Raw genomic sequence first — 56,710 nt, 5'->3', positions numbered from 1 at the left:
TGAGGGCAATACCGCGCGGCGAGAGCCGGGCGACATGCAAGGTGCTTCCGTCGGCGCGGTGGCCGCGCAGCCATTGCGCCCAGCCCCACAGGGCGACAAAAGCGAAGAAGATCTGGAGCGAGGCGTCGCCGTAGATGCGCGCCTTGGCGAACACTGCCACATAGAGCAGCGAACTGATGATGGCCAGCGGCCATCCCCAGTGAATCTCGCGCATGTTGCAGCCGACCATGGCGAGAGCCAGCACGGCCGCGACGAATTCGAGCCAGCTGACAGGAGAGCCCCACAGCAGGAAAGCGGGGGCCGAGAGAAGCTCGGTCATCGGCAGCGGACGCGGTGGTGAAGGAGGGTCAGTGCGCGATCTGTACGAACACTTCGTTCGGCTTCACCATGCCGAGTTCCGCCCGCGCGCGCTCCTCGACCATCTCGAGGCCGTCCTTGAGGTCGTTGACCTCGGAGGTCAGGCGCTCGTTGGTCAGCGTGGCCTTGGCGTTGGCTTCCTTCTGGTCGGCCAGCTTGGTGCGCAGTTGGGCCACGTCGCGCACGCTGCCACGCCCGTTCCACAGCTGCCATTGCAGGATGGCCAGCAGGAGCAGCAGGACGATGGGGGGACCGAGGCGGGCGCGCATGCCGAGCGTGTCGCGGAGGAGTTACTTCAGGTTGTAGAACGCGCCACGGCCCGGGTAGCTGGCGATGTCGCCGAGGTCTTCCTCGATGCGCAGCAGCTGGTTGTACTTGGCGATGCGGTCCGAACGCGACAGCGAGCCGGTCTTGATCTGGCCGGCGTTGGTGCCCACGGCGATGTCGGCGATGGTGCTGTCCTCGGTTTCGCCCGAGCGGTGCGAAATGACGGCGGTGTAGCCCGCGCGCTTGGCCATCTCGATGGCGGCGAAGGTCTCGGTCAGCGTACCGATCTGGTTGATCTTGATCAGGATCGAGTTGGCAATGCCCTTGTCGATGCCCTCTTGCAGGATCCGGGTGTTGGTGACGAACAGGTCGTCGCCCACCAGCTGCACGCGCTTGCCCAGGCGTTCGGTCAGGTGCTTCCAGCCGTCCCAGTCGCCTTCGTGCATGCCGTCTTCGATGCTGATGATCGGGTACTTGTCGACCCAGGTCGCGAGCATGTCGGTCCAGCTCTCGGCCGTGAGCGAGAGGTTCTCGCCCGACAGCACGTACTTGCCGTCCTTGTAGAACTCGCTGGCCGCGCAGTCGAGGCCCAGCGCGATCTGTTCGCCTGCCGTGTAGCCGGCCTTGTCGATGGCTTCGAGGATCAGCTGGATGGCCGCTTCGTGGCTCTCGACGCTGGGGGCAAAGCCGCCTTCGTCGCCCACTGCCGTGCTGATGCCGCGGTCGCCCAGGATCTTCTTCAGGGCATGGAACACTTCGGCGCCGTAGCGCACGGCCTCGCGGAAGCTCTTGGCACCCACGGGGATGATCATGAACTCCTGCAGGTCCAGGCTGTTGTTGGCGTGCGCGCCGCCGTTGATGACGTTCATCATCGGCACCGGCAGCTGCATGCCGCCCATACCGCCGAAGTAGCGGTACAGCGGCAGTCCCGACTCCTCGGCTGCGGCGCGGGCCACGGCCATCGACACGGCGAGGGTGGCGTTGGCGCCCAGGCGGGCCTTGTTGTCGGTGCCGTCGAGGTCGATCATCGTGCGATCGAGGAAGGCTTGTTCGCTGGCGTCGAGGCCGAGCACGGCTTCGGAGATCTCGGTGTTGATGTTCTCCACGGCCTTGAGCACGCCCTTGCCGAGGTAGCGGCTCTTGTCGCCGTCGCGCAGCTCGATGGCCTCGCGCGAACCGGTCGATGCGCCCGAGGGCACGGCAGCGCGGCCCATGGTGCCCGATTCGAGCAGCACGTCGCACTCGACGGTGGGGTTGCCTCGGCTGTCGAGAATTTCGCGGCCGACGATGTCAACGATTGCACTCATCTTTTGTCTTTCTCTCTGGGTCTCTTTGGGGAGTTCGCTTGCAAAAAAACGGGATCAAAGGCCTTCGACCGCGATCATGTTCATGATCGCGGCACCGGCACGTGCTTCGCGTGCCTTGAGGTATTCGGGCGAGCCGTAGAAAGCCTTGGCCTTGTCGAAGCTGGGGAACTTGAGGATCACCACGCGCGTGGGCTGCCATTCGCCCTCGAGCGGCTGCACCTGGCCGCCGCGCACGCACACCTCGGCACCGTGCGCCTGCATCGCGACGCTGGACCACTTCTTGTATTCCTCGTACTGCGTCGGGTTGGTCACCTCGACGTGGGCGATGACGTAGCCACTGCTCATTCAAATACCTCCGTGCTTCGCACTGCGGTGCGAGCTTGCTTGGGGCGGCCCGGCGCGGCGCTCATGCAACGGCCTTCAACGTCTTGTTGGTGCTGCCCGCGCCCTTTTCCTTGTGGTCGAGCGCTGCCTTGATGAAGGCGTTGAACAGCGGGTGACCGCCCCAGGGGGTCGACTTGAACTCGGGGTGGAACTGCACGCCCATGAACCACGGATGCACGTCCTGCGGCAGCTCGACGATTTCGGTCAGGTGCTCGCGCTGCGTGAGCGCGGAAATCACGAGGCCGGCGTTGCGCAGCTCGTCGAGGAAGTTGACGTTGGCTTCGTAGCGGTGGCGATGGCGCTCGGTGACCACGTCGCCGTAGATGCTGTGGGCCAGCGTGCCGGGCGTGACGTCGGAGCTTTGCGCGCCCAGGCGCATCGTGCCGCCGAGGTCGGACTTCTCGTCGCGCGTCTTCACGGTGCCGTCGCGGTCCTTCCACTCGGTGATCAGCGCGATCACGGGGGTGGGCGTCTCGGGGTCGAACTCGGTGCTGTTGGCGTTCTTGAGGCCTGCCACGTGGCGGGCGTACTCGATGGTGGCGACCTGCATGCCCAGGCAAATGCCGAGGTAGGGAACCTTGCCTTCGCGGGCGAAGCGGGCGGCTGAGATCTTTCCTTCGACGCCGCGCTGGCCGAAGCCGCCGGGCACGAGGATGGCGTCGTACTTGGCCAGGCGCGACACGTCCTGCGCCGAGATGGTCTCGGAGTCGATGTAGTCGATCTTCACGCGGGCATGGTTCTTCATGCCGGCGTGGCGCAGCGCTTCGTTCAGCGACTTGTAGCTGTCCGACAGGTCGACGTACTTGCCGACCATGGCGATCGACACTTCCTTTTGCGGATGCTCGACCTCGTACACCAGTTCGTCCCAGCGCTGCAGCTTGGCGGGCGGCGTATTGATGCGCAGCTTGTCGCAGATCAGGCCGTCCAGGCCTTGTTCGTGCAGCATGCGGGGCACCTTGTAGATGGTGTCCACGTCCCACATGGAGATGACGCCCCATTCGGGCACGTTCGAGAACAGCGAGATCTTGGCGCGCTCGTCGTCGGGGATCGGGCGGTCGGCGCGGCACAGCAGCACGTCGGCCTGGATGCCGATGGCGCGCAGTTCCTTGGCGGTGTGCTGGGTCGGCTTGGTCTTGAGCTCGCCGGCGGCGGCGATCCAGGGCACGTAGCTCAGGTGCACGAAGGCAGAGTTGTTCGGGCCGTTGCGCAGGCTCATCTGGCGCACCGCTTCGAGGAAGGGCAGGGATTCGATGTCGCCGACCGTGCCGCCGATCTCGACGATGGCCACGTCGACCTCGTGCGAGGTGCCGATGCCGGCGCCGCGCTTGATGTATTCCTGGATCTCGTTGGTGATGTGCGGGATCACCTGCACCGTCTTGCCGAGGTAGTCGCCGCGGCGCTCTTTCTCGAGCACGGTCTTGTAGATCTGGCCGGTCGTGAAGTTGTTGGCCTTGCGCATCCGCGTGTTGATGAAGCGCTCGTAGTGGCCGAGGTCGAGGTCGGTCTCGGCGCCGTCATCGGTAACGAACACTTCCCCATGCTGGAACGGCGACATCGTGCCGGGGTCGACATTGATGTACGGATCGAGCTTGATGAGGGTGACTTGGAGGCCGCGCGATTCGAGGATCGCGGCGAGCGAGGCGGAGGCGATTCCCTTGCCAAGGGAAGATACGACACCACCGGTGACGAAGACAAATTTGGTCATGCCAGTTCCGGACACGTGAATCCGGGCAGTGGGAAATTGCGATTGTATATGGCTCCCCCCCAGGCTCCGCGCACTGCGTGTCGCTTCTCCTTCCCCCTACCGGGGGCGGGCCGGCCGCTTCGGGCGGCCGTGCGCGGCGGCCCCTGTGTGCTGGCTGGGTCATTACACTTCGGCGATATGCAAGATCTCGCCGGCAAGCACATCGTTCTCGGTCTCACAGGCGGCATCGCCTGCTACAAGTCGGCCGAGTTGTGCCGGCTGTTCGTCAAGGCGGGCGCGACCGTCCAGGTCGTGATGACCGAGGCGGCCGAGCAGTTCATCACCCCGGTGACCATGCAGGCGCTTTCGGGCCGCACCGTCTACACCTCGCAGTGGGACACCCGCGAGCCGAACAACATGCCGCACATCAACCTGAGCCGCGAGGCCGATGCGATCGTGCTGGCGCCGTGCAGCGCGGACTTCATCGCGCGGCTGGTGCAGGGCCGCGCGGACGACCTGCTGAGCCTGATGTGCCTGGCCCGACCGATGAATCGCATCCCGCTCCTGATCGCGCCGGCCATGAACCGCGAGATGTGGGTGCACCCCGCCACCCAGCGCAACCTGATGCAGGTGTCGGCCGATGGGGCGACCGTGCTGGGCGTGGGCAGCGGCTGGCAGGCCTGCGGCGAGACCGGCGACGGGCGCATGCTCGAACCGGCGCAGTTGCTCGAAGACGTCACGGCCTTCTTCCAGCCCAAGCTGCTCGCGGGGCAGAAGATGCTGGTCACAGCCGGCCCGACCTTCGAGCCGCTCGACCCGATCCGCGGCATCACCAACCACTCGTCCGGCAAGATGGGCTTTGCCATCGCCCGCGCGGCCCGCGAGGCGGGCGCCGAGGTCACGCTGGTGGCCGGCCCGGTGCACCTGCCGACCCCGCGCGGCGTGACACGCGTCGACGTGCTGTCGGCTCAAGAGATGCTCGAAGCGACCACCCGTGCCGCGCAGTCTGCTAGCATTTTTGTAGCGACTGCCGCCGTGGCCGACTGGCGCCCGGCGACGCAGAGCGAGCAGAAGATCAAGAAGGACGGCAGCGGCAAGACACCGGTGCTCGAGTTCGTCGAGAACGCCGACATCCTCCTTGCCGTTGCCAAGAGCGAGCGGGCTCAGGCCCGAAAGCTCTTCTGCGTGGGCTTCGCGGCGGAGAGCGAGAACCTCGCCGAACACGCCAAGGCCAAGCGCGAACGCAAGGGCATTCCGCTGCTGGTCGGCAACATCGGCCCGCTGACCTTCGGGCAGGACGACAACGCGCTGCTGCTGGTGGACGCCAAGGGCGTGCGCGAGCTCCCGCGAGCGCCCAAGCTCACGCTGGCGCGCGAACTCATGGCCGAGATTGCCGCCCGACTTCCCGACTGGAGGGCCTGATGAATCCCCATCCCCAATGGAACACGCCGCCGAACGGCGACTTCGCCCGCTATGTCGAGCGGCTGTCGGCGCAGGCCGCGTTGCCGAAGCGGCCTTCGAAAGAGGGCGAACCCGGACTGGACGTCGGCATGGGCCCGTCACCCGGCCAGCAGGGCCCGGTGAGCGCGGCCATGCAGCGCAGCGCAGAACTGCCGAACGGCCAAGTGCCGAAGAAGGAGCTTGGCTCCTTCGACCCCCTGACCTTCAAGGTGCTGGGCGTCGTCGGCGCGCTGGTGTTCCTCGTGCTGTGGGCGTCCGGCGTGCCTTTCGGCGTGCTGCTCCTGCTGGCAGGCGTGGCCATCTGGTTCGGCAAGAAATTGAAAGGCGTGAAGCTCACCCCCGGCGTCGCCAAATGGCAGCAGGTGCTGGAAGAAGCCGCACGCAAGCAAAGAGAACAGCAACAGAAGCAAGGCAGCAAGCAAAAGTGAAAGTCGACGTCCGCATCCTCGATCCGCGCATGGTGGATCAATTGCCCGCATATGCCACCCCCGGAAGCGCCGGCCTCGACCTGCGGGCCTGCCTCGATGCCCCGATCACGCTGGAGCCCAACGGCTGGCAGCTGGTGGGCACGGGCATCGCGATCCACCTGGCCGACCCGGCCTATGCGGCGATGATCCTTCCGCGCTCGGGGCTGGGCCACAAGCACGGCATCGTGCTCGGCAACCTCGTCGGCCTGATCGACAGCGACTACCAGGGCGAACTGAAGATCAGCGCCTGGAACCGCAGCGACACGCCCTTCGTGCTGCAGCCGATGGAGCGGCTCGCGCAACTGGTGATCGTGCCGGTGGTGCAGGCGCAGTTTCGCGTGGTCACAGACTTTGCACCTTCGCAACGCGGCGAGGGCGGCTACGGCTCCACGGGCAAACATTGAGCAAATGCTGAAGGGAAGCTGAGTTTCGGGGCGGTAAAGACCGGAACCGCGAAGGCACGGCGGCCTCGAAGGTTTCAGTGTGTGTTCTGGCGTCATCGCGGCGGACGCTGCGGCGTTAGTCAGGCACACGCAGGGTGCATGCATTCATCATTCGTGCACTGTTCTATCCGAGGAGCCTCCAACATGAAGATCTCAATGCGCTTTGTTTCCGTCACCGCTTCCGTGCTGGCCGTGGCCACGCTCACGGCGTGCGTGGCACCGGCGCCGGTCTACCAGACCTCGCGCTATCCGTACCAGGCGCCCCCGCAGGCCATCCAGTACCGCGAAGCTTCCTACGTCGAATACGGCCACGTGGCCAACATCGAGGTGCTGCGCAGCGAAACAGGCGGCACCGGCACCACCGGCGGCGGCGCTGTCGCCGGCGGCGTCATCGGTGGTGTGGTGGGCAACCAGTTCGGTCGCGGCAATGGCCGTGCAGCGGCCACCGCGCTGGGCATCGTGGGCGGCGCCCTGCTGGGCAACACCATCGAGGCCCAGCAGAACGGGCCCCGTGCCTATGAAACCTACCGCGTGTCGGTGCAGACCGATCGTGGCGGCTATCGCTCCTTCGATGTGCAAAGCCCGGGCGACCTGCGCATCGGCGATCGCGTGCGCATCGACAACGGCCAGATCTCGCGCATGTAGCCGCCGGCGGTCCTCCATACGCAAAAAAGCCGAGCATGCTCGGCTTTTCTTTGGCTGGCGCGTTGCCTCTCAATCAATGCAGCGTCTGGTTGCCCGGTGCCATCGGCGCGACCTTGAAGAAGCCCGTGCCCGCCGAGCCGCGGCCGACTTCTTCTTCGGTGGCCTCGCGCACCGAGCGCACCGTGATGTCGAGCCGGATCGCGATGCCTGCCAGCGGATGGTTGCCGTCCAGCACAAGGTGTTCCGGATAGATCTCGGCCACAGTGTAGATCGCGTCTTTCGGAATGTCGCTGTTCACGCCCTTGGGGAGGGCGGAGCCGTCGAAGGTCATGCCTTCTTCCGTGCCTTCGGGGAAGAGCGAGCGCGGCTCCAGAAAGAGCAACTGGTCGTTGAAGTCGCCGAAGCCCTGCTCGGGTTCGATCTGCAGTTGCACCCGGGCGCCGGGCTCATGGCCTTGCAGGGCCGCTTCGATCACGTCGAAGAGGTCGTCGCCGCCGACCATGAATTCAACAGGCTCGTCGAGCACGTCCAGCACGTCGCCGAGCGTGTCTTTCATGGTCCAGGTCAGGCCGACCACGCATTGTTCAGAGATTTCCATTGCAGAATTCTCCCATGGAGATCAATCAACCCCTGCCGTTGCTCGGCGGCCTGAGTGCCGCGCAGTTCATGCGGCGGCACTGGCAGAAAAAACCCTTGCTCGTCCGACAGGCGATACCCGCGATGGTGCCACCGATCGAACGCGCTGCGTTGTTCGCGCTGGCCGAACGCGAGGAGGTCGAATCGCGCCTGATCCGGCATGGCAAGGCCGGCTGGTCGCTCAAGCATGGGCCGCTGGCCCGGCGTGCCTTGCCGCCGCTGGAGCAACCGGCCTGGACGCTGCTGGTGCAGGGCGTCGACCTGCATCACGAAGGCGTACACGAACTGTTGCAGCAGTTTCGCTTCCTGCCCGACGCCCGCCTCGACGACCTGATGATCAGCTACGCCAGCGACACCGGCGGCGTGGGCGCGCATTTCGACAGCTACGACGTGTTCCTGCTGCAGGCCCAGGGGCGTCGCCGCTGGTCCATCGGCAAGCAAAGCGACCTGCGCCTGCAGCCGGGCGTGCCGCTCAAGATCCTCGAGAACTTCGAGCCCGAGCAGACCTTCGTGCTCGAGCCCGGCGACATGTTGTACCTGCCGCCGCGCTACGCCCACGACGGCGTGGCCGTGGGCGACGACTGCATGACCTGCTCCATCGGCCTGCGTTCGTCCGCATTGGGCGAACTCGGCGCCGACCTGCTGGCGCGCATGGCGCAGGCGTACGCCGAAGACCTGGAAGATGCGGGGCCTGCCGAACTGGCGCGCTACCGCGACCCGATGCAGCCGGCCGTCGATGCACCCGCGCAGATGCCCGCCGCATTGCAGGGCTTCGCGCGCAAGGCCGTGGAGGCCGCACTGCGCGATGCCGACGCCATCGACCGCGCACTCGGCGAATCGCTCACCGAACCCAAGGCCAACGTCTGGTTCGGCGAAGGTGGCGAGACACCCCATGCGATGCATCAGGTGGCACTCGACCGCCGCACGCGCATGCTCTACGACACGCGGCACATCTACATCAACGGCGAGAGCTTTCGCGCCGGCGGAGCCGATGCCACGCTGATGCGCCGCCTTGCCGACCAGCGCGCGCTGGGCCCCCGCGAACTGGCCCGTGCCAGCGAAGGCGCGCTGGCGTTGCTCGGCGAATGGTGCGAGGCAGGCTGGCTTCATGCCGAATGACGACCCCGTACCGTCGCTGACCGAAGGGCGCTTCGATGGCCGCGAAGCCTTCGATGCGATCCTGCGTGCGGCACTGTCGGCCGCCGCGCGGGAGGGCTGGAAAGAAATCGTTTTCAGCGACCCCGACTTTGCCGATTGGCCGCTGGGCGAGCGCGCCAGCATCGACGCGCTGCAGGCCTGGTCGGCAAGCGGCCGCCGTTTCGTGCTGCTCGCGCAGCGCTTCGACGTTCTCGAACGTGGCCACGCGCGCTTCGTGCCGTGGCGCCGCATATGGGACCACATCGTCGAATGCCGCGCGACCGGCAAGGCCGCGGGCTCCGAAGTGCCCAGCGCCATCTGGACGCCCACCTGGTTCGTGCATCGCATCGACCCCGAGCGCAGCCGCGGCGTGAGCGGCACCGATGCGCCCGCCCGCCGCGCCTTGCGCGAGTCGATCGACGAATGCTGGCGCATCGCGCGGCCGGCGTTTCCGGCATCGACATTGGGCTTGTAAGCCAATGCCGCGAATGCGGCCGCGAGACATATTCGGACAGGGAGGCGGGTCTAGAATTTTTTAGTTCCAGCCTTCATTGCCAAAGGAGTTTCCATGAAGAAGTCATCGTCCGTCCTGGTTGCCTCGCTGATTGCCGCTGCCGCGCTCGTCGCCTGCGGAAAGAAGGAGGATGCTGCGCCGGCTGTCGTGACGCCGCCTCCTGCGCCCGTGACCGAACCTGCGCCCGCTCCGGTTCCTCCGCCTGCCACCGATCCGGCCGCATCGGGCGCGGCAATGCCGGCACCCGGCGCATCGTCCGCGCTCGATGCCGCGAACGCAGCCACGGAGGCAGCGAAGAAGAATGAAGCGCCGAAGCAATAGGCAAGGCCTCGGTTCCCGCCATGATGAAAGCCGCCATGAGGCGGCTTTTTTTCTTAGGAGGGCGTGAGGACGGCGCGGCTCACACGTCGAGCCAAGGCGAGCCCTCCGATGCCGTGGCGGTGAGCATCTCGGCCTCGTCGCCGCCGAGGGCCTCGGCCATCAGGCGGCGCACGATTCCGGGACGGTTGTTCTGCTCGCTCAGGTGCGCCGCGACCACATGGCGCAGGCCGTCGTGCAGCACCGCGCGCGCAATCTCTGCGGCGGCCGTGTTCGACAGGTGGCCGTAGTTGCCACCGACACGGTGCTTGAGAAAGGGCGGATAGGCCGAATTCGCCAGCAGCTCGCTGTCGTGGTTGAACTCCAGCAGCAGCGCATGCACGCCGCTCAGGCGGGCCAGCACGTGGGCCGTGGCGTGGCCCAGATCGGTCAGCACGCCCAGCGTTCGGTTGCCGTCGGTGCAGCGCAGCTGCAGCGGTTCGCGCGCATCGTGGGGCACGGTGAAGGGCTGCACGCTGATGTCGCCGACCGCGAACTCCGCGTCGTCGCGCGCCAGGTTCAGCAGCCCCCCGAAATCGCGCCCACCGGTGGCGAGCCACGTGCCTTCGCTCATCCAGACGGGAATGCGGTTGCGCCGCGACAGCGAATGGGCGCAGCCGATGTGGTCGCCGTGCTCGTGCGTAACGAAGACCGCATCGATGTCGCTCGCGGCGAGGCCCGCCTGGGCCAGCCGCAGATCGAGCTGCTTGAGGCCGAAGCCGCAGTCGATCAGGAGGCGGGAGGTGCGGCCGGCGCTGGTCGCTTCGACCAGCGCGGCGTTGCCCGTGCTGCCGCTGCCGAGGCTTCGGAAGCGGAGCATGCGGGTTACTTCAGGTCGTCTGCAATGACCTTGACAATGCGCTCGGCATTGGCCGAGGTTTCGGGCGCACCGGCTGCGTTGAGCACCGACACCGTGGTGGCTTCGCCCTGGCCCTTGACCGAGATGCGGAACTTGATCGGCGCATCGTCCTTGGTCGAGCTGCTGAACAGCTTGCCGAAGAAGCCGGGCTCCTTCTTGTCGGGGTTCGGGGTCACGTAGCGCACGTAATACAGGCCGGCGCTGCGGTCGCGGTCTTCCACGGTGAAGCCGGTGCGGTCGAGCGCGAGGCCGACGCGGCGCCATGCGCGCTCGAAGCCTTCGCTGATCTGCACGACCGGCTGGTTGCCGACCTTGGCGACGGTGGCGGTCTTGGTCGGCGCGGTGGTGGCGGCCAGGATCTTCGACTGCTCCTGCGAGACGCCGAGCTTGACCATCAGGCGGCGCAGGAATTCGGTCTCGAGTTCAGGATCGCTGGGGCGGGGCTGCCACACGGTCTGGTCCTGGCGCGAGTTGTTGTAGACCTCCTGCATGCCGCGGTGGCTCACGAAGATCTCGGTGCCGGTGGGCGTGCGTTCCAGGCGGGTGCGGAAGCGGTCGAGTTCGCCGGTCGAGTAGACCGAGTCGACCAGCTTGCCCAGCGTGCCGCGAATGATGTCCTGCGGCAGCTTGGCGCGATTCTCGGCCCAGTCGGTTTCCATGATGCCCAGGTTGCGCTGGTCGGTGGTCAGCAGGAAGCCGCTTTCCTGCCAGAAGTCCTTCACCGGGTCCCAGAGCTGGTCGGGCGTGCGGTTGACGACGATCCAGCGCTGCGTGCCCGAGCGCTCCATGCGCACGTCGCCGAGGTTGCTCACGGCGGTGGGCACGCCCGGGGCGTTGGCGATGCCGGCCTGGTAGGCATTGGCGGTCACGGCGCCGCCGGGGATGGCGTAGCGGTTGTCGCGCGAGAGTTGGGAGAGATCGGGTGGGACTTCGAGCGTCGGGGCCTTGCCTGCACTCTTGTAGTCGATCTTGTCGCTCTCGAGGACGGAGCAGGCGGCGAGGCTGGCAACGAGGGCCAGCAGTGCAAGTCGCGAAAGGTTCTTCAACGTCGTCTTCCTTGTTGGAATGGTTCGGTCAATCTAGGGGCCGCAGTGCCCGCCATCTCAGAGCACGATTCGGGCAAAAGGTTGCTTAACCTTGCTGCGGCCAGGGGAAAGAGTGCTCAGCCCTTCAGCAGGCCAGTGGCGCGCAGGGCGCCTTCGACTGCGGGGCGGCTCGCTTCGCCGAGTTCGGTGAGCGGCAGGCGCAGCGTGCCGCCGCACAGGCCGAGCCGGGCCATGGCCCACTTCAGCGGAATCGGGTTGGGCTCGACGAACAGGTTGCGGTGCAGCGGCATCAGCTCGAACTGGATCTGCATGGCGCGCTTGACGTCGCCCGCCAGTGCAGCCACGCACAGTTCGTGCATCTTGCGCGGGGCGACGTTGGCCGTGACGCTGATGTTGCCCTGGCCGCCGCAGAGCATGAGCGCGACCGCGGTCGGGTCGTCGCCGGAATAGACGGCAAAGCTCTTCGGCAGGTCGCGAATGAGCCACTGGGCGCGCTCGATGTTGCCGGTGGCTTCCTTGATGCCGATGATGCCGGGCACCTGCGCCAGTCGCAGCACGGTGTCGTGCGCCATATCGGCAACGGTGCGGCCGGGCACGTTGTAGAGCACGACGGGCAGGTCGCCCACGGCTTCGGCGATGGCCTTGAAATGCTGGTATTGGCCCTCTTGCGTGGGCTTGTTGTAGTACGGCACGACCTGGAGCTGCGAATCGGCGCCCACGCCCTTGGCGAACCTGGCGAGCTCGATGGCTTCCTTGGTCGAGTTCGCGCCGCAGCCGGCCATCACGGGCACGCGGCCCCGGGCCTGCTCGACCGAAACACGGATGATTTCGCAGTGCTCTTCGACATCGACCGTCGGCGATTCGCCGGTGGTGCCGACCACGCCGAGGCAGTCGGTGCCTTCTTCGATGTGCCAGTCGATGAGCCGCCGCAGGGCGGGGTAGTCGACACTGCCGTCGTCGTGCATCGGCGTGACGAGCGCGACGATGCTGCCTGTCAGTTGCTCCAAGGGGAATCTCTTTGTCGGTGGACGAAAGCGCCGATTCTACTTACTCCGGCGTGCCGCAAGACAGCCGCCCCGGCCCCCTCACTTTCCCGGAAGGAGGTGCCGGGGCGGCTGGCCGGCGTCGGTGCCAGCGGGGCGGATGGCGGCAATGCGCTGCACGAAGCGCGCCGGTTCGGGAATGAAGCCGTCCTCGTAGGCCACCACGCGCAGGCCGGCGCAGGCCGCCAGCAGTTCGCCGGGCTGCAGCAGGAAGTCGGGGCGCGAGGGCTTGCCGACGGTTTCGTTGCCCGCCGCGAAGGTTTCGTAGAGCAGCACGCCGCCCGGCGCCACCGCGGCCACGATGTCGGTCATGCGTGGGCGCCAGAGGTAGTTGGTGACGATCACGGCGCCAAAGGCCTGGCCGGTGAAGGGCCAGGGGCCCGACTCGATGTCCGCCGCGACGGTGCGGCCGAAGGCGCCGGCTGCCGCGATGGCCTCAGGCGAGCGGTCGACACCGGTGGCCGGATGCCCGCGGCCCGCGAACCACTGCATGTGCCGTCCGGTGCCGCAGGCCACGTCGAGCACCGCGGCGCCGGGCGCAAGCAGATGCGTCCAGCGAACGATCCATTCGGAAGGTGCGGACAGGCCGTGCATCGGTGCGGCATCTTTCATGGCGGGGCGGGCTTCAGAAACAGGACCAGATCTGGTCGACCAGCGTCACGAGGAAGTCCGGGTGCACGTAGAGCGCGAACACGCCGCCCAGCACTGCCAGCGCGGCGGCCAGCCAGCCCGCGTGGACGATGTGGTGGCGCATTTGCGAAGTCATGGCCGTGTTTATACGCAATCAGCCCACGGCCCCCAGCGGCTGTGGCGACGAGCGCGAGATGGCGCTTTCCTTCACCGGCAGGTTGATCAGCGCCGCGAACACGCCCAGCGCGACCGCGATGTACCAGACGATGTCGTAGCTGCCCGTGGTGTCGTACAGGTAGCCGCCGAGCCACACGCCCAGGAACGAGCCGACCTGGTGGCTCAGGAACACGAAGCCGCTGAGCATCGAGAGATGCGCCACGCCGAAGATACCCGCCACGATCGCGTTGGTGGCCGGCACGGTCGACAGCCACAGGAAGCCCATCGCCGCCGAGAACACATACACGCTGAGCGGCGAGATCGGCACCAGCAGGAACAGCGCGATCGACACGGCCCGCGCGAAATAGATCGCCGCCAGGATCTTGCGCTTGGCCAGCTTCTGCCCCAGCAGCCCCACCGTGTAGGTGCCGAACACGTTGAACAGCCCGATCAGCGCCAGCGCATAGCCCGCCACCTCGGCCGGCAGGCTCCGGTCGCGCAGGTAGGTCGGCATGTGGATGCCGATGAACGCAAGCTGGAAGCCGCAGACGAAGTACCCCGCCATCAGCAGCCCGAAGCTCGGATAGCGGAAAGCCTCGCCCACCGCCTGCAGCACCGATTGTTCGCGGTGCCCGGCCAGCGCAGACGTCTTCGGTTCGCGCAGGCCGAAGGCCATCGGGATGATCACCAGCACCAGCACCGCCACCACGGCAAGCGCCGTCTGCCAGCCCAGGTGGCCAATCAGCCGCCCCTCGATGGGTGCCATCAGGAACTGCCCGAAGGAGCCGGCCGCCGCCGCCACGCCCATGGCCCACGAGCGCCGTTCGGCCGGAATCTGCCGACCGATCACGCCGTAGATCACCGCATAGGTCGAGCCCGCCTGCGCCGCGCCGATCAGCACGCCCGCGCTCAGTGTGAAGAGCAGCGGCGTCGGCGAATGCGCCATGCCGAGCAGCCCCAGCGCATAGAACACCGAGCCGCCGATCAGCACCCGGAACGCGCCGAAGCGGTCGGCCAGCATGCCGGCGAACACCCCGAAGATGCCCCATGAAAGATTTTGGACCGCCAGCGCGAACGAGAAGGTCTGCCGGCTCCAGTCCTGCGCCTGCGTGATCGGCTGCAGCCAGAGCCCGAAGCCGTGGCGGATGCCCATCGACAGCGTGACGATCATGGCCCCGCAGAACAGGACTTGCTTGATAGAGAGGGTGGGGACTGGGGCTTGCATCGCGTCGAATGTAGCGACTTGCGGGCTTCGGCAGGCGGCAGGGCGGCCGACGGCATTGATGATTTATCGAGGTGGCTTTGATGCGATCGGCGCATCAACGCCTTGCGGGCGGGTTCCCTCCGGCGGATGGCTCCTGTATGGGTATCCAGTCATTTGGCGGCGACTGACTACAATCCGCCCCCATGGCGACTCCCCTCAAGACTCCCCCCGGTTCACCGTCCGCATCGTCCGGCTACTCGGAAGGCTCCATCCGCGTGCTCAAGGGCCTCGAGCCCGTGAAGCAGCGCCCGGGCATGTACACCCGGACCGACAACCCGCTGCACATCATCCAGGAAGTGCTGGACAACGCGGCCGACGAGGCGCTGGCGGGCTACGGCAAGAAGATCAAGGTCACGCTCCACGTCGACGGCTCGGTCAGCGTCGAGGACGACGGCCGGGGCATTCCCTTCGGCCTGCACCCCGAGGAAAAGGCCCCGGTCGTCGAACTCGTGTTCACCCGGCTGCACGCGGGCGGCAAGTTCGACAAGGGCTCGGGCGGCGCCTACAGCTTCTCGGGCGGTCTGCATGGCGTGGGCGTGTCGGTGACCAATGCGCTGTCGAAGCGGCTCGAAGTCACCTCGCACCGCGAAGGCTCCGTCGCCAAGCTGGCCTTCAGCGCCGGCGACGTGATCGAGGCGCTCGAAATCCGCAAGCTCGAAGCCGGCGAGCGCAAGCAGGGCACCACCGTGCGCGCCTGGCCCGACGCCAAGTACTTCGAGACCGCCGTGCTGCCCATGGGCGAACTCACGCACCTGCTGCGCAGCAAGGCCGTGCTGATGCCTGGCGTGAGCGTTACGCTCGTGAACGAGAAGACCAAGGAAAGCCAGCAGTGGCTCTACAAGGGCGGCCTGAGCGACTACCTCATGCAGACGCTCAATGGAGACCCCGTCATTCCGCTGTTCGAAGGCAGCGGCCATGCCGACAAGAACGCCGACAACTTCGCCGAAGGCGAGGGCGCTGACTGGTGCGTGGCCTTCACCGAAGACGGCCAGCCGGTGCGCGAGAGCTACGTCAACCTGATTCCCACCAGCGCCGGCGGCACGCACGAAAGCGGCCTGCGCGACGGCCTGTTCACCGCAGTGAAGGGCTTCATCGAACTGCACTCGCTGCTGCCCAAGGGCGTGAAGCTGCTGCCTGAAGACGTGTTCGCGCGGGCCTCATACGTGCTCAGCGCCAAGGTGCTCGATCCGCAGTTCCAGGGCCAGATCAAGGAGCGCCTGAACTCGCGCGACGCGGTGCGGCTGGTGTCGAGCTTCGTGCGCCCCGCGCTCGAACTGTGGCTCAACCAGCACGTCGACTATGGCCGCAAGCTCGCCGAACTGGCCATCAAGGCCGCGCAGACCCGCCAGCGCGCCGGCCAGAAGGTCGAGAAGCGCAAGGGTTCCGGCGTGGCCGTGCTGCCGGGCAAGCTGACCGACTGCGAGAGCAAGGACATCAGCCACAACGAAGTCTTCCTGGTCGAGGGCGACTCCGCCGGCGGCAGCGCCAAGATGGGCCGCGACAAGGAAAGCCAGGCCATCCTTCCGCTGCGCGGCAAGGTGCTGAACACCTGGGAAGTCGAGCGCGACCGGCTCTTCGCCAATACCGAAATCCACGACATCTCGGTTGCCGTGGGCGTCGATCCGCACGGCCCGAACGACACGCCCGACATGAGCGGCCTGCGCTACGGAAAAATCTGCATCCTGAGCGATGCCGACGTGGACGGCTCCCACATCCAGGTGCTGCTGTTGACGCTGTTCTTCCGGCACTTTCCGAAGCTCATCGAAACCGGCCACGTGTATGTCGCCAAACCGCCATTGTTCCGGGTCGATGCGCCCGCGCGCGGCAAGAAGCCGGCCTCCAAGGTCTACGCGCTCGACGAGGGCGAACTGACCGCCACGCTCGACAAATTGCGTAAAGATGGCGTGCGCGAAGGCGCCTGGAGCATCAGCCGCTTCAAGGGCCTGGGCGAAATGAGCGCGGAACAATTGTGGGAAACCACGCTCAATCCAGACACCCGGCGCCTGATGCAGGTCCAATTGGGCCGGTTCGACTTCACGTCCACCCAGGGCGAGATCACCAAGCTCATGGGCAAGGGCGAAGCGGCAGCGCGGCGCGAGCTCATGGAGTTGCGCGCCGACGATGTCGATATCGACGTCTGATCCCTCCATCACGCATGCCAGCTTTCAAGCGTTCGTTGTTGCTTTCGGCCTTCCTGCTGTGCACGCAGCAGGGGCTGGCGCACGCCGCTGACATCTACGGCTACGTCGACAGCAATGGCGTCGCGCATTTCGCTGCCGAGAAGGTCGACGAGCGCTACCAGGTCTTTTTCCGTGGCGGCCAGAGCTTCGACACGGCGCAGGGCCTTTCTCCGCTGGGCCGCGGCGCCCGCAGGCTCGACGGCAAGGTGCCGGCCGCGTCGCAATCGCTGCTGGCCATGTTCGAGGCCTCGCCCGGCTACAAGACCGCCAAGTCCGCACTGCGCGACGCATCGAACAAGCACGACATCGACTACGAACTGCTCCAGGCGCTGGTCGCGACCGAGTCGGGTTTCGATGCGCAGGCCGTCTCGCCCAAGGGCGCCATGGGTCTCATGCAGCTGATGCCCGCGACGGCGCAGCGCTATGGCGTGGCTGCCGACAAGCGCGCGACCATCGAGAAGAAGCTGTTCGATCCGCGCATCAACATCGCGGCCGGCTCGCGCTACCTGCGTGACCTGATCGCGATGTTCCCGGGCCAGATCGAGCTTGCGCTGGCCGCCTACAACGCCGGCGAAGGCGCGGTGCAGCGCGCGGGCAACAAGATCCCGAACTACAAGGAAACGCAGAACTACGTGCAGACCGTGCTGCAGCTGTATGCGTACCTGAAGCCTTCGGCCGTGACGGTGGGCGGCAACCTTCGAGGCGGCAGCGGCAGTGGCAAGACGCCGGGGCGCATCCGCATGGAAATGGCGGTGCCCAAGGGCGGCGCGATCGGCCGCGGCAACATGCCCTCCGAATCGCCGCGCAGCGCGCCGACGATGCCCGAACTGCCCGACGTGCCGACCGGCGCGGCCGAGCCGGGCGCCACGACCGCGCCGCCGCCCCCGCTGTCCTGACTTCCGGGGACTGCCAAGTACCGTCGAAGCTCCGTCCTCGCGACCACAAACTGTTTTTCTTTCCCTCTCATTCATGGACGACTCCCAACCTCCGCTCGATCTCCAGGGTCCCACCGACGGCGACACGACCCTGACCCTCGCCGACTACGCCCAGACCGCCTACCTCGAATACGCGCTCAGCGTGGTCAAGGGCCGCGCGCTGCCCGATGTGTCCGACGGGCAGAAGCCGGTGCAGCGGCGCATCCTGTATTCGATGTCGCGCATGGGCCTGGGCTTCGGCGGCACCAACGGCACCGTGGGTGCCAAGCCCGTGAAGAGTGCGCGCGTGGTCGGCGACGTGCTTGGCCGCTTCCATCCGCACAGCGACCAGGCCGCGTACGACGCGCTGGTGCGCATGGCGCAAGATTTTTCGCAGCGCTATCCGCTGGTCGATGGCCAGGGCAACTTCGGCAGCCGCGACGGCGACGGCGCCGCGGCCATGCGCTACACCGAAGCGCGCCTGGCGCGCATCACCAGCCTGCTGCTCGACGAGATCGATGAAGGCACGGTCGACTTCATTCCCAACTACGACGGCAGCACCGAAGAGCCGCGCCTGCTGCCCGCGCGGCTGCCGTTCACGCTGCTCAATGGCGCCAGCGGCATCGCGGTCGGCCTGGCCACCGAGATCCCTAGCCACAACCTGCGCGAGATCGCCGACGCCTGCGTGGCGCTGATCAAGTCGAACGGGAAGCTCAGCGAAGAAGAACTCTTTGCCATCGTGCCCGGCCCCGACTACCCGGGCGGCGCGCAGATCATCAGCAGCGCGAGCGACATCGCCGATGCCTACCGCACCGGCCGCGGCTCGCTCAAGGTGCGCGCGCGCTGGAAGATCGAAGACCTCGCGCGCGGCCAGTGGCAGCTCGTGGTCAACGAACTGCCGCCGGGCGTGAGCACGCAGAAGGTGCTCGAAGAGATCGAGGAAATCACCAACCCGAAGGTCAAGACCGGCAAGAAGGCGCTGAGCGCCGACCAGACGCAGCTGAAGGCCGCGATGCTGTCGGTGCTCGACGTGGTGCGCGACGAGTCCAGCAAGGACGCGGCCGTGCGCCTCGTGTTCGAGCCCAAGACCTCGCGCATCAGCCAGGACGAGTTCATCACCACGCTGCTCGCGCAGACCTCGCTCGAGACCTCGTCGCCGATCAACCTCACGATGGTCGGCATCGACGGCAAGCCCACGCAGAAGTCGCTGCGCCAGATGCTCAACGAGTGGATCGCGTTCCGCGAGGTCACCGTCGAAAAGCGCTCGCGCCACCGGCTCAACAAGGTGCTGGAGCGCATCCACATCCTCGAAGGCCGGCAGCTGGTGCTGCTGAACATCGACGAGGTGATTGCGATCATCCGCGCGGCGGAAGATCCGAAGGCGGCGCTCATTGCGCGTTTCAACCTCAGCGAACGGCAGGCCGAGGACATCCTTGAAATCCGCCTGCGCCAACTTGCGCGGCTCGAAGCCATCAAGATCGAGCAGGAGCTCTCGGGCCTGCGCGACGAGCAGAAGAGGCTCGAAGACATTCTCGGCAGCCCGACCGCATTGCGCCGCCTGCTCGTGAAGGAAATAGAGGCCGACGCCAAGACCTTCGAGGACGCGCGCCGCACGCTCATCCAGGCCGAGAAGCGCGCCGTGGCCGAAGTGAAGGTGGTCGACGAGCCCGTGACCGTGATCGTCTCGCAGAAGGGCTGGGTCCGCGCGCAGAAGGGCTGGGCGAGCGAGAAGGCTGCCGGCAACGGAGAGAAGGGCGCAGCGCCCGAATACAGCTTCAAGTCCGGCGACGCGCTCTACGGTGCCTTCGAATGCCGCAGCGTCGACACGCTGCTGGTCTTCGGCAGTGCCAAGGACAAGAGCGTGCGCGTCTACACCGTGCCCGTGGCCTCGCTGCCTGGCGCGCGCGGCGACGGCCAGCCCGTCACCACGCTCATCGAGCTCGATGCCGGCACGCACGTCACGCATTTCTTCGCCGGCCCGGTGGGCGCCAGCGTGCTGCTGGCCAACACCGGCGGCTACGGCTTCATCGCCACGGTCGAGAACATGATGTCGCGCCAGCGCGGCGGCAAGGCCTTCATCGACGTGGGCGAGGGCGAGCAGCTGTGCCGTCCGTCGCTGGTGGGCGGCGCGAGCGGCGCCGAGCCGATGCCTGCCGCCACGCACGTGGCCTGCGCCTCGACCGGCGGTCGCATCCTGACCTTCGACATCTCCGAGCTCAAGAGCCTGCCGAAGGGCGGTCGCGGCCTCACGCTGATCGACCTCGAGGCCAAGGACACCCTGGCCGGCGCCGCGGCCTACACGCGCAGCGTGAAGATCGAGGGCATCGGCCGCGGCGGCAAGGAGCGCGATGAAACGCTGGAAATCCGCACGCTCAACAACGCCCGCGGCAGCCGTGCACGCAAGGGCAAGGCGGCCGACCTCGGCTTCAAGCCGTCGAGCATCGTGCGGGTGCAGTGATGGGCGGCATCGACATCAGCGTCATCGGCATCTTCATTGCCGTGGTTACGGGCCTCGGCAGCTACGTGCTGGGCCGCCGCATGCGCGAGAAGCGGGCGGCAAAGAAGCGCGAGAAGGACCGCATCGCTTCGCAGGCGAACGAGACGCGGCAGGTGCGGCGGGCGCGCGAGCGCCGCGAAAGCGGCAAGTAGCCCGCGGCTAGCGCAGGCCCTGCCACCAGCGCGCATTGGTCCGTGCCTGTCCCACCGTCACCACCTCCCCGATCACCGGCGTCGCCAGCTCGATCTTCTTTGCCTCCGCCAGGTCCGCGATGCGGTCCAGCGGGTCATGCCAAGTGTGGAAGGAAAGGTCGAAGGTGCTGTTGTGCACCGAGAAGAACACCTTGCCGCGCAGGTCCTCGAAGGCCTGCACGCTTTGCTCGGGCGTCATGTGCACGGCGGGCCACATGCTGTCGTAGGCGCCGTTTTCCATCAGCGCGATGTCGAAGCCGCCGAAGCGTTCGCCGATCTGCTTGAAGCCGGGGAAGTAGCCCGAGTCCCCGCTGTAGAACAGGCGCTGGTCGCCACTCTGCACCACCCATGAGGCCCATAGCGTGCGGTCGCGGTCGCCCAGCGTGCGGCCCGAGAAATGCTGCGCAGGCGTTGCGGTGAGCTTCACGCCGTCGTGTTCGCCGGTTTGCCACCAGTCGAGCTCGCTCACGCGCTCGGCTGGCACGCCCATCACCACGAGCCGCGCGCGGACGCCGAGCGGCACGAAGTAGTGCTGCACGCTCTTCGAGAGGTATTCGATGGTCGCCACGTCGAGGTGGTCGTAGTGGTCGTGCGAAAGGATCACACCCTCTATCGGCGGCAGCTGTTCGAGCGCGATCGGCGGCTGGTGAAAGCGCTTCGGCCCGGCCCACTGCACCGGCGATGCACGGTCGCTGAACACCGGGTCGATCAGCCAGTACTTGCCGCGCAGCTTCAGCAGATGCGACGAGTGGCCGAGGCGCACCACGTGGTTGGCCTTGGTGTCGAGCGCATCGAGCGCGCTGCGGTCCAGCGCCTGCACGGGGATCGCATCGATCGGCACGGTGTCGACCTTGCTGCCCACGATGAAGCGCGACCAGATGCGCCATGCGCTGGCCTGGGCCGGCAGGTCGGGGTTGGCCATGTTGTGGAAGCCGCCGTCGCGGAATTGCGGCGAGTTGTCGTAGCGCGTTTCGCCACTGCCGGCGGCGCCGCATCCCGCCACGAACGCGCAGCCTGCGGCCGCCAATGCGGTGCCGCGGCGCAGCAGCTGAGGCAGGTAGGAGCCCTGCGAGCTTGAATCGTCAGCCATGGGAGTGCCTTCTGGATTGTGTTTGTCGGATGGCGCGAGACTAGCGACGATGCGCGTTTCAATGGTTTCAGCCGTAGAAACATTTGGGGAACGGGGGTAATTGACGCTCTTGTTCGGGGTGCGTGCACAGGCCACCGGGTACTCCCCTCCGCGAATGTCCCCCGCTTCGCTCCTCCTTTATTTCGCTGCGGGGAGTACCCGGTGTCCTGTGCACAGGGCACGCTGCTGGTGTACCGCTGATCAACGACTGCTCTGAAAACGCTCACGCCGATGGGGTGCCTTGCGCAGCGAAATAAAGGAGGAGCGAAGCGGGGGACATTCGCGGAGCAAGGCACCCCGTCGGCGTGAGCGCGCCCCGAAACAACGAACAGTCCTATGCCATGCGCGATATGGCGCCCCCCATCGCCCCTCGGCAAACTGAAAGTCTTCATCGACCCAAGGAACGAGTGGCAGACCCATGAGCAGCAATCGCTATCCCATCATCTACGTGCGCGGCTACGCCATGACAGAGGCGGAGCGCGACGACACCGCCGCCGATCCGTTCTGCGGTTTCAACATCGGCTCTACCGTGTATCGCGCCACCGTCAAGAAGGAAGCACCGGCGCAGAAGTTCGTCTTCGAGTCGCCCATGGTGCGGCTGCTGGCCGACTTCCAGTACCAGAGCGTCTACCAGAACGGCCTGGACATCCTCGACCCCGACTGGAAGCCCTCGCCCGACGAGAGCGGCAAGGACGTCGACGGCATTCCGTCGGCCTCGGTCATCATCTACCGCTACTACGACTCGGGCTCCGAACTGCTCGGCGACGGCCGGGCCAGGAACATCAAGGTGTACGCGCAAGGCCTGAGCCAGTTGATCCTGCGAGTGCGCGACCTCGTGGCGCTGCGCGAAGGGCCCGGCTCCTCGCCTGCTGATTTCCGCTGCTACCTCGTCGCGCACTCGATGGGCGGGCTGGTGGTGCGCGCCTTCCTGCAGAACCCCGAGCTCGGCGACGCGGCCGCGCGCGCGTGCGTCGACAAGGTGTTCACCTATGCCACGCCGCACAACGGCATCGACATGGGCGGCATCAACGTGCCGGCCTGGCTCACCGCGAACGAGATGAACACCTTCAACCGCGAGAAGATGTCGGAGTTCCTGGCCACGCCGCCGGTCGATGGCCGCATGGACTGGTTGCCGGCCGCGGCCTTTCCGGCCGAGCGCTTCTTCTGCATGGTCGGCACCAACCGCGGCGACTACGAAAGCGCCAAGGGCCTGTCGCGCATGTTCGCGGGCCACGGCAGCGACGGGCTGGTGCGCATCGAGAACGCCTCGCTCTGGTCCTCCGATGCGGCGGGCAAGACGCAGCCGGTGGCCACCGCCTACACCTACCGCTCGCACTCGGGCTTTTTCGGCATCGTCAATTCCGAAGAGGCCTACCAGAACCTCGTGCGCTTCCTGTTCGGCGACGTGCGGGTCGACCTCTGGTTCGACGTCGAGGGCGTCACGTTGCCGCCCGACCTGCCCAAGGGCGCCGACGTCGATGCGCTCTACCAAGTCGAGCTGCTCGCCGCACCGCGCGGCAAGCGCTGGTACCTGAGCCGGCGCGTGGCCGAGGAAGACTCACCCGCCTGCCGCACGCACAAGGAACTGACCGACCCGGCCAAGGCGGATCGCCGGTCGATCTACCTTTCCACCGTGTTCCTCGCCAACAGGGCTCGCGTGAAGCAGGACCGCCCGACGCTGGCCTATGCCATGACGCTGGGCGTGCGCGTGCCCGACTACCAGGTCAACAACAAGTTCTGGCTCGACGGCCACTACGAAGGCAGCTCGCTGTTCCGCGACACGCTGGTCATCGAGATCGCGCCGCCTGCGGCCGGCGATCCGGCGCAGAACTGGAACGTCAAGTACGGCTGGCAGACCGACACGGCAGGGCAGGCCTCGCTGCCGATGAGCCCGAAGCAGCTGGCCGGCGGCAAGCTGCAGTTCATGGTGCCGCTGTCGAGCCTTGGCGCCGCACCGGCGGCGCCCGGCATCAGCGGGAAAGTACGGCTCGAAGTGAGTGCCTGGGACTGAGGGGAGCGGCTACGATGGACGCATGAACACTGCCGTCCTCGTCATCGACGTCCAACGTGGCCTTTGCGACGAACCGCCGCGCCCCCATGAGGCCGAGGAGGTGATGCAGCGCATCAACGCGCTCACCGAACGCGCCCGCGCGGCCGGCGTGCCCGTGGCCTTCATCCAGCACGAGAACGCCATCGACCTGGAGTTCGACTCCGAGCGCTGGCAACTCGCCGGCGCGCTGAACACCGATTCGCGCGACGCCCGAATCCGCAAGACCACGCCCGACTCCTTCCTGCGCACGCCGCTCGAAGCCTGGCTGTCGGAGCATGGCGTCGAGCGCGTGGTGGTCTGCGGCTATTCGTCGGAGTTCTGCGTCGACACCACCGTGCGCCGTGCCGCCGCACTGGGCTACCACGTGGTGCTCGCGGCCGATGCCCACACTTCGCACGACAAGCCGCACGCCACGGGCGCGCAGATTCGCGCGCACCACAACGCCACGCTGTCGGACATCACGAGCTTCGGGGTGCCGATCGGCGCGGTGGACAGCGCCGACATCGCGTTCTGATCAGTCGGCGCCGGGCCGCCACACCCGCGCCAGCGCGGCCATCTTCCCCTTGAAGCCAAGCCTGTCGTTCGACAGCGCGTCGATGAAGTCCGACAGCCGCTGCGATTTCACCATCGTGTAGATCGTGAGCCAGGTCGTCGCGACGAACACCACGCCGAACCACAGCGCCTTGCGCCACAGCGGCGCGTCGGCCTCGGCCAGCAGGTTCATGCCGAGGAAGCCGGTGGTGATGGTGCCGATCAGGCCGAACAGCGTGACCACCGTGAGGCGCACCACGGTGCTGGCTTGCCGGCGCAGGCTGTCGGCGTCGAGATATGTGTTCATGTCGGCGATGCGCGCCTTGACCTCGTCGTAGAGCGGGTCGAGCCCGAGGTGCGTGGCGCACATGTGCGACAGCGCGCGCACCTGCGCCTGTTCCGAGATCTCGTGGAACCAGTAGCGGTGCGTGAAGCGCAGGAAGCGCTCGAAGCTCGCGCGGATCGCGCGCTTGAACTGCTTCACGCTCGGCGTGCTGCGGATGTCGAGCCGCTTGAGCGCCTCCACCAGCTGGTCGGAGAACATCAGCAGCGAGGCCTTCTGGAAATGCGCGATGAGGAACAGCAGGAAGTGCTGGTGCCTGAACTGCGCGAGCACGCCGCGGTCGCGACAGCAGAAGAACTCGGAGTGCGCATCGCCCACCACGATGAGGGCGTGGCCGTTGCACAGGTAGCGCGTGTTGGGTGCTGCGCCGGCGTTGACCCAGAAGCGGTCGTAGCAGTACTTGTGCTCGAAGTCGGCGAGGTGGTGGTCGGCGTAGGGCAGGTGCGCGTCGGTGGTGCCCGCGCCGGTAACGAGGGCGAGCCGCACGAAGTCGTCGCGCGTGAGGCGGCGCGGATCGTCCATCGACAGGTAGGCCATGACGGGCATGCGGTAGTACTCGATCTGCCGGTAGCGCAGCACGCCGGGGTCTTCCGAATGATCGCTCACCAGCGGCTGCATCAGGTAGGCCCAGTGCGCGGCGATGCGCGGCGCGCGGTGCTGCGCCACGTGCGAGAGAAAGCTCTCGCGCTGCTGCGCATCGGAGCTCGCGAGCACGCGGCCGTCGGCACCCAGCCATTCGACGCTCGCCATGCAATGCAACGCCGAACCATCGGGTTCCCAGCCGGAGGGGTAGGCACGGCCGAAGCGGTAGAGGATCTCCTGGGCCTGCGCGAGGCTCAGGTGGTCGGCCCCGACCTCGAGGTTCACCATGACCACGTCGATGTCGAAGAAGAAGTAGAGGTCGCAATGCACCACGTCGAGCGTGACGGGCGCGTCGCCCGCGCGGGCCACCATGCGCACCGACGCGATGTCGTGGCGGCGGAAGATGCGCATCGGCGAATCGCCGTCGTTGCCGGAGGCCGGGCCGTCGCCGCTGCCGTTCCGCGAGCGGCCCTCGCCGTAGAGAAAGCGCTGCACGTACGGCAGGAAACTCACGAACTCGTTGTAGTGCCGCTCGTGGAAGCGGCTGCTGTCGCCGGTGTATTCGTCGACTTCTTCGCGCCATGGCGAGGCATCGCCCATCTCGCGCAGCACCTGCCATGGGCCGTGCTGCGAGGGCTTGGCGTCGGGTGCAGGCACCAGCCGCAAGGGCCAGAGCAGGGCCTGGCGGAAATGCTGCACGACGGGAGCGCCGGGAGCGGGCGAACTCGCCTCGGTGGACAGGGTGGCCGCGGGTGGGTTCAGCATCGCTCAGTGTAGGCAGAAGGCGAGACAAAACGGCCACCTAGGGGAATCCCTAGGCAATCGTGAAACCGGTTTCAGATAAGCTGCAAGCATTGCTTTCGAGGCATGCACGCGCCACGCGCGCACCTTCCGGGTTCGCCCTTCATGAACTACCAGTTTCAATTCGACGCCGTCTTCGCCGCCTGGCCGTTGCTGCTCAAGGGCACGTGGATCACGGTCCAGCTTTCGCTCGTAGCCACGGTGCTCGGCCTCGTGGTCGCCATCTTCTGCGCCTGGGGCAAGACCTCGGGGCCGGGCTGGCTGCGCTTCATCGTCAATGCCTACATCGAGGTGATCCGCAACACGCCGTTCCTCGTGCAGCTGTTCTTTTTCTTCTTCGCGCTGCCGGCCATCGGGCTGCGCTGGTCGCCGCAGACGGCCGCGCTGGTGGCGATGGTGGTAAACCTCGGCGCCTATGCGACCGAGATCATCCGCGCGGGCATCGAGTCGATTCCCAAGGGGCAGATCGAGGCGGGCAGGGCGCTCAACCTCAAGCCCTGGGAAATCTTCCGCTTCGTCATCATCAAGCCCGCGCTGAAGGCCATCTACCCGGCGCTCACGAGCCAGTTCATCCTGCTGATGCTGAGCTCGGCCGTGGTGTCGGTCATCTCGGCCGACGACCTGACTTCGGTGGCCGCCAACCTGCAGTCGCAGACCTTCCGCAGCTTCGAGATCTACATCGTCGTGGCTGCGATCTACCTCGCGCTGGCGCTGGCCTTCTCGGCGATGTTCAAGCTGATCTACAGGCGAACGCTCAACTACCCGGACCGCCGGTAGGAAACGACGGACGGAGACAACACCATGCGCACCTTCGGCTTCCCCGAATTCCTTTTCATCCTCGAAGCGGCCAAGTGGACGCTTGCGCTGTCGGCCATCGCCTTCGTGGGCGGCGCGATCCTGGGGCTCATCGTCGCGTTGATGCGCACGTCGCAGTCGACGTGGGCGCGCGGCGTATCGACCACTTTCATCCAGATCTTCCAGGGCACGCCGCTGCTGCTGCAGCTGTTCCTGGTGTTCTTCGGCGCGCCGGTGCTGGGGCTGGACATCAATCCGTGGGTGGCTGCCGGTGTCGCGCTCATCCTGAACAGCGCCGCTTTCCTCGGCGAGATCTGGCGCGGCTGCATCGAAGCCATTCCGCGCGGCCAGTGGGAAGCCGCCGAGGCGCTGAGCCTCAAGTACAGCGCACGCATGCGCGACGTGGTGCTGCCGCAGGCGCTGAAGATTGCACTGGCGCCCACGGTGGGCTACGTGGTGCAGATCATCAAGGGGACGTCGCTCGCGGCCATCATCGGTTTTGTCGAAGTCACGCGCGCCGGGCAGATCGTCAACAACGCCACCTTCCAGCCGCTCATCGTGTTCTCGGTGGTGGCGGCCATCTACTTCGCGATCTGCTGGCCGCTGTCGCTGCTGGCCGCGCGCATGGAGCGCCGCCGCGCCCGGGCGCTTGCCCGCTGACCCCTTCCGCTTTCTCTTTCTCGTCGCTTCCTTTCTTTATTCAGGAGACACACCCATGACCCGTATCACCACACGCCGTGCCGCGCTCGCCGCGCTGGGCCTCGGCGCCGCCCTCACCGTGTTCGCACCCTTCGCCTCGGCACAGTCGGTGGCCGACATCAAGAAGAAGGGCGAGATCACCATCGGCATGCTGGTCGACTTCCCGCCTTACGGCACCACCGACGCGAAGAACCAGCCCGACGGCTACGACGCCGACGTGGCCAAGCTGCTTGCGAAGGACTGGGGCGTCAAGGCCAACATCGTGCCGGTCACGGGCCCCAACCGCATCCCGTTCCTGCTGACCAACAAGGTCGACCTGCTGGTCGCCTCGCTGGCCATCACGCCCGAACGTTCGAAGCAGGTGCAGTTCTCACAGCCTTACGCGGCCGCGACCATCGTGCTGTATGGCGCGACCAAGACCTCCATCAAGGCGGCAGGCGACCTGAAGGGCCTGCGCGTGGGCGTGGCCCGCGCCTCGACGCAGGACGTTGCCGTGACCAAGGCCGCGCCCGAAGGCACCGAAATCCGCCGCTTCGACGACGACGCCTCGGCCATGCAGGCGCTGATCTCGGGCCAGGTCGATGCCATCGGCTGCTCGGTGACCGTGGCGGCGCAGATCGCCAAGCGCGTGCCCGCCGGCACCTACGAAAACAAGTTCACGCTGGTGCAGCAATCGATGGGCATCGCGATGCGTCCGGGCCAGGAAGAACTGCACAAGGCGGTGAATGACTTCGTGCAGAAGAACACCGCCAACGGCGAGCTGAACAAGCTCTATCAAAAGTGGCTGCAGGCCGATCTGCCCAAGATGCAGTGAACAACCCCCGAGGCTGAAGGAATCCTGGCATGACGACGGAATCGATCATCCGCATGGAAGCGGTCAACAAGTGGTACGGTGAATTCCAGGTGTTGACCGGCATCGACCTGTCGGTGCGCCAGGGCGAGCGCATCGTGATCTGCGGGCCGTCGGGCTCGGGCAAGTCCACGCTCATCCGCTGCATCAACCGGCTCGAGACGGTGCAGAAGGGCCGCATCGTGGTCGACGGCATCGACCTCACGGCCGGCGGCAAGAACGTGGATGCCGTGCGTGCCGAAGTCGGCATGGTGTTCCAGCAGTTCAACCTGTTCCCGCACCTCACCATCCTCGAGAACTGCACGCTCGCGCCGATGCGCTCGCGCGGCATGACGAAGGCGCAAGCCGAAGAGGTGGCCATGAAGTACCTCACGCGCGTGCGCATTCCCGAGCAGGCCGGCAAGTACCCTAGCCAGCTCTCCGGCGGCCAGCAGCAGCGCGTGGCGATCGCGCGCGCGCTGTGCATGGCGCCCAAGATCATGCTGTTCGACGAGCCCACTTCCGCGCTCGACCCAGAGATGGTCAAGGAAGTGCTCGACACCATGATCGGCCTCGCCGAAGACGGCATGACCATGCTTTGCGTGACCCACGAGATGGGCTTTGCCCGCAGCGTGGCCGACCGCGTGATCTTCATGGCCGAAGGAAAGATCGTCGAACAAGCGCCACCGGAAGAGTTCTTCGGCAACCCCAAGGACGAGCGCACGCGCCAGTTCCTCGGCCAGATCCTCAGCTCCCACCAAGCCCACTGAATGTCCTTTTCCGTTCTGATTTCTCTGTCGTCCTTCGGTGCGGCCGAGGTGGGGCGGCATGGCCAGCTCTGGTGCTCGCAGCTGGCGTTGGCGGCTGGCGCCGATTCGGTGGAAGTGCGCGGCGAAATGCTGCGCGACGCCGAGGCCGAACTGCCCGCGCTGAACGGGCCCGCTTCCGTGTACTCCAGCCCCGAGGGCCTGTGGGCCCAGGGTGGCTGGCTCGACAGCGCTGCGCTCAAGCGCGGCATCGCCGCGGCCACGCGCGTGGGTGCCAGGCGGCTCAAGATGTCCATCGGCGACTTCCAGGCCTCCTCGCACGGCTCGCTCTGGGGCCTGAAGGTGGAACTGGCCGAAACCCGCGTCGAACTGCTCATCGAGAACGACCAGACCGTGCGCGCCGGCACGCTGCCCGCGCTGCAGACCTTCTTCGACGTGGCCGACCGCGCCGGCGTGCCGCTCGGCATGACCTTCGACATGGGCAACTGGCACTGGCTCGGTGAATGCCCGCTGCAGGCGGCGCAGGCGCTGAGCCACCGCGTGCGCTACGTGCATTGCAAGGGCGTGCAGCGCCTGCCGCACAAGTGGGTGGCGGTGCCGCTGGGCGAATCGGCCGCGCCGTGGCGCGCGGTGCTGCGTGCATTGCCGGCTGACGTTCCGCATGCCATCGAATACCCTCTTGCAGGCGACGACCTGCTGGCCGTTACCCGCGCGCAGATCGATTTCATCCGCGCCGCGCGCACGTAGATCGAGAGACATACACATGACAGAACCAACCGCTTTCGACGTCGCCCTGTTCGGCGAAGCCATGCTGCTGCTCGTGGCCGATCGGCCCGGTCCGCTGGAAAATGCCCAGTCGTTCCACAAGCGCACCGCCGGCGCCGAGACCAACGTGGCCATCGGCCTCTCGCGCCTGGACCTCAAGGTCGGCTGGGCCAGCCGGCTCGGCACCGACTCGATGGGCCGCGCGCTGCTGGCCGCGATGCGCGCCGAAGGCATCGACTGCTCGCACGTGATCACCGATGCGACGCAGCGCACCGGCTTCCAATTCAAGGGCCGCGTCACCGACGGCAGCGACCCGCCGATCGAATACCACCGCAAGGGCTCGGCCGCGAGCCACATGGGCCCGGCCGACGTCGACGAAGCATGGCTGCGCTCGGCGCGGCACCTGCACGCCACCGGCGTGTTCGCCGCCATCTCCGACACCAGCCTGCAGGCCGCGCTGAAGACCATGGACGTGATGCGCGCCGCGGGCCGCACCATCTCCTTCGACACCAACCTGCGCCCGACGCTGTGGTCGTCCACCGAGACCATGCGCCACTGGGTCAACGAACTCGCCTCGCGCGCCGACTGGGTGCTGCCCGGCATCGAAGAGGGCCTGCTGCTCACGGGCCACGACAAGCCCGAGGACGTCGCGAAGTTCTATCGCGAACGCGGCGCGAAGCTGGTGGTCGTCAAGCTCGGCGCCGAGGGCGCCTACTACGACAGCGACGTGGCCGGCACCGGCCGCGTCGACGGCTTCCCGGTGAAGGAAGTGATCGACACCGTGGGCGCGGGCGACGGCTTCGCGGCCGGCGTGGTGAGCGCGCTGCTCGAAGGCCGCAGCGTGCCCGATGCCGTGCGCCGCGGCGCGTGGATCGGCGCGCGAGCCGTTCAGGTGCTGGGCGATACCGAAGGCCTGCCGACGCGGGCGCAACTCGAAGAAGCGGGGCTCTGATGACCATGACCCAGAAGAAGAACATTCTCGTCTTCCGGCCGCTGCCTGAAGACCAGCTGGCGCGTCTGCAGGCCGCGCACCACGTCACCGAGGCCGATCCGCGCAAGGAGCCCGAGGCATTCGCCGCCGCACTGCGCACCGCGCACGGGTTGATCGGATCGAGCCATACGGTCGATGCCGCGCTGCTCGATGCGGCGCCGCAGCTGCAAGTCATTTCGAGCGTGTCGGTCGGTGTCGACAATTACCCGCTGGCCGAAATGCACAAGCGCGGCATCGTGCTGTGCCACACCCCCGACGTGCTGACCGAGACGGTGGCCGACACTGTGTTCGCGATCCTCATGGCCACGCAGCGCCGCGTGGTCGAACTCTCGAATCTCGTGCGCGAAGGCCGCTGGATCAGGAACATCGGCGAAGAGCTCTTCGGCACCGACGTGCATGGCAAGACGCTGGGCATCCTGGGCTTCGGCCGTATCGGGCAGGCCGTGGCGAGGCGCGCCGCACTGGGTTTCGGCATGCCGGTGCTGTACCACTCGCGCCGCGCGGTCGACCTGGCCGCGCAGGCGCCCGAACTGCATGGCCGTGCCACGCACACGCCGCTCGACGATCTGCTCGCGCGCGCCGACATCGTGCTCGCGATGCTGCCGCTGACCGACGCGACGCGCGGCGTGATCGACGCGGCCTTCTTCGCGCGCATGAAGCCCGGTGCCTCGTTCATCAACGGCGGCCGAGGCGCGACCGTGAACGAAGACGCGCTGTTGCACGCCCTCGACCACGGCACGCTGCGCGCTGCCGGCCTCGACGTGTTCGCGAAGGAGCCGCTGCCAGCCGAGTCGCCGCTGCGCACGCACCCGCGCGTGACGCCGCTGCCGCACATCGGCTCGGCCACGCACGAGACCCGGCACGCGATGGCGGAGCTGGCGACGACCAATCTGCTACAGGTGCTGGCCGGGGAGAAGCCGACGGCGCCGTACGACACGGCGGCGGCATGATGTCAGTGTCTTGCTCCCTCTCCCCWWGGGGAGAGGGAGCGAGAGCCGCGCATGAAGCCCGCGGGCCGCGCCACCATCGCCGACGTCGCCGCGGCGGCCGGCGTCTCCAAGGCCACCGTCTCGCGCTTCCTCAATCACCGCGAGCGCCTGCTGAGCCCCGACATCGCCGCGCGAGTCGAAGTCGCTATCGCCGCGCTGGCCTATTCGCCGAGCCCGATGGCGCAGGCCCTGAGCCATGGCCGTTCGCGCCTCATCGGCCTGATCGTGGCCGACATCACCAACCCGTATTCCGTCGCGGTGCTGCGCGGCGCCGAGAAGGCCTGCCAGGACGCCGGTTACCTCGTGATGCTGTTCAACCTTGGCAACGAGAGCGAACGCGAGCGCGAAGCCATCGATGCGCTGGCGGGCTACCAGGTCGACGGCTTCATCCTCAACACGCTGGGCCGAGGCAGCAACGTGGTCGATGCGGTCACGCTGCACGGCAAGCCGGCGGTGCTGGTCGACCGCCGCCACGCGGGCATGCACACGGACTTCGTCTCGCTTGACAACCCTGCCGCGATGACGGCCACCTGCGGCCACCTGGTCGAAGGCGGCTACCGCGATCTGCTCTACGTCACGGAGCCGCAGAAAGGCGTGAGCTCGCGGCGCGAACGCACGGCAGCGTTCGGCGCCTGCGTGGCTGCGCATGAGCCACGCGTGGCCGGCGAGGTGTTCGAATCGGTCGAGGGTGAGAGCGATGCGCTCGACGAGGCTCTGCGCGCCTTGCGCCAGCGCGCCAGACGCGGCCGACGTGCGGCCGTGGTCGCGGGCAATGCGGTGGTCACGCTGCGCATTGCGCAGGCGATGGCGCGGCTGGGCTGGCAGTTCGGCACCGACCTGGGCTTTGTCGGCTTCGACGATCCGGAATGGGCTTCGCTCATCGGCCCTGGCCTGAGCACGGTGGCCCAGCCCACCGATGCCATCGGCCGTACCGCCGCTACCTGCCTGATCGAGCGGCTGCGGGGACTGGATGCGGCGCCGCGGCAACTGCTGCTGCCTGGGGAGCTGGTGGTGCGGGGTTCGTCGCGGGCGCTCTAGCGTCGTGCTGCCCGCTCGGCCCGGCGTGAGTTGCCGACCGGGGTGGAGGCAGGTCAGCCGACTTCGGCGATCAGATCGATCTCCACGCAGGCCCCCATCGGCACCTGAGCCACACCGAAGGCGCTGCGTGCATGCGAGCCCTTTTCTGGGCCGAAGACTTCAGCGAAGAATTCGCTCGCGCCGTTGGTCACGAGGTGCTGTTCGGTGAAGGTGCCGACCGAGTTCACGAGGCTCATCACCTTGACGATGCGCTTGACCTTGTTCAGGTCGCCCACGGCCGCGTGCAGCGTGCCGAGCAGGTCGATGGCGATGGCGCGTGCGGCCTGCTTGCCTTCCTCGGTGCTGATGTTGGCGCCGAGCTGGCCGGTCCAGACTTTGCCGTCTTTCTTCGCGATGTGGCCCGAGAGGAACACAAGATTGCCGGTCTGCACGAAGGGCACGTAGGCGGCCGCAGGGGCGGCGACCGGGGGCAGGGTGATGCCGAGGCTGGAAAGTTTGTCGTAAACGCTCATGGAGACTCCTTGTCTTGGGAAGGCGATTGTGTCTGTGTTTGCGGCAGGCTCTCGACCACTTCCCCCACGGGCTGCACGGTCACGCCGACCCGCAGCGTGTGCCTGGCGCCGCCATGGAGTACGCCGCGCATCGGCGACACGTCGGAATAGTCGCGGCCGATGGCGAGCGTGACGTAGTCCTCGCCCGGCTGGCGGCCGTTGGTGGGGTCGAAATCGGCCCAGCCGCCCGCGCTCTCGGGACCGTCGCCGTCGCCCTTTCCGGGCAAGTACACCGACACCCAGGCGTGCGACGCATCGGCGCCCACCAGCCGGGGCTGGCCGGGCGGCGGCTGCGTCAGCAGATAGCCGCTGACGTAGCGCGCGGGCAGGCCCAGGGTGCGGAAGCACGCGATCATGATGTGGGCGAAGTCCTGGCACACGCCCTTGCGCTGCGCGAGGGCGTCGACGGCGGGGGTGTTGATCTCGGTGCTGTCGGCGTCGTATGCGAAGTCTTCGTACATCCGCTCGGTGAGGTCCATCGCCACGTCGAAGGTGGGACGGCCGGGCACGAAGCTGGCGCGCGCATAGGCCGCAAAGTCATCGTGGCGCGGCACGTAGGGCGACGGAAAGACGAACTCCGAGGCCGCGTCGAAGGTGGCGTCCTTGCGGAAGCGGAAGCGCTCGCGCACGGCCTCCCACGGCAGTTCGCGCGCCACGGCGGGCGACAGCACGGGCGCCGAGGTTTCGACCACGCTCTCGGCCGTGACGACGAGCCGGCCGTGCGTGGCTTCGAGCGCGAAGAAGGCGCGCGTGTTGCCGTACAGGTCGGCCAGTTCGTTGCGCTGCGCAGGCGCCGGCTCGATGGCAAGCCGGTGGCTCACGAGCCGCTGCGAATCGGTGGCCAGCGGCTTCAGGTGGGCGAGGTGCTGCGCGGTCTCGACCGGCGGCGAGTACTCGTAGCGCGTTTCGTGGGTGACGTGAAGCAGCATGATCGACAGTGCCTGTTGCGTGGGTCTACTTGGCCTCGGCGCCGAAGTGCGAAGCGTAGATCTTCGCGTAGGTGCCGTCGGCCCGGATGCCTTCGAGGCCCTGGTTGATCCTGGCCAGCAGTTCGGCGTTGCCCTTCTTCACGGCAATGCCGTATTTCTCGACCGGAAAGCCTGCGTCGCTCACGGTCTTGAAACCGCCCTCGGTGTTGTTCGCGATGTAGTGCACCACCACGCCGTTGTCTGCCACCACGGCCTGCACGCCGCCGGCCTCGAGTTCCTTGAGCGCGAGCGGCGTCGATTCGAAGCGCTTGATGGCGGTGCTCGACTTGCCCAGCAGCTTGCCCACGACCTCGTCGCCGGTGGTGCCGTTCTGAACGCCGACCTTCATGTCCTTGATGTCCTCGAATTTCGCGACGGGCGAGTCGCTCTTCACGGCGATCAGTTGCCGGGCGTCGAAGTAGGGCTGCGAGAAGTCCATGGTCTGGCGGCGCTCGTCGGTGATGGTGATGGCCGACACCAGCAGGTCGCGGTCGCCCTGGTCGAGCGCATTGAAGATGCCTTCCCACGGCGTGTTGACGAACTTCACCTCGAGTCCCGCCTTCTGCGCCACCGCCTTCACCACGTCGATGTCGAAGCCCACGATCTCGCCCTTGTCGTTCTGCGATTCGAAGGGCGTGTAGGCGGCGTCGGTGCCGACCACGAGCACGCGCGCGGCGGCCGGTGCCGGCGGGGCGCTTGTGCCGGTTGGTGTGGTGGATTCCTGCTTGCTGCAGGCGGCGATGGCAAAGGCCACGCACAGGCTGGTGGCGGCAAGCGCGAAGCGGCGGTTGATGGCGATGCCTGACATGGTGATGCCTCCTGGAACTGTTGTTGTCTGGGAATCAAGCGCCGACTGAGCGCAGGGATTCGGATGTCAGCGTGAAGTAGCGTGTGCCGATGGCGTCCGACACATGGTAGGCGGCCGTCTCGCAGTTGGCGAGCAGCTCGACGAGGGCCGGATAGTTGGCTCCAGGTCCCGCGGCGCAGAGGTGTTCGAGCGTCCAGCCGGCCGGGTCGGACAACTCGTACGACAGCGCGGTCAGCTTGCCGGGCGCGCTGCCGGCCAGCCGCGCGATGCGCCCGCGCAGGGTCTGCGTGACCCATGCGAGCGAGCGCGGGTTCTCGGCGTCGAGCACCAGCAGGTCGACCATCGTGGCGACATCGCGGCGCTGCTGGTAGCGGGCATGGAAGGTGATGGTGCTGTCGAACAGCGCCACCATCGCCTCGAAGCCGCCGACCTCGTGCACGGCGCCGTTCTCGAAGCCGGCCTCCAGCGCGTTCGACAAAAAGCCCAGGCGTTCGATGTGGCGGCCGATGGACAGCAGGCGCCAGGCATCGTCGCGCGTCATGCGATCGGTCTGCGCACCGGTCATGGCGGCCAGCGCGGTGCTGGCGGATTCGAGGGCGCGCAGCGCGGCACCAGTGGCAAAGCTGCCTTCGCCGGCCTGCTCGGCCGCGCGGCGCAGGAAGTCGGCCTCGGCGCGCACGATCTGGTTCCAGTTGTCCTGCGACAGGCGTTCGCGCACGGCGGCTGCGGCCTGCCGGATGCACATCAGGCTGAAGCCGACGCTGCCGCCGCGCTCCACGTCGCCGAGCTCGGCGATCAGCGCGCGTTCGAACACGCGGCGCGACTTCGGCGCGCTCGGCGCCTCGGCCGGCACCAGCGCATTGCGCAGCGCCATGCGGTGCAGCCATTCGAGCAGCGGGCGCGAGGACTGGTCTTCGCCGCCCAGCAGGTTGAGCGTGAGGCGCGCGAGGCGCACCGCGTTCTCGGCGCGTTCGGTATAGCGGCCGAGCCAGAACATGTTCTCGGCGGCGCGGCTGGTGACGGGGGCGCGGTGCCGCGCGAGCGAAGCCGGCGTGGCGTGCGGCTGCAGCAGCGTGGTGCGGTCGACTTCGCCGTAGGTCTGCACCCACACGTCGGCGCTGCTGCCGCCGCGCTGCATCGAAGCGATCTGCGCGTCGGGTCCCGCGAGCCGGGCCAGGCCGCCTGGCAGCACGCGCCACGACTGCGCGCCGTCGCTCACCGCGAACACGCGCAGCAGCACCGCGCGCGGCGCGATGTGGCCCGGGCCCATGTCGTTGGCCCAGGTGGGCATCTGCGACAGCGGCAGGTAGCTTTGCACGGTGTGGGCGTCGCCCTCGCGCACGATGCGGCCGGCCCATTCGTCGAGCTCGCGCCGGCCGAGCTGGCTGCCGAGCACGGCGTCGAAGCTGGTCTGGCCGTCGGAGCCGGGGTAGGTGGGCTTGATGGCGCAGTCGGCCAGTTGCGGCAGCACCGATTCGAGCGCGGCGCGCTCGCCGCACCACCAGGTGGGCAGCGCGGGCAGCTTGAGCTTCTCGCCGATCAGGCGGCGCGCCAGCCCCGGCAGGAAGCCGAGCAGCGCGGGCGATTCGAGGAACGCCGAGCCCGGCATGTTGGCCACCAGCACATTGCCGGCGCGAATGGCCTGCAGCAGGCCGGGCACGCCGAGCGTGGAATCGGGGCGCAGCTCCAGCGGGTCGAGGAACTGGTCGTCGAGCCGCTTGATGAGGCCGTGCACCGGGCGCAGGCCCTGCAGCGTCTTGAGGTACAGCCGCTGGTCGCGCACCGTGAGGTCGCTGCCCTCGACCAGCGTCAGGCCCAGATAGCGCGCGAGGTACGCGTGCTCGAAGTAGGTTTCGTTGTACGGGCCCGGCGTGAGCAGCGCGATGTGCGGCGGCACGCCGGCTGGGCACATGTGCTGCAGGCCTTCCATCATGGCGCTGTAGGTGGCGGCCAGTCGCTGCACGTGCAGCGCCTCGAAGGCCTGCGGAAACTGCCGCGTGATGGCGAGGCGGTTTTCGAGCAGGTAGCCCAGGCCCGAGGGCGCCTGGGTGCGCTGCGAGACCACCCACCAATTGCCGTCGGGGCCGCGCGCGAGGTCGAAGGCCGCGATGTGCAGCCAGGTGTCGCCCGGCGGCTTCACGCCGTGCAGCGCGCGCAGGTAGCCGGGGTGGCCGCGCACCAGCGCCGGCGGAATGAGCCCTTCGGCCAGCAGCTGCTGCGGACCGTAGACGTCGGCCATCACGCGGTCGAGCACGCGCACGCGCTGCAGCACGCCGGCCTCGATCTGGCTCCAGCTTTCGGGCGAGACGATCAGCGGGAACAGGTCGAGCGACCACGGCCGCTGCGGGCCGTTGGCGTCGGCGTACACGTTGTAGGTGACGCCGTTATCGCGGATCTGGCGCTCGAGGCTGGCCGCGCGCCGGGGCAGGTCGTTGAAGCCGTCGGGGCCGAGTTGGTCGAAGAAGGCGTTCCAGGCGGGCGTGAGCGGCGGTTGTTCGCCGGGCGCGGCCTGTGTCTGCGTTTGCGTCTGGGATTGAGACTGCGATTGAGACTGGCCGGGCGACACCGGCCGTTCCCCGGCAGTGTCATAGAGCAGCGGGGCAGCGGGAGGCACGGCTCCCGCCGCCGGCCGCACGGGCGCTGCCGCCGTGGCCTCTCCACGCAGTTCATCGAAATGACCGGGCAGGGCCGGAGGGGCGAGCGCCGACGCCAGGGCCGCTGGAAACTCCAGCGCCTCGGCGTCGAACAGGGATTCGTTCAAAGGTTCCACAGGGGTGGATTGTCACACTGCCGTCACGGGGTGTCCGTTCTGGCAGCGTGCCGAATGACCCCTTACCGCCGCAGGTCCAGCGTGAACGGGAATTCGCGGCTGCCCGGCAGCTCGATGGTCGCCGGGGGCGTGCGCATGAGCCCGGGCGTGTGGCCGGTGCGGGTGAAGCGCGAGTGGCGGCGGCTTTCGGCCTCGTAGGCGTTGACCGGGAAGGTGTCGTAGTTGCGCCCACCCGGGTGGGCGACGAAGTACTGGCAGCCGCCCAGCGAGCGCTTCATCCAGGTGTCGACCAGGTCGAAGGTCAGCGGCGCATGCGCGCCGATGCTCGGGTGCAGCGCCGAGGGCGGGTTCCAGGCCTTGTAGCGCACACCGGCCACGAATTCGCCGGTGACGCCGGTGGGCTGCAGCGGCAGCACCTTGCCGTTGACGGTGACGACGTGGCGGCTTTCGTTCAGGCCGGTCACGCGCACCTCGATGCGCTCGAGCGACGAATCGACATAGCGCACCGTGCCGCCGGCCGAGCCTTCCTCGCCCATCACGTGCCACGGCTCGAGCGCGTTGCGCAGCGACAGCTCCACGCCCATCGCCTGCATCTGGCCCACGAGCGGGAAGCGGAACTCGAAATGCGGCGCGAACCAGTCGGCATCGAAGGCGTAGCCGGCCTGGCGCATCTCGCTGATGACGTCGTCGAAGTCCATCTTCACGAAGGTCGGCAGCAGGAAGCGGTCGTGCAGCTCAGTGCCCCAGCGCGTGACGGGGGCCTTGTAGGGCTCGTCCCAGAAGCGGGCGACCAGCGCGCGGATCAGCAGTTGCTGCGCGATGCTCATGCGCGCATGCGGCGGCATCTCGAAGGCGCGCAACTCCAGCAGGCCGAGGCGGCCGGTGCTCGAGTCGGGCGAGTAGAGCTTGTCGATGCAGAACTCGCTGCGGTGCGTGTTGCCCGAGACGTCGATCAGGATGTTGCGCAGCGTGCGGTCGACCAGCCATGCGGGCATGTTGGCGCCGTAGATCTCGCGGTTCTTCGCGATCTCTTTCAGCGCGATTTCCAGCTCGTAGACCTGGTCGTTGCGCGCCTCGTCCACGCGCGGCGCCTGGCTGGTCGGGCCGATGAACATGCCGGAGAACAAATAGCTCAGCGACGGGTGGTTGTGCCAGTACAGCAGCAGGCTGGCCAGCAGCTCGGGCCGGCGCAGGAAGGGGCTGTCGGCCGGCGTGGCGCCGCCCATCACGAAGTGGTTGCCGCCGCCGGTGCCGGTGTGGCGGCCGTCGGTCATGAACTTCTCGGCCGACAGGTGGGTTTCGAACGCAGCGTTGTAGAGGAACTCGGTGTGATCGACCAGCTCCTTCCAGTTGTGCGCCGGGTGGATGTTGACTTCGATCACGCCCGGGTCGGGCGTGACGGCCAGCATCTTCAGGCGCGGATCGCGCGGCGGCGGATAGCCTTCCATCACGATGCGCACGCCCAGCTCGCGCGCGGTGGCTTCGACGGCCGCGACGAGGTCGAGGTAGTCCTCCAGGCGCGCGAGCGGCGGCATGAAGACGTAGAGCACGCCGGAGGCATTGCCCTTCTTCTCGGCTGCGGGGCCATTGGCGCGGCGCGGGTCGCGCACTTCGACGCACAGCGCGGTGCGCGTGACCCAGTGGGCCGATTCGCCGCGCAGCGGGTGGCGCGTCGTGGTGGACGACTTGTAGTCCGCATCGTCGGCGGCCGTGGCTGCGTCGCCTTCGCCTGCACTGCCCGGCGCCTGCATGCGCAGCGAGGCCGGCACGACGGGCGGCGTGCCGAAGGCGTAGGGTACGGCGCCGCGGTCACCCTCCGCACCGCTTGCCGCCACGGCATAGCGCGCCCGGTAGGCAGCGGCGCTCGGCAGCACGCCGCGCGGCGCGGTCGGGTCGCGCTCGATCAGGTAGGGGTAGTCGCCCTTGCTGGCCCACGGCTGCGAGTCGAGCGGCAGGCGGTAGCCCATGGGCGAGTCGCCCGGGATCAGGTAGAGCCGGTCGTCGCGCAGGAACCAGGGGCCGGTCTTCCAGCCGGGGCCGGCGAGCGCGGGTGCATCGCCATCTGCATTGCCGGGCTCGATCGGCAGCATGTAGCCGATCACCGCGTCGAGCTTCTGCGTGAACACGCGGCGCAGGCGCACGCGTTCGAGTTCGTCGTCGAGCTTCGACTCGAAAGGGTCGACGTTCACCGGCAGGCGGCGTTCGCGCCAGAGGTAGTAGTAGATGTCTTCGTAGCCGGGCTGGATGTAGCGCTCGGTCAGCCCGAGCTTGTGCGCCAGCACGGTCGTGAAGCGGCGCGCGTCCTCGCTCGTGTACTGCGTGGGAAAGCGCTCGTCGGCGAACAGCTCGGGGTCGTGCCACAGCGTCTGGCCGTCGGCGCGCCAGAAGATCGACAGCGCCCAACGCGGCAGCTGCTCGCCCGGGTACCACTTGCCCTGGCCGAAATGCAGGAAGCCGCCCTTGCCGTACTCGGCGCGCAGCTTGTGGACCAGTTCGGTGGCGTAGCCGCGCTTCGTGGGGCCGAGCGCATCGGTATTCCATTCGGGCGCGTCGCGGTCGCTGGTGGCCACGTAGGTGGGCTCGCCGCCCATCGTGAGGCGCACGTCGCCGGCCTTCAGGCGCGCATCGACGGCATCGCCGAGCGCCAGCACTTCGGACCATTGCTCTTCGGTGTAGGGCTTGGTGACGCGCGGCGATTCGTAGATGCGCGTGACCTTCATTTCATGGCCGAATTCGACCTCGGATTCGTCCACGCCGCCCTCGATGGGCGCGGCGCTCGAAGGCGTGGGCGTGCAGGCCAGCGGAATGTGGCCTTCGCCGGCCAGCAGGCCCGAGGTGGCGTCGAGGCCGATCCAGCCGGCGCCCGGCAGGAACACCTCGCACCAGGCGTGCAGGTCGGTGAAGTCGACCGTGGTGCCGCTCGGGCCGTCGAGCGCCTTCACGTCGGGCGTGAGCTGGATCAGGTAGCCCGAGACGAAGCGCGCGGCCAGTCCGCAGTGGCGCAGAAGCTGCACCAGCAGCCAGCCCGAGTCGCGGCAGGAGCCGCTGCCGCTGGCGAGCGTTTCTTCCGGCGTCTGCACGCCGGGCTCCATGCGGATCAGGTAGTTGACGTCCTGCTGCACCTGCTGGTTGATGCCGACCAGGAAGTCGATGGTGCGCTGCTCCTTGCGCTCGATCTTGTCGAGGTAGGCCTGGAGCAGCGGCGTGGGCGTTTCGGTGACGAGGTAGGGCGCGAGCTCCTCGGCCTGCGACTGCGTGTACTTGAAAGGGAAGTTCTCCGCCTGCGGCTCGAGGAAGAAGTCGAACGGGTTGTAGACCGCCATCTCGACCACGAGGTCGACCGTGACCTTGAACTCGCGCGTCTTCTCGGGGAACACCAGCCGCGCTTGGTAGTTGGCGAACGGGTCCTGCATCCAGTTGACGAAGTGCTCGGCCGGCTCGACCCGCAGCGAGTACGAGATCACGTTGCTGCGGCAATGCGGGGCGGGACGCAAGCGCACGACCTGTGGGCCCAACTGCACCGGGCGGTCGTATTTGTAGTGGGTGACGTGGTGGAGAGCGGCGTGAATGGACATGCGTTTTTATGTGCAGTGCTGCGAGATTGCATCGAAAAGATGTCTCTTGTGAGACGCATACTAGCCCAGTTGCAAAGCAATTAACGCGCCACTGAGCGTGACTTTGGGGAGGGTTTGCATCATGGCTTCGGGAGTTTCTCGTTGACGCCGTTTGGCGCGTCCGGCACCGCCGCGGGCAGATCGTGGGTGTTCGTGGCGCTGGGCGGTTCGCTGCTCGGTGCGGTCCTGCAGTTGCAGCAGGCGGGGCTTTGGCAAACATCGGTCTATTCCGGCTTGCTGCTCGCGGCCGTGGCCGGCTTTTGGTGGCGGCGCCTGTCGGGCCGGTGGCTGCTGATCGCCTCGCTGGTGTACGGCGCAATGGCGGGTGCGGGGCTTGCGGGATGGCGCGCCGCCGTCTACGCGAGCGGCGCGCTGGACCCGGCGCTCGAAGGGCGCGACCTGCAGGTCACCGGTGTCGTGTCGGAGATGCCCCAGCGCAGCGAGGGCGGGACGCGGTTCCGTCTGGATGTCGAATCTGCGGGCTGGGCCGACCCGGCTGCGGAGGGTCGGCCCACCGTGCCTGATCGCATTGCCCTCGGCTGGTATTCGGAAGGCTCCGGCTTGTGGGACCGAGCTTCTGAAAGTCGCACGCCGCTGGCCAGCACCGTTGGCTCCCTCCACGCCGGCGAGCGATGGCGCTTGACGGTGCGCCTCAAGGCACCGCACGGCAACCGCAACCCCCACGGTTTCGACAGCGAACTCTGGATGTGGGAGCAGGGCCTGCATGCCAGCGGCTATGTGCGAACCGGCGCGCGCGATGCGGCGCCTGCGCTCGTTGCGCTTACGTGGCGGCATCCCATCGAGCGCGCACGCGAAGCCGTGCGTGACGCCGTCTTCGAACGCGTGCCCGATCGCGCCCAGGCCGGCGTGATCGCGGCCCTGGTCACCGGCGACCAGAGCGCCATCGACCGCTCGGGCTGGGACGTCTTCCGCGCAACGGGTGTGGCGCACCTGATGTCGATCTCCGGCCTGCACGTCACCATGTTCGCCTGGCTGGCCGCGCACGCCGTCGGCCTGCTGTGGCGGCGCAGCGCGCGGCTGATGCTGCGCTTGCCCGCCCAGCAGGCCTCGCTGGTCGGCGGCGTGCTGCTCGCCGCGCTCTATGCACTCTTCAGCGGCTGGGGCGTGCCCTCGCAGCGCACGGTCTGGATGCTGGCGACGGTCGCGCTGCTGCGCCTCACGGGCCGGCGCTGGCCCTGGCCGCATGTGTGGCTGTTGACGGCAGCCGTGGTGGTCGGGCTCGATCCCTGGGCCTTGATGCAGGCAGGCTTCTGGCTCAGCTTCGTGGCGGTGGGCGTGCTGTTCGCCACGGATGCCGCGACGCCCGGCGAGCGGAAGACCGGCGCGTCTTTCCGCCTGCTCCAGTTCCTGCGCGAGCAGTGGGTCATCACGCTGGCGATCACGCCGTTGAGTTTGCTGCTGTTCCAGCAGGTTTCGCTGATCGGTCTGCTGGCCAATGCGGTGGCGATCCCCTGGGTCACGCTGGTGATCACGCCGCTGGCGATGCTCGGCGTGGCCGTGGCGCCGCTGTGGGACCTCGCGGCTCGCGCCGTGCAGGTGCTGGCGCTGCTGCTGCAATGGCTGGCCGGGCTGCCGTATGCCAAGCTGTCGGTGGCCGCGCCGCCCTGGTGGATGGCCGCCTGTGGCGTGGCCGGCGGCGCACTGCTGGCCATGCGGCTGCCCTGGTCGCTGCGCACCCTCGGCATTCCGTTGCTGCTGCCGGTGCTGCTTTGGCAGGCACCCCGGCCCGCGGCCGGCGAATTCGAACTGCTTGCTGCCGACGTCGGCCAGGGCAATGCGGTGCTCGTGCGTACCGCGACACACAGCCTGCTCTACGACGCCGGCCCGCGCTACAGCCTGGAAAGCGACGCCGGCCATCGCGTGCTCGTGCCGTTGCTGCGGGCGTACGGCGAGCGCCTCGACACGCTGGTGCTGAGCCATCGCGACCTCGATCACACCGGCGGCGCGCCCGCGGTGCTCGCGATGCAGCCGCAGGCCGCGCTGCTGAGTTCCATCGAAGCCACGCACCCGCTGCAGGCGATGCGGACGGCGCGGCGTTGCGAGGCGGGGCAGGCCTGGAGCTGGGACGGCGTGCGCTTCGAGGTGCTGCATCCGTTCGACACCGACTACCGCGGCTTCACCAAACCCAATGCGGTGTCGTGCGTGCTGCGCATCGACAGCGGCCGCGCCGTGGCGCTGCTGGCCGGCGACATCGAGCGGCTGCAGGAGGCGGCGCTCGTCACGCGCACGCCGGAATCGCTGCGCGCCGACGTGCTGCTGGCGCCGCACCATGGCAGCAAGACCTCGTCGAGCCCGGCGTTCCTCGACGCGGTGCAGCCGCGCATCGCGGTCGTCCAGGCGGGATACCGCAACCGCTTCGGCCATCCGGCGCAAGAGGTGGCGGCGCGCTACCTGGAGCGCGGCGGGCGGCTGATCGAGAACACCCGCTGCGGCGCCGCGCACTGGAGCAGCGTGCGCCCCGGGGACGTGGCCTGCGAACGCGAGCGGCACGCGCGATATTGGCAGCACAGCTTGCCCTGAAGCCGGCGCTGGATTTTCGGGGGAGGCCGGGTCAGCCGCTGTTCCGGCCATCATCCGGGGGGCTCGCGCCAGGCTTGAAAAAAAGTCCCTCGACCCGTCCGCGGCTCCGGTATAGGGGGTTCTACTGGCCCTGAACTTGCTAAGCTATAGCTCAAGGAGATTGGTCGTTCCATGCACAAATTCGACGAGATGTATGAGCAGTTGCCCTATGCGGGGGCTGCGATCCGACAGCACTACAGGCGCTACGACCAATGGCTCGCGAAGCAACCCGGCGAGGTGATGCGTTCGCGGCGCGAAGAGGCGGAAATGATTTTCCGCCGGGTCGGCATCACCTTCGCGGTGTATGGCGCGAAGGATGAAGATGGCTCCGGCACCGAGCGGCTCATCCCGTTCGACCTGCTGCCGCGCATCATTCCGGCCCACGAGTGGGAGAGCATGGAAAAGGGGCTGGTGCAGCGCGTCACTGCGCTCAACCGCTTCCTCTATGACGTCTACCACGACCAGGAAATCATCAAGGCCGGCATCATCCCGGCCGAGCAGATCCTGAACAACGCACAGTTCCGCCCCGAGATGATGGGCGTCAACGTGCCGCACAACGTCTACTCGAACATCTCGGGCATCGACATCGTCCGCGCGCCCGATGCCGAGGGCAACGGCGAGTACTACGTGCTCGAAGACAACCTGCGCGTGCCCAGCGGCGTGAGCTACATGCTCGAGAACCGCAAGATGATGATGCGGCTCTTCCCCGAGCTGTTCAACCAGAACCGCATCGCGCCGGTCGCGCATTACCCCGACCTGCTGCTCGAGACCCTGCGTGCCAGCGCACCGCCGGCCACGGCCGAGCCCACCGTGGTGGTGCTCACGCCCGGCATGTACAACAGCGCCTACTTCGAGCATGCCTTCCTGGCCCAGCAGATGGGCGTGGAGCTGGTCGAAGGCCAGGATCTGTTGATCAAGGACGACTTCGTCTATATGCGCACCACGCGCGGCCCGAAGCGCGTCGACGTCATCTACCGCCGCGTCGACGATGACTTCCTCGACCCCGACGTGTTCCGCTCGACCTCCACGCTCGGCACGGCCGGCCTGATGCGCGCCTACCGCGCAGGCAACGTCGTGATCTGCAATGCCGTGGGCACCGGCGTGGCCGACGACAAGTCGATCTACCCGTACGTGCCGAAGATGGTCGAGTTCTACCTCGGCGAGAAGCCGATCCTGAAGAACGTGCCCACCTACATGTGCCGCAACAAGGACGAGCTGCAGTACACGCTCGACAACATGAAGGACCTGGTCGTCAAGGAAGTGCATGGTGCCGGCGGCTACGGCATGCTGATCGGCCCGGCCGCCACGCAGGCCGAGATCGAAGATTTCAAGAAGGCCGTGATCGCCAAGCCCGACGGCTACATCGCCCAGCCCACGCTGAGCCTGTCGACCTCGCCCACCTTCGTGGACGCCGGCATTGCGCCGCGCCACATCGACTTGCGCCCCTTCGTGCTCTCTGGCAGCGAGGTGCAGATGGTGCCGGGCGGCCTCACGCGCGTGGCGCTGAAAGAAGGTTCGCTGGTGGTCAACTCGTCGCAGGGCGGCGGCACCAAGGACACCTGGATTCTCGAAGCCGACCGCGCGCCCAAGGCCAAGGCGCCCGCGCAGTCGCAAAGCCAATCGTAGTAGGAGCACCACCGATGCTGTCACGCACCGCCGACCATCTCTACTGGATGTCCCGCTACACCGAGCGCGCCGAAAACACCGCGCGCATGCTGGACGTCAACTACCAGACCTCGCTCCTGCCGCAGTCCGCCGAAGTCGCGAAGTACGGCTGGCAGGGTGTGCTCTCCATCAGCGAACTACTGCCCTGGTACAACAAGAAGTACGACCAGATCGCACCCAAGGAAGTGATGGAGTTCATGGTCAAGGACGAGAGCAACGCCTCGTCGATCGTGTCCTGCCTCAAGGCCGCGCGCGAGAACGCCCGTGCCGTGCGCGGCGCGCTCACCACCGAAGCCTGGGAAACCCAGAACACCACCTGGCTCGAAGTGAACCGCATGCTGCGCGCAGGCGACTTCGAGCGCGACCCGGGCCAGTTCTTCGAATGGGTCAAGTTCCGCTCGCACCTCTCGCGCGGCGTCACGCTGGGCACCATGCTCCAGGATGAGGCGTTTTATTTTTCGCGCCTGGGCACCTTTTTGGAGCGCGCCGACAACACCGCGCGCCTGGTCGACGTGAAGTTCCACGCACTCAACAGCGAGTTCTTCGGCGCCGCCACCGAGGAAGACCAGGAGTACGACTTCTATCACTGGAGCGCCATTCTTCGCAGCGTCTCGGCCTTCGAGGTCTACCGCAAGGTGTACCGCGACGTGATCAAGCCCGAGCGCGTGGCCGAACTGCTGATTCTTCGCGCCGACATGCCGCGCTCACTGCACGCGAGCCTGGTCGAGGTGGTGAACAACCTCGCGAAGGTGCAGAACGAGCAGAGCGCCGAAACCCAGCGCCGCGCCGGCAAGCTGCTGGCCGACCTGCAGTACGCGCGCGTCGACGAGATCCTGGCGACCGGGCTGCATGCCTACCTCACGCAGTTCCTCGACCGGGTGAACGAGCTGGGCGGGCGCATCAGCCAGGACTTCCTGGTGCCTGCGCACTGAGCGCGGTCCCGGCCGTCCTCAGCGCGAGAACGACTCGACGGCCACCGGTATCTGCGGCGCTTGCCAGCGGTAGGCGCCGCCCAGCACATTGCGCTCGGGCCTTTGCCCGCTCCACTGGATGTGGAGCAGATCCATCAGCATCCAACCCGTCCAGTCCGCGCGGAACGGTTGCTGCTGCGCCTCGGCCGTCGGCAGGGGCTGCTGGTTGCGCCACACCACGGCAGGAATGCGATAGCCCGATGCGGTCGATGGGCTGTGGCCGGCGCGGTCGCTGACATGGCCCACCTCCTGGCCGTGGTCCGACAGGTACATCCACGCGCGGTACTCGTCCGGCTTGCCCGCACTGCGCGTCTGCTGCAGCAGTTCCGACACCACGAAGTCGTGGTACAGCAGCGCGGCGTCGTACTCCTGGCGGAAGCGGCGCACCCAGGCCGAGCGGCCGTTCTTCACCAGGCCAGTCTCGACTTCATCGATGTCGTCGTCGAAAGGATTGGCGTTCTCGGGAAAGCGCAGGCTGTAGTGCGGATGCGCGCCCATGAGATGCACCACGATCAGCTTGCGGTCGGTGCTCGCATCCTGCAGCGCCTCCTCCACGCAGTCGAGGATCTCGCCGTCGAGCGAGGCGCTGGCGCGGCCCGGCGTGCGGTTCACCATGTCCACCACGTCGGCAAGGCGCGCATGCTGCTGCTCGATGGCAAGGTCGTCGTGGTTGCTGATCCACCAGACCTTGTAGCCGGCCGCACGGGCCAGTGCCAGCAGGTGCGGCGGGTTGTCGCTGTCGGGCAGGCCGAAGTGGAACATGTTGCGCAGCGCGGGCAGGGTGCTGGCGTCCACCGACCATGCGTTCTGCAGCACCGCCATCTGGTCGCCGGTCTGCGCCTTGTGCGCCAGCAGGCGCGGCGTGGTCGGCCGGCCGTAGCCGTACAGGGCCATGTTGTCGCGATTGATGCTGTCGGTGATGACCAGCACCACCGTGGAGGGGCCGGCCTGCGATATGACGGGCGCGATGCTCATGGCCTGCGCCATCAGGCGGTCGCGCTGTGCCTGCTGGTCGGCCCAGGCGGTGCGCAGCGTGTGGACGGAGTTCGCCCACTGCGTCCAGAAGATCGCGGGATGCAGCCGGCGCCAGGGCTTGCTCGCATAGGCCGCGCATGCCACGAGCAGCGCCAGCGCGAGCAGCGCCACGGTCCATCGCGCGGGCCGGACGGATGAAGCCGTGGCGCCGCGCCGCGCGAACATGCCCACGAGCATGCCTGCCACGGCCAGCAGGGCACACCACACGGCCGCGGAACGCCAATGCATCCACAGGTATTCGCTGCCTTCGCGCGCGTTGGTGTTGGCTGCGGCGCCCAGCACCATCGCGCCGTCGGGCGCGGCCTGGTAGGTATCGAGCAGGTAGGCGCGCACCGCGGCGTCGAGCGCGAAGCCCATGGCCCAGAGCCAGACCAGCAGCGTGCGCACTCGCCGCATCCGTGCGCTGCGCAACGGCCATGCGAGCCACAGCACCATGGGCGCCGCGAGCACGGCGAGCTGCGCGATGCGCCGGCCGTCGTGGCCCAGCGCGATGAGCGCGAGCAATGTCGCGCCCACCACGCCGCAGGCGAGCAAGGTATTGCACGGCGGGGAGGGAAGGGTTGTCAAGCAGGTGGCGCGGCAGGTCGGGGCGGGCGCATTCTGCCCCGGGACCTGCGCCGCGCATCCCAGTGTCCCGATGGTGGCGAGGTATTTGCGCCGCCTGAGGGGCTGGCAGCCCCGGGGCGATCAGGTCGCCGTGGCCTGCCGCACCGCACGCTCCCAGCGCGCCATCGATTCCTCCGCCTGCGCGCGGCCCATCGTCGGCATGAAGCGCCGTTCGATCTTCCACAGCTTCGACAGCTGGCGCGCGTCGGTGTAGACGCCGGTGGAAAGCCCCGCGAGGTACGCGGCGCCCAGCGCGGTGGTCTCGATCACTTCGGGCCGCACCACCGGAATGCCCAGCAGATCGGCCTGGAATTGCATCAGCAGGTCGTTCACGCTCGCGCCGCCGTCCACGCGCAGTTCGGCCACGGGCTTGCCGCCGGCGGCCACTGCGTCGCGGCTCATGGCCTGCAGCAGCGCGGCGCTCTGGTAGGCGATGCTTTCGAGCGCGGCGCGCGCGATGTGCGCGACCGTGGTGCCGCGCGTGAGCCCGGTGATCGTGCCGCGCGCGTCCGCGTCCCAGTAGGGCGCGCCGAGGCCGGTGAAGGCCGGCACCATCATCACGCCGCCCGCGTCGGGCACGCTCTCGGCCAGCGATTGCACCTCGGCGCTGCCCTTGATGGCCTTGAGCCCGTCGCGCAGCCACTGCACCACGGCGCCGCCGACGAACACGCTGCCTTCCATTGCGTACTGCGGCGTCTTGTCGGTCTGCGCGGCGCTGGTCACGAGCAGTCCGTTGTGCGAGGGCTGGAACGCGCCGCCCGTATGCATCAGCAAGAAGCAGCCGGTGCCGTAGGTGTTCTTGGCCATGCCGGCCTCGAAGCAGGCCTGGCCGAAGAGCGCGCTCTGCTGGTCGCCAGCCACGCCGCCGATGGGCAGCGTGTGGCCCAGCAGTGCCGCGTCGGTATCGGCGAAGTGCGAGCTCGACGGCTGTACCTTGGGCATGAGCGCGGCCGGGATCTTCAATGCGGCGAGCAGGTCGGCGTCCCATTCGTTCTCGTGCACGTTGAAGAGCATCGTGCGCGAGGCATTGCTCACGTCGGTCACGTGCACCTTGCCGCCGGTGAGTTGCCACATGAGCCAGCTGTCGACCGTGCCGAAGGCGAGCTCGCCGCGCTCGGCCTGTGCGCGCGCGCCGGGCACGTTGTCGAGCAGCCAGCGCAGCTTGGTGCCGGAGAAGTACGCGTCGATCACCAGACCGGTCTTCTCTCGGATGGTGTCGGTCATGCCCGCGTCGCGCAGCTGCGCGCACAACGGCTCGGCGCGGCGATCCTGCCAGACGATGGCGTGGTGCGCCGGCTGGCCGGTCTTGCGGTTCCACAGCACGGTGGTCTCGCGCTGGTTGGTGATGCCGATGGCGTGGATGTCGGTGGGCTTGAGCTTGGCCTTCACCAGCACTTCGCGCGCGGTGGCGAGCTGGCTGCGCCAGATTTCCATCGGGTCGTGTTCGACCCAGCCCGGCTGCGGATAGATCTGCGTGAGTTCCTTCTGTGCGATGGCGACGATGTGGCCTTCGCGGTCGAACACGATGCTGCGGGAGCTGGAGGTGCCTTGGTCGAGGGCTAGCAGGTAGGTCATGGGGTCGGTGTTCCTAGGGGCTGGTCTTCTTGCGTTGCTGCTGTTCGGGGTGCTGATTTGTTCGGGGCGCGTGCACAGGCCACCGGGTACTCCCCTCCGCGAATGTCCCCCGCTTCGCTCCTCCTTTATTTCGCTGCGGGGAGTACCCGGCGCCCTGTGCACAGTGGGCGCTGCCGTTGTGCTGGCGGTTCAAGCGCTCTGCCGAACGATCACGCTGGCGGGGTGCCTTGCGCAGCGAAATAAAGGAGGAGCGAAGCGGGGGACATTCGCGGAGCAAGGTACCCCGTCGGCGTGAGCGCCCCACGCCCCATGCCCCACGCCTTCCAAGCCCCACCCCAGCGCGACAAACAAAAGAAGACTTCATCTCAATCGCGAGCAATCTCGAGCCGCACCTGCGCCGCATGCAGCAGGTCCGCAAAAGGTGCCGGAGGCTCCGCGTCGGTAAAAAACCGGTCGATCTGCGACAGCGTACCCAGCTGGATCATCGCGGGCCGGTTGAACTTGCTCGCGTCCGCCGCGAGCCACACCTCGCGTGCCTGGGCAATGATGGTCTGCGCTACCTTCACCTCGCGCAGGTCGAAGTCGCGCAGCGAGCCGTCGGCCTCGATGCTCGACACGCCGATCAGTGCGATGTCGACCTTGAACTGGCGGATGAAGTCGATGGTGGCCTCGCCCACGATCGCGCGGTCCCGCGGGCGCACCGAGCCGCCCGCCACGATCACCTCGCACGAGGGGTTGCCGCTCAGGATGGTGGCCACGTTCAGGTTGTTGGTGATCACGCGCAGGCCCGTGTGGCGCAGCAGCGCCTTGGCGATGGCCTCGGTGGTGGTGCCGATGTTGAGGATCAGCGAGCAGTCGTTGGGCACCAGCTCCGCCACGCGGCGGGCGATGCGCGCCTTGCCTTCGGCATGCAGCGTCTCGCGCTGCTGGTAGCCGATGTTCTCCGTGGTCGAGCTGGGCATGCGCACGCCGCCGTGGAAGCGCGTGAGCAACCCCTCGTCGGCCAGCCGCTGAACGTCGCGCCGCACGGTCTGCAGGGTGACGCCCAGCATGTCGGCCAGCTGTTCGACGGTGACGGAACCGCGCGTTCGCACGGTGTCCAGGAGGTTGATCTGGCGCGGGTTGGAGTTCACAAGGGCGTCGTGGAAAGCGGGAAGACTGGGGCAAGGGTACAGCGCGTGCCACTTTAAAACGAACGAAAACGAAGACGACTAAGGGAAAACTCGGAGGAAAATCGCGCCAAAAGGAACCCAAGTGAAAAATCTCGAAAATACAATTGCCGCCGTCAGTGACCAAAGTCACGCTTCAACGGACTCATTTCTGTGAGCGATTTTTCTTCCAGTTCGCCTGCGCCCCCCACCGATTGCGACGTGCTGATCGTCGGCGGCGGCATCAACGGCTGCGGCATCGCGCGCGACCTCGCTGGCCGTGGCTGGCGCGTGGTGCTGTGCGAAAAGGACGATCTCGCCTCGCACACTTCTTCTTCCTCCACCAAGCTGATCCACGGCGGGCTGCGCTACCTCGAGTACTACGAGTTCTCTCTGGTGCGCAAGGCGCTGCAGGAGCGCGAGGTGCTGCTCAAGAGCGCGCCGCACATCATGTGGCCGCTGCGCTTCGTGATGCCGCATGACCCGTCGATGCGGCCGGCCTGGATGATCCGCATCGGCCTGTTCATGTACGACCACCTCGCCAGGCGCGAGGTGCTGCCGGGTTCGCGCAGCGTCGATCTGCGCAAGCACGCGGCCGGCAAGCCGCTGAAGGACCAGTACAAGCGCGGCTTCATCTACTCCGACGGCTGGGTCGACGACGCACGCCTCGTGGTGCTCAACGCGCTCGATGCGCAGGCACGCGGCGCCGAGGTGCTGACCCGCACGCGCTGCGTGCACGCGCAACGCGACGCCGACGGCTGGACCGCCACGCTGCATGGCGCCGACGGCGGCCAGCGCGTGCTGCGTGCCCGCGCGGTGGTCAATGCGGCGGGGCCATGGGCTGAGTCTTTCCTGCGCGGCGTCGCGCAGTCCGCTAGGGGCGAGGCGCTGGCCACCAAGAGCCTGCGGCTCGTGAAGGGCAGCCACATCGTCGTGCCGCGCCTGTTCGAGCACGACCACGCCTACATCTTCCAGAACCCCGACAAGCGGATCATCTTCGCCATTCCCTACCAGGACGAGTTCACGCTGATCGGCACCACCGACATCGAACTCACCGGCGACGACCCCGGCGCCGCACGCATCGCGCAGGAAGAAATCGACTACCTCTGCACCCAGGCCAGCCGCTACTTCGAGAAGCCGATCGTGCCGGCCGACGTGGTGTGGACCTACTCGGGCGTGCGCCCGCTGCTCGACGACGACTCGGGCGACCCCTCGGCCGTCACGCGCGACTACATGCTCGAATCGAACACCACGGCCGCGCCGCTGCTGTCGGTGTGGGGCGGCAAGATCACCACCTTTCGCAAGCTGGCTGAAGACGCGGCCGACGAGGTCGGCAAGATGCTCGGCCAGTCGAGCGCGCAACGCCCGGCCTGGACCGACGGCGCCTTCCTCGCGGGCGGCGACCTGTCGGCCTGGATCGGCGCCGCCAGCCGGCCCGACGACGATTTCGAACGCTTCGTGTCGGCCGTGCAGGCCAGGTATCCGTGGCTCTACGGCCAACTGGCGCGCCGCCTTGCGCGCGGCTACGGCGCCCGCCTTGCGGACCTGCTCGGCGACGCGAAGTCCTTTGTCGACCTGGGCGCCGAAGTGGCGCCGGGCCTGCACGAGCGCGAACTGCGCTTCCTGCAGGAACACGAATGGGCCGTGAGCGCCGAAGACGTGCTCTGGCGGCGGTCCAAGCTGGGACTGCACTACACGGCCGAAGAGCGCGAGCAGGTCGCGCTCTGGCTGCAGTCCCATCCCAAGAGCAACTAGATCCGTAAAAGAGAGCAGCGCCAATGCAATTGACACTGGAGCGCGTCACCAAGAAGGTGGGTGCGCAGACATGGCTCTATGAGCAGAGCATCGCGCCCCGAAGCGGCGCGGTCACCGTGCTGCTGGGCGCCACGCAGGCCGGCAAGACCAGCCTCATGCGGCTGATGGCCGGGCTCGACACGCCGACCGAAGGCAAGGTGCTGGTCGACGGCAAGGACGTGACCGGCATGCCCGTGCGCGAACGCAATGTCGCGATGGTCTACCAGCAGTTCATCAACTATCCGTCGCTCAAGGTGTCGGACAACATCGCCTCGCCGCTGAAGCTGCGCGGCGAGACGAACATCGAGGCGCGGGTGAAGGCGCTGGCCGACAAGCTGCACATCGGCATGTTCCTCGACCGCTTGCCGGCCGAGCTCTCGGGTGGCCAGCAGCAGCGCGTGGCGCTGGCGCGCGCGCTTGCCAAGAACGCACCGCTGATGCTGCTCGACGAGCCGCTGGTGAACCTCGACTACAAGCTGCGCGAAGGCCTGCGCGAAGAGCTCACGCAGCTCTTCGCCACCGGCGACTCGACCGTGATCTACGCCACCACCGAACCCGGCGAGGCCTTGCTGCTCGGCGGCTACACGGCGGTGATGGACGCCGGCGAACTGCTGCAGTACGGCCCGACCGCCGAGGTGTTCCATGCGCCGCAATCGCTGCGCGTGGCGCGCGCCTTCAGCGATCCGCCGATGAACCTGCTGCAAGGCACGGCCACCGCCGGCAAGGTGCAACTCGCTGGTGGCCCCGCGCTGGCGCTGGCCTTGCCTGAAGGCGTATCGGGTGCGGTCACGGTTGGCTTGCGCGCAAGCGCATTGAACGTGGGCGCGAGCGAGGGCGACATCGCCCTGCCCGGCAAGGTGGAGTTGGCCGAGATCTCCGGCTCCGACACCTTCGTGCACGTCGAAACCGCGGTGGGCGAACTGGTGGCGCAGCTCACCGGCGTGCACCGTTTCGAGCTGGGCGCGCCGATCACGCTGTACTTCAGCGCGTCGCAGGCCTATGTGTTCGATGCCAGTGAAAAACTGGCGCTGGCGCCCGCATGGCGCAAAGGAGCTTGAGATGGCACGCATCGATCTCGACCTGGCTCACGCTTACCGCGCGAACCCCACGCAGGACAGCGACTACGCGCTGCTCCCGCTGAAGATGAGCTTTCGCGACGGCGGCGCTTATGCCTTGCTCGGCCCCTCGGGCTGCGGCAAGACGACCATGCTGAATATCATCTCGGGCCTGCTCGTGCCTTCGCAGGGCACCGTTAGCTTCGACGGCCGCGACATGACGCGGGCCACGCCGCAGGAGCGCAACATCGCGCAGGTGTTCCAGTTCCCGGTGATCTACGACACCATGACCGTGGCCGAGAACCTCGCGTTCCCGCTGCGCAACCGCAAGGTGCCGGCCGACCAGATCAAGAAGCGCGTCGGCGAGATCGCCGAGATGCTCGACATGAGCGGGCAACTCAACCAGCGCGCCGCAGGCCTCGCGGCCGACGCCAAGCAGAAGATCTCGCTCGGTCGCGGGCTGGTGCGCAGCGACGTGTCGGCGGTGCTGTTCGACGAGCCGCTTACCGTGATCGATCCGCACCTGAAATGGCAGCTGCGCCGCAAGCTCAAGCAGATCCACCGCGAGCTGAAGCTCACGCTGATCTACGTGACGCACGACCAGGTCGAGGCGCTCACCTTCGCCGAAGAGGTGGTAGTGATGACGCGCGGCAAGGCGGTGCAGGTGGGCAGCGCCGAGGCGCTGTTCGAGCGGCCGGCCCACACCTTCGTGGGGCATTTCATCGGCTCGCCGGGTATGAACTTCCTGTCCGCGAGAAGCGCGAATGGCACCATCGAAGTGGCGGGCACGCCGCTGGCGTCTACGCGCGAACTGCCGCAGGGGGCGCTGAAGATCGGCATCCGCCCCGAATACCTGCGCCTGTCGAACGCGGGCAGTGCGGGCGCCGTGCCGGCCGTGGTGAAGCAGGTGCAGGACGTGGGCACGCACGTGATGTTGAGCGTGGAAGCCGACGGCAGCGTGCTGAAGGTGCGGCTGCATTCGGACGACCCGTCGCCGGCGGCGGGAGACACGGTGTGGGTGCGGGTGATCGACACCCATACCTGCTATTACAAGGATGAGGAGCTGGTGGCATGAACAACCTGATTCCAGTCAGCCCTGCACCCTTGTCTTTCTCCCTCCCCTCCCGGGGGAGGGCCGGGGTGGGGGCAAGCGGCGCCTCCATCGCGCGCTCTGCCCGCCCCCATCCCAGCCTTCCCCCAGAGGGGGAAGGAGCAACACCATGAACGCAACCAACAAACCGATTAACCAGAAGGCCTGGTGGCTCGTGCTCCCAGTACTCATCTGCGTCGCCTTCTCGGCCATCGTGCCGCTCATGACGGTGGTCAACTATTCGGTGCAGGACATCATCTCGCCCGAGCGCCGCGTGTTCGTGGGCACCGAATGGTTCGCCTCGGTGATGCGCGACGACGAACTGCATCAGGCGCTGTGGCGCCAGCTGGGCTTCTCGCTGTCGGTGCTGCTGGTCGAGATTCCTCTGGGCATCGGCCTGGCGCTGTCGATGCCGGCCAAGGGCTGGAAGTCGTCGGCCGTGCTGGTGGTGGTGGCGCTGTCGCTGCTCATCCCATGGAACGTGGTCGGCACCATCTGGCAGATCTACGGGCGCGCCGACATCGGCCTGCTGGGCCACGCGCTGCAGACCCTGGGCATCGAATACAACTACACAGGCAGCGCCACCGATGCGTGGCTCACCGTGCTGGTGATGGACGTGTGGCACTGGACGCCGCTGGTGGCACTGCTGTGCTATGCGGGCCTGCGCTCCATTCCCGACGCCTACTACCAGGCCGCGCGCATCGACGGCGCAAGCAAGTTCGCGGTGTTCCGCTTCATCCAGCTGCCGAAGATGCGCGGCGTGCTGATGATCGCCGTGCTGTTGCGCTTCATGGACAGCTTCATGATCTACACCGAGCCCTTCGTGCTGACGGGCGGCGGGCCGGGCAACGCCACCACCTTCCTGAGCCAGTACCTCACGCAGAAGGCCGTGGGTCAGTTCGACCTGGGGCCGGCGGCTGCGTTCTCGCTGATCTATTTCCTGATCATCCTGCTGTTCTGCTTCGTGCTCTACAACTGGATGCAGCGGGTCGGTACGCAGGAAGCGGAGGTGGAGAAATGAACGACAAGAGATTCCACAAGCGCAGCATCTTCCTGGTGCTGTACATCCTGTTTGCCCTGTTGCCCATCTACTGGATGGTCAACATGAGCTTCAAGACGAACGAGGAGATCCTCTCGAGCTTCTCGTTCTTTCCGCAGCAGCTCACCTGGGCCAACTACGCGCGCATCTTCACCGACGAGTCGTGGTACTCGGGCTACATCAACAGCCTGATCTACGTGGCGATCAACACGGTGATCTCGCTGACCGTGGCGCTGCCCGCGGCCTATGCGTTCTCGCGCTACTCGTTCCTGGGCGACAAGCACGTGTTCTTCTGGCTGCTGACCAACCGCATGACACCGCCAGCGGTGTTCCTGCTGCCGTTCTTCCAGCTCTACAGCACGGTCGGCCTGATGGACACGCACCTGGGCGTGGCGCTCGCGCACCTGTTGTTCAACGTGCCGCTGGCGGTGTGGATCCTGGAAGGCTTCATGAGCGGCATTCCGCGCGAGATCGACGAGACGGCATACATCGACGGCTATTCGTTCCCGCGCTTCTTCCTCACCATCTTCCTGCCGCTCATCAAGGCCGGCGTGGGCGTGGCGGCGTTCTTCTGCTTCATGTTCAGCTGGGTCGAGCTGCTGCTGGCGCGCACGCTCACGAGCGTGAACGCCAAGCCCATCGTCGCGACGATGACGCGTACGGTGAGCGCGTCGGGCATGGATTGGGCAACGC

General features: G+C 67.4%; 51 protein-coding genes (2 of these 51 only partly in view). 29 read left to right on the top strand and 22 right to left on the bottom strand.

The genetic code is table 11. The annotated features are described in order from the left end of the window. From pnuC to ASC92_RS23445, 5 genes are all read right to left on the bottom strand, one after another. Positions 1 to 319, bottom strand: the 5' portion of a protein-coding gene (gene pnuC / locus ASC92_RS23465) for a nicotinamide riboside transporter PnuC (RefSeq protein WP_056520570.1). The gene continues 305 nt to the left of window position 1, outside the view; 319 of the gene's 624 nt are visible here — the first part of the coding sequence; it begins with the start codon at positions 317 to 319; its stop codon lies off the left edge, out of view. A gap of 28 nt (positions 320 to 347) precedes the next feature. Beyond that, entirely contained in the window at positions 348 to 626 is a 279-nt protein-coding gene (gene ftsB / locus ASC92_RS23460; protein WP_056520568.1) for a cell division protein FtsB, read from the bottom strand. Between the two features lie 21 nt (positions 627 to 647). Beyond that, on the bottom strand, positions 648 to 1,931 hold the full coding sequence (gene eno, locus ASC92_RS23455; protein ID WP_056520566.1) for a phosphopyruvate hydratase: 1,284 nt from the start codon (positions 1,929 to 1,931) through the stop codon (positions 648 to 650). Positions 1,932 to 1,985: 54 nt separating this feature from the next. Beyond that, positions 1,986 to 2,276, bottom strand: coding sequence for a DUF1330 domain-containing protein (locus ASC92_RS23450; RefSeq protein WP_056520565.1), 291 nt, complete (start codon positions 2,274 to 2,276; stop codon positions 1,986 to 1,988). Positions 2,277 to 2,337: 61 nt separating this feature from the next. Next, positions 2,338 to 4,020, bottom strand: coding sequence for a CTP synthase (locus ASC92_RS23445; protein ID WP_056520563.1), 1,683 nt, complete (start codon positions 4,018 to 4,020; stop codon positions 2,338 to 2,340). A gap of 177 nt (positions 4,021 to 4,197) precedes the next feature. On the opposite strand from ASC92_RS23445, the gene coaBC reads away from it, so the two are divergent. The 4 genes from coaBC to ASC92_RS23425 all read left to right on the top strand — a co-directional run bounded on the left by coaBC (position 4,198) and on the right by ASC92_RS23425 (position 7,015). Next, positions 4,198 to 5,421, top strand: a complete 1,224-nt coding sequence (coaBC, locus tag ASC92_RS23440) for a bifunctional phosphopantothenoylcysteine decarboxylase/phosphopantothenate--cysteine ligase CoaBC (RefSeq protein WP_056520561.1) — start codon at positions 4,198 to 4,200, stop codon at positions 5,419 to 5,421. Then, a complete protein-coding gene (locus ASC92_RS23435) occupies positions 5,421 to 5,888 on the top strand; it encodes a hypothetical protein (protein WP_056520559.1) in 468 nt (155 codons plus the stop codon). The genes coaBC and ASC92_RS23435 overlap by 1 nt, the downstream gene beginning before the upstream one ends. Continuing rightward, positions 5,885 to 6,331: a dUTP diphosphatase gene (dut, locus tag ASC92_RS23430; RefSeq protein ID WP_056520558.1), complete on the top strand. Its 447-nt coding sequence runs from the start codon at positions 5,885 to 5,887 to the stop codon at positions 6,329 to 6,331. The genes ASC92_RS23435 and dut overlap by 4 nt, the downstream gene beginning before the upstream one ends. Before the next feature lie 183 nt (positions 6,332 to 6,514). Beyond that, positions 6,515 to 7,015, top strand: coding sequence for a glycine zipper 2TM domain-containing protein (locus ASC92_RS23425; RefSeq protein WP_056520555.1), 501 nt, complete (start codon positions 6,515 to 6,517; stop codon positions 7,013 to 7,015). Positions 7,016 to 7,088: 73 nt separating this feature from the next. On the opposite strand, the gene ASC92_RS23420 is transcribed toward ASC92_RS23425, so the two are convergent. Then, positions 7,089 to 7,613: an FKBP-type peptidyl-prolyl cis-trans isomerase gene (locus ASC92_RS23420; protein WP_056520553.1), complete on the bottom strand. Its 525-nt coding sequence runs from the start codon at positions 7,611 to 7,613 to the stop codon at positions 7,089 to 7,091. Positions 7,614 to 7,627: 14 nt separating this feature from the next. Here ASC92_RS23420 and ASC92_RS23415 point away from each other — a divergent pair, with 14 nt between their 5' ends. From ASC92_RS23415 to ASC92_RS23405, 3 genes are all read left to right on the top strand, one after another. Next, complete coding sequence (locus ASC92_RS23415) at positions 7,628 to 8,770, top strand: JmjC domain-containing protein (RefSeq protein ID WP_056520550.1); 1,143 nt, start codon at positions 7,628 to 7,630, stop codon at positions 8,768 to 8,770. Beyond that, on the top strand, positions 8,760 to 9,263 hold the full coding sequence (locus ASC92_RS23410; RefSeq protein WP_056520547.1) for a hypothetical protein: 504 nt from the start codon (positions 8,760 to 8,762) through the stop codon (positions 9,261 to 9,263). The genes ASC92_RS23415 and ASC92_RS23410 overlap by 11 nt, the downstream gene beginning before the upstream one ends. Positions 9,264 to 9,356: 93 nt before the next feature. Then, positions 9,357 to 9,623 (top strand): hypothetical protein, encoded by a 267-nt coding sequence (locus ASC92_RS23405; protein ID WP_056520545.1) that lies wholly within the window; start codon positions 9,357 to 9,359, stop codon positions 9,621 to 9,623. Between the two features lie 79 nt (positions 9,624 to 9,702). Here ASC92_RS23405 and ASC92_RS23400 read toward each other — a convergent pair whose 3' ends face one another. From ASC92_RS23400 to ASC92_RS23380, 6 genes are all read right to left on the bottom strand, one after another. Continuing rightward, on the bottom strand, positions 9,703 to 10,479 hold the full coding sequence (locus ASC92_RS23400; RefSeq protein ID WP_056520543.1) for an MBL fold metallo-hydrolase: 777 nt from the start codon (positions 10,477 to 10,479) through the stop codon (positions 9,703 to 9,705). A gap of 5 nt (positions 10,480 to 10,484) precedes the next feature. Continuing rightward, a complete protein-coding gene (bamC, locus tag ASC92_RS23395) occupies positions 10,485 to 11,564 on the bottom strand; it encodes an outer membrane protein assembly factor BamC (protein ID WP_056520541.1) in 1,080 nt (359 codons plus the stop codon). 116 nt (positions 11,565 to 11,680) lie between these two features. After that, positions 11,681 to 12,571, bottom strand: a complete 891-nt coding sequence (gene dapA, locus ASC92_RS23390; RefSeq protein ID WP_082519697.1) for a 4-hydroxy-tetrahydrodipicolinate synthase — start codon at positions 12,569 to 12,571, stop codon at positions 11,681 to 11,683. 78 nt (positions 12,572 to 12,649) lie between these two features. Next, positions 12,650 to 13,219, bottom strand: coding sequence for a class I SAM-dependent methyltransferase (locus tag ASC92_RS23385; RefSeq protein ID WP_056520539.1), 570 nt, complete (start codon positions 13,217 to 13,219; stop codon positions 12,650 to 12,652). 13 nt (positions 13,220 to 13,232) lie between these two features. Next, a complete protein-coding gene (locus tag ASC92_RS29130) occupies positions 13,233 to 13,373 on the bottom strand; it encodes a hypothetical protein (protein WP_200936025.1) in 141 nt (46 codons plus the stop codon). 18 nt (positions 13,374 to 13,391) lie between these two features. Continuing rightward, on the bottom strand, positions 13,392 to 14,618 hold the full coding sequence (locus tag ASC92_RS23380) for an MFS transporter (RefSeq protein WP_056520537.1): 1,227 nt from the start codon (positions 14,616 to 14,618) through the stop codon (positions 13,392 to 13,394). Positions 14,619 to 14,800: 182 nt separating this feature from the next. On the opposite strand from ASC92_RS23380, the gene ASC92_RS23375 reads away from it, so the two are divergent. From ASC92_RS23375 to ASC92_RS23360, 4 genes are all read left to right on the top strand, one after another. After that, positions 14,801 to 16,798, top strand: a complete 1,998-nt coding sequence (locus ASC92_RS23375) for a DNA topoisomerase IV subunit B (RefSeq protein ID WP_056520536.1) — start codon at positions 14,801 to 14,803, stop codon at positions 16,796 to 16,798. A gap of 14 nt (positions 16,799 to 16,812) precedes the next feature. Beyond that, a complete protein-coding gene (locus ASC92_RS23370; protein WP_056520534.1) occupies positions 16,813 to 17,733 on the top strand; it encodes a lytic transglycosylase domain-containing protein in 921 nt (306 codons plus the stop codon). Between the two features lie 73 nt (positions 17,734 to 17,806). Further along, a complete protein-coding gene (parC, locus tag ASC92_RS23365; RefSeq protein WP_056520531.1) occupies positions 17,807 to 20,209 on the top strand; it encodes a DNA topoisomerase IV subunit A in 2,403 nt (800 codons plus the stop codon). After that, entirely contained in the window at positions 20,209 to 20,400 is a 192-nt protein-coding gene (locus tag ASC92_RS23360; RefSeq protein ID WP_056520529.1) for a hypothetical protein, read from the top strand. The genes parC and ASC92_RS23360 overlap by 1 nt, the downstream gene beginning before the upstream one ends. 7 nt (positions 20,401 to 20,407) lie before the next feature. Here the strand turns inward: ASC92_RS23360 and ASC92_RS23355 are convergent, their stop codons facing one another. Beyond that, positions 20,408 to 21,529 (bottom strand): MBL fold metallo-hydrolase, encoded by a 1,122-nt coding sequence (locus tag ASC92_RS23355; RefSeq protein WP_056520527.1) that lies wholly within the window; start codon positions 21,527 to 21,529, stop codon positions 20,408 to 20,410. Between the two features lie 457 nt (positions 21,530 to 21,986). Between ASC92_RS23355 and ASC92_RS23350 the strand changes: the two genes are divergently transcribed. Continuing rightward, positions 21,987 to 23,579 carry an esterase/lipase family protein gene (locus tag ASC92_RS23350; RefSeq protein WP_056520525.1) on the top strand — a complete coding sequence of 531 codons (1,593 nt, stop codon included), beginning with the start codon at positions 21,987 to 21,989 and terminating at the stop codon, positions 23,577 to 23,579. 22 nt (positions 23,580 to 23,601) lie between these two features. Then, positions 23,602 to 24,132: a cysteine hydrolase family protein gene (locus ASC92_RS23345; protein ID WP_056520523.1), complete on the top strand. Its 531-nt coding sequence runs from the start codon at positions 23,602 to 23,604 to the stop codon at positions 24,130 to 24,132. On the opposite strand, the gene ASC92_RS23340 is transcribed toward ASC92_RS23345, so the two are convergent. Further along, a complete protein-coding gene (locus tag ASC92_RS23340) occupies positions 24,133 to 25,839 on the bottom strand; it encodes a hypothetical protein (RefSeq protein WP_056520521.1) in 1,707 nt (568 codons plus the stop codon). 141 nt (positions 25,840 to 25,980) lie between these two features. Between ASC92_RS23340 and ASC92_RS23335 the strand changes: the two genes are divergently transcribed. Genes ASC92_RS23335 through ASC92_RS23300 form a run of 8 tightly spaced genes read left to right on the top strand, consistent with a single transcriptional unit; the run spans position 25,981 to position 32,748 of the window. Continuing rightward, entirely contained in the window at positions 25,981 to 26,652 is a 672-nt protein-coding gene (locus ASC92_RS23335) for an amino acid ABC transporter permease (RefSeq protein WP_056520960.1), read from the top strand. Positions 26,653 to 26,676: 24 nt separating this feature from the next. After that, a complete protein-coding gene (locus tag ASC92_RS23330; protein WP_056520519.1) occupies positions 26,677 to 27,330 on the top strand; it encodes an amino acid ABC transporter permease in 654 nt (217 codons plus the stop codon). A gap of 55 nt (positions 27,331 to 27,385) precedes the next feature. Further along, a complete protein-coding gene (locus ASC92_RS23325; RefSeq protein ID WP_056520518.1) occupies positions 27,386 to 28,183 on the top strand; it encodes a transporter substrate-binding domain-containing protein in 798 nt (265 codons plus the stop codon). A gap of 29 nt (positions 28,184 to 28,212) precedes the next feature. Then, a complete protein-coding gene (locus ASC92_RS23320; protein WP_056520516.1) occupies positions 28,213 to 28,968 on the top strand; it encodes an amino acid ABC transporter ATP-binding protein in 756 nt (251 codons plus the stop codon). Beyond that, on the top strand, positions 28,969 to 29,712 hold the full coding sequence (locus tag ASC92_RS23315; RefSeq protein WP_056520513.1) for a sugar phosphate isomerase/epimerase family protein: 744 nt from the start codon (positions 28,969 to 28,971) through the stop codon (positions 29,710 to 29,712). A 16-nt stretch (positions 29,713 to 29,728) separates the two neighbouring features. After that, complete coding sequence (locus ASC92_RS23310) at positions 29,729 to 30,682, top strand: sugar kinase (RefSeq protein ID WP_056520511.1); 954 nt, start codon at positions 29,729 to 29,731, stop codon at positions 30,680 to 30,682. Continuing rightward, a complete protein-coding gene (locus tag ASC92_RS23305) occupies positions 30,682 to 31,671 on the top strand; it encodes a 2-hydroxyacid dehydrogenase (RefSeq protein WP_056520509.1) in 990 nt (329 codons plus the stop codon). Before ASC92_RS23310 ends, ASC92_RS23305 begins: the two co-directional genes overlap by 1 nt. Before the next feature lie 51 nt (positions 31,672 to 31,722). Beyond that, positions 31,723 to 32,748, top strand: a complete 1,026-nt coding sequence (locus tag ASC92_RS23300) for a substrate-binding domain-containing protein (protein WP_056520507.1) — start codon at positions 31,723 to 31,725, stop codon at positions 32,746 to 32,748. A 53-nt stretch (positions 32,749 to 32,801) separates the two neighbouring features. On the opposite strand, the gene ASC92_RS23295 is transcribed toward ASC92_RS23300, so the two are convergent. The 5 genes from ASC92_RS23295 to ASC92_RS23275 form a co-directional block, all read right to left on the bottom strand. Next, entirely contained in the window at positions 32,802 to 33,260 is a 459-nt protein-coding gene (locus ASC92_RS23295) for a RidA family protein (protein ID WP_056520505.1), read from the bottom strand. Further along, positions 33,257 to 34,228 (bottom strand): transglutaminase family protein, encoded by a 972-nt coding sequence (locus ASC92_RS23290; RefSeq protein ID WP_056520503.1) that lies wholly within the window; start codon positions 34,226 to 34,228, stop codon positions 33,257 to 33,259. Before ASC92_RS23290 ends, ASC92_RS23295 begins: the two co-directional genes overlap by 4 nt. 25 nt (positions 34,229 to 34,253) lie before the next feature. Next, positions 34,254 to 35,075 carry a basic amino acid ABC transporter substrate-binding protein gene (locus tag ASC92_RS23285; RefSeq protein WP_056520501.1) on the bottom strand — a complete coding sequence of 274 codons (822 nt, stop codon included), beginning with the start codon at positions 35,073 to 35,075 and terminating at the stop codon, positions 34,254 to 34,256. A gap of 34 nt (positions 35,076 to 35,109) precedes the next feature. Next, positions 35,110 to 37,845, bottom strand: coding sequence for a circularly permuted type 2 ATP-grasp protein (locus tag ASC92_RS23280; protein WP_056520498.1), 2,736 nt, complete (start codon positions 37,843 to 37,845; stop codon positions 35,110 to 35,112). Positions 37,846 to 37,907: 62 nt separating this feature from the next. After that, positions 37,908 to 41,420, bottom strand: coding sequence for a DUF2126 domain-containing protein (locus ASC92_RS23275; RefSeq protein WP_056520496.1), 3,513 nt, complete (start codon positions 41,418 to 41,420; stop codon positions 37,908 to 37,910). Positions 41,421 to 41,561: 141 nt separating this feature from the next. On the opposite strand from ASC92_RS23275, the gene ASC92_RS23270 reads away from it, so the two are divergent. From ASC92_RS23270 to ASC92_RS23260, 3 genes are all read left to right on the top strand, one after another. Then, entirely contained in the window at positions 41,562 to 44,000 is a 2,439-nt protein-coding gene (locus ASC92_RS23270; RefSeq protein WP_056520494.1) for a DNA internalization-related competence protein ComEC/Rec2, read from the top strand. Positions 44,001 to 44,171: 171 nt separating this feature from the next. Beyond that, the gene (locus ASC92_RS23265; RefSeq protein ID WP_056520492.1) at positions 44,172 to 45,665 is read left to right on the top strand and encodes a circularly permuted type 2 ATP-grasp protein; all 1,494 of its coding nucleotides are present in this window, start codon (positions 44,172 to 44,174) and stop codon (positions 45,663 to 45,665) included. A gap of 14 nt (positions 45,666 to 45,679) precedes the next feature. Then, positions 45,680 to 46,636, top strand: a complete 957-nt coding sequence (locus ASC92_RS23260; protein WP_056520490.1) for an alpha-E domain-containing protein — start codon at positions 45,680 to 45,682, stop codon at positions 46,634 to 46,636. 18 nt (positions 46,637 to 46,654) lie between these two features. Here ASC92_RS23260 and ASC92_RS23255 read toward each other — a convergent pair whose 3' ends face one another. The 3 genes from ASC92_RS23255 to ASC92_RS23245 all read right to left on the bottom strand — a co-directional run bounded on the left by ASC92_RS23255 (position 46,655) and on the right by ASC92_RS23245 (position 51,024). Continuing rightward, the gene (locus tag ASC92_RS23255; protein ID WP_235505971.1) at positions 46,655 to 48,277 is read right to left on the bottom strand and encodes a phosphoethanolamine transferase; all 1,623 of its coding nucleotides are present in this window, start codon (positions 48,275 to 48,277) and stop codon (positions 46,655 to 46,657) included. 120 nt (positions 48,278 to 48,397) lie between these two features. Further along, a complete protein-coding gene (gene glpK, locus ASC92_RS23250; protein ID WP_056520488.1) occupies positions 48,398 to 49,891 on the bottom strand; it encodes a glycerol kinase GlpK in 1,494 nt (497 codons plus the stop codon). A 365-nt stretch (positions 49,892 to 50,256) separates the two neighbouring features. Next, entirely contained in the window at positions 50,257 to 51,024 is a 768-nt protein-coding gene (locus ASC92_RS23245) for a DeoR/GlpR family DNA-binding transcription regulator (protein WP_056520486.1), read from the bottom strand. A gap of 189 nt (positions 51,025 to 51,213) precedes the next feature. On the opposite strand from ASC92_RS23245, the gene glpD reads away from it, so the two are divergent. The 5 genes from glpD to ASC92_RS23220 all read left to right on the top strand — a co-directional run. Next, positions 51,214 to 52,794 carry a glycerol-3-phosphate dehydrogenase gene (glpD, locus tag ASC92_RS23240; RefSeq protein ID WP_056520484.1) on the top strand — a complete coding sequence of 527 codons (1,581 nt, stop codon included), beginning with the start codon at positions 51,214 to 51,216 and terminating at the stop codon, positions 52,792 to 52,794. Positions 52,795 to 52,817: 23 nt separating this feature from the next. Next, on the top strand, positions 52,818 to 53,891 hold the full coding sequence (locus tag ASC92_RS23235) for an ABC transporter ATP-binding protein (protein WP_056520483.1): 1,074 nt from the start codon (positions 52,818 to 52,820) through the stop codon (positions 53,889 to 53,891). Position 53,892: 1 nt separating this feature from the next. Then, a complete protein-coding gene (locus ASC92_RS23230; RefSeq protein WP_056520481.1) occupies positions 53,893 to 54,963 on the top strand; it encodes an ABC transporter ATP-binding protein in 1,071 nt (356 codons plus the stop codon). 145 nt (positions 54,964 to 55,108) lie between these two features. Continuing rightward, a complete protein-coding gene (locus ASC92_RS23225) occupies positions 55,109 to 55,999 on the top strand; it encodes a carbohydrate ABC transporter permease (RefSeq protein ID WP_056520480.1) in 891 nt (296 codons plus the stop codon). After that, a protein-coding gene (locus tag ASC92_RS23220) for a carbohydrate ABC transporter permease (RefSeq protein ID WP_056520478.1) crosses the window boundary here: on the top strand, positions 55,996 to 56,710 show its 5' portion. Its footprint extends 98 nt past the window's final position; the window shows 715 of its 813 coding nt (coding positions 1-715); it begins with the start codon at positions 55,996 to 55,998; the stop codon falls past the right edge of the window. The genes ASC92_RS23225 and ASC92_RS23220 overlap by 4 nt, the downstream gene beginning before the upstream one ends.

It is taken from the genome of Variovorax sp. Root411 (assembly GCF_001425205.1).
In the GTDB taxonomy this organism is placed as follows: domain Bacteria; phylum Pseudomonadota; class Gammaproteobacteria; order Burkholderiales; family Burkholderiaceae_C; genus Variovorax.
The sequence above is the reverse complement of the archived record's forward strand: the minus strand, read 5'-3'. Positions and strand labels throughout refer to the sequence as shown.

Excerpts from the sequence above, each read along its gene's own strand:
- ftsB (WP_056520568.1), bottom strand. The coding sequence starts at position 626 with ATGCGCGCCCGCCTCGGTCCCCCCATCGTCCTGCTGCTCCTGCTGGCC.
- eno (WP_056520566.1), bottom strand. The coding sequence starts at position 1,931 with ATGAGTGCAATCGTTGACATCGTCGGCCGCGAAATTCTCGACAGCCGA.
- ASC92_RS23450 (WP_056520565.1), bottom strand. The coding sequence starts at position 2,276 with ATGAGCAGTGGCTACGTCATCGCCCACGTCGAGGTGACCAACCCGACG.
- ASC92_RS23445 (WP_056520563.1), bottom strand. The coding sequence starts at position 4,020 with ATGACCAAATTTGTCTTCGTCACCGGTGGTGTCGTATCTTCCCTTGGC.
- coaBC (WP_056520561.1), top strand. The coding sequence starts at position 4,198 with ATGCAAGATCTCGCCGGCAAGCACATCGTTCTCGGTCTCACAGGCGGC.
- ASC92_RS23435 (WP_056520559.1), top strand. The coding sequence starts at position 5,421 with ATGAATCCCCATCCCCAATGGAACACGCCGCCGAACGGCGACTTCGCC.
- ASC92_RS23425 (WP_056520555.1), top strand. The coding sequence starts at position 6,515 with ATGAAGATCTCAATGCGCTTTGTTTCCGTCACCGCTTCCGTGCTGGCC.
- ASC92_RS23420 (WP_056520553.1), bottom strand. The coding sequence starts at position 7,613 with ATGGAAATCTCTGAACAATGCGTGGTCGGCCTGACCTGGACCATGAAA.
- ASC92_RS23415 (WP_056520550.1), top strand. The coding sequence starts at position 7,628 with ATGGAGATCAATCAACCCCTGCCGTTGCTCGGCGGCCTGAGTGCCGCG.
- ASC92_RS23410 (WP_056520547.1), top strand. The coding sequence starts at position 8,760 with ATGCCGAATGACGACCCCGTACCGTCGCTGACCGAAGGGCGCTTCGAT.
- ASC92_RS23405 (WP_056520545.1), top strand. The coding sequence starts at position 9,357 with ATGAAGAAGTCATCGTCCGTCCTGGTTGCCTCGCTGATTGCCGCTGCC.
- ASC92_RS23400 (WP_056520543.1), bottom strand. The coding sequence starts at position 10,479 with ATGCTCCGCTTCCGAAGCCTCGGCAGCGGCAGCACGGGCAACGCCGCG.
- ASC92_RS23385 (WP_056520539.1), bottom strand. The coding sequence starts at position 13,219 with ATGAAAGATGCCGCACCGATGCACGGCCTGTCCGCACCTTCCGAATGG.
- ASC92_RS29130 (WP_200936025.1), bottom strand. The coding sequence starts at position 13,373 with ATGACTTCGCAAATGCGCCACCACATCGTCCACGCGGGCTGGCTGGCC.
- ASC92_RS23380 (WP_056520537.1), bottom strand. The coding sequence starts at position 14,618 with ATGCAAGCCCCAGTCCCCACCCTCTCTATCAAGCAAGTCCTGTTCTGC.
- ASC92_RS23375 (WP_056520536.1), top strand. The coding sequence starts at position 14,801 with ATGGCGACTCCCCTCAAGACTCCCCCCGGTTCACCGTCCGCATCGTCC.
- ASC92_RS23370 (WP_056520534.1), top strand. The coding sequence starts at position 16,813 with ATGCCAGCTTTCAAGCGTTCGTTGTTGCTTTCGGCCTTCCTGCTGTGC.
- parC (WP_056520531.1), top strand. The coding sequence starts at position 17,807 with ATGGACGACTCCCAACCTCCGCTCGATCTCCAGGGTCCCACCGACGGC.
- ASC92_RS23360 (WP_056520529.1), top strand. The coding sequence starts at position 20,209 with ATGGGCGGCATCGACATCAGCGTCATCGGCATCTTCATTGCCGTGGTT.
- ASC92_RS23355 (WP_056520527.1), bottom strand. The coding sequence starts at position 21,529 with ATGGCTGACGATTCAAGCTCGCAGGGCTCCTACCTGCCTCAGCTGCTG.
- ASC92_RS23350 (WP_056520525.1), top strand. The coding sequence starts at position 21,987 with ATGAGCAGCAATCGCTATCCCATCATCTACGTGCGCGGCTACGCCATG.
- ASC92_RS23345 (WP_056520523.1), top strand. The coding sequence starts at position 23,602 with ATGAACACTGCCGTCCTCGTCATCGACGTCCAACGTGGCCTTTGCGAC.
- ASC92_RS23340 (WP_056520521.1), bottom strand. The coding sequence starts at position 25,839 with ATGCTGAACCCACCCGCGGCCACCCTGTCCACCGAGGCGAGTTCGCCC.
- ASC92_RS23335 (WP_056520960.1), top strand. The coding sequence starts at position 25,981 with ATGAACTACCAGTTTCAATTCGACGCCGTCTTCGCCGCCTGGCCGTTG.
- ASC92_RS23330 (WP_056520519.1), top strand. The coding sequence starts at position 26,677 with ATGCGCACCTTCGGCTTCCCCGAATTCCTTTTCATCCTCGAAGCGGCC.
- ASC92_RS23325 (WP_056520518.1), top strand. The coding sequence starts at position 27,386 with ATGACCCGTATCACCACACGCCGTGCCGCGCTCGCCGCGCTGGGCCTC.
- ASC92_RS23320 (WP_056520516.1), top strand. The coding sequence starts at position 28,213 with ATGACGACGGAATCGATCATCCGCATGGAAGCGGTCAACAAGTGGTAC.
- ASC92_RS23315 (WP_056520513.1), top strand. The coding sequence starts at position 28,969 with ATGTCCTTTTCCGTTCTGATTTCTCTGTCGTCCTTCGGTGCGGCCGAG.
- ASC92_RS23310 (WP_056520511.1), top strand. The coding sequence starts at position 29,729 with ATGACAGAACCAACCGCTTTCGACGTCGCCCTGTTCGGCGAAGCCATG.
- ASC92_RS23305 (WP_056520509.1), top strand. The coding sequence starts at position 30,682 with ATGACCATGACCCAGAAGAAGAACATTCTCGTCTTCCGGCCGCTGCCT.
- ASC92_RS23300 (WP_056520507.1), top strand. The coding sequence starts at position 31,723 with ATGAAGCCCGCGGGCCGCGCCACCATCGCCGACGTCGCCGCGGCGGCC.
- ASC92_RS23295 (WP_056520505.1), bottom strand. The coding sequence starts at position 33,260 with ATGAGCGTTTACGACAAACTTTCCAGCCTCGGCATCACCCTGCCCCCG.
- ASC92_RS23290 (WP_056520503.1), bottom strand. The coding sequence starts at position 34,228 with ATGCTGCTTCACGTCACCCACGAAACGCGCTACGAGTACTCGCCGCCG.
- ASC92_RS23285 (WP_056520501.1), bottom strand. The coding sequence starts at position 35,075 with ATGTCAGGCATCGCCATCAACCGCCGCTTCGCGCTTGCCGCCACCAGC.
- ASC92_RS23275 (WP_056520496.1), bottom strand. The coding sequence starts at position 41,420 with ATGTCCATTCACGCCGCTCTCCACCACGTCACCCACTACAAATACGAC.
- ASC92_RS23265 (WP_056520492.1), top strand. The coding sequence starts at position 44,172 with ATGCACAAATTCGACGAGATGTATGAGCAGTTGCCCTATGCGGGGGCT.
- ASC92_RS23260 (WP_056520490.1), top strand. The coding sequence starts at position 45,680 with ATGCTGTCACGCACCGCCGACCATCTCTACTGGATGTCCCGCTACACC.
- glpK (WP_056520488.1), bottom strand. The coding sequence starts at position 49,891 with ATGACCTACCTGCTAGCCCTCGACCAAGGCACCTCCAGCTCCCGCAGC.
- ASC92_RS23235 (WP_056520483.1), top strand. The coding sequence starts at position 52,818 with ATGCAATTGACACTGGAGCGCGTCACCAAGAAGGTGGGTGCGCAGACA.
- ASC92_RS23230 (WP_056520481.1), top strand. The coding sequence starts at position 53,893 with ATGGCACGCATCGATCTCGACCTGGCTCACGCTTACCGCGCGAACCCC.
- ASC92_RS23225 (WP_056520480.1), top strand. The coding sequence starts at position 55,109 with ATGAACGCAACCAACAAACCGATTAACCAGAAGGCCTGGTGGCTCGTG.